This is a genomic window from Halalkalibacter wakoensis JCM 9140, assembly GCF_000513095.1.
Taxonomy (GTDB): domain Bacteria; phylum Bacillota; class Bacilli; order Bacillales; family Bacillaceae_D; genus Halalkalibacter; species Halalkalibacter wakoensis.
Genome location: NZ_BAUT01000025.1, coordinates 1 through 50,468 on the forward strand (window position 1 = coordinate 1; position 50,468 = coordinate 50,468).

Annotated in this window: 41 protein-coding genes, 4 tRNA genes, 2 pseudogenes and 1 riboswitch; of the genes and pseudogenes, 38 read left to right on the plus strand and 9 right to left on the minus strand. The window is 39.7% G+C overall.

Features of this window, described 5'->3' with window-relative positions; all coding sequences use genetic code 11:
* Positions 1-683 precede the first annotated feature (683 nt).
* Positions 684-2,349, plus strand: a pseudogene (gene ilvD, locus JCM9140_RS11155) (dihydroxy-acid dehydratase).
* A 161-nt stretch (positions 2,350-2,510) separates the two neighbouring features.
* Here the strand turns inward: ilvD and JCM9140_RS11160 are convergent.
* Positions 2,511-2,777, minus strand: coding sequence for a DUF1292 domain-containing protein (locus JCM9140_RS11160; protein WP_034746151.1), 267 nt, complete (start codon positions 2,775-2,777; stop codon positions 2,511-2,513).
* A 525-nt stretch (positions 2,778-3,302) separates the two neighbouring features.
* Here JCM9140_RS11160 and JCM9140_RS11165 point away from each other — a divergent pair.
* The 12 genes and pseudogenes from JCM9140_RS11165 (at position 3,303) to JCM9140_RS22540 (ending at position 11,529) form a co-directional block, all read left to right on the plus strand.
* The gene (locus JCM9140_RS11165; protein ID WP_034746154.1) at positions 3,303-3,614 is read left to right on the plus strand and encodes a PdaC/SigV domain-containing protein; all 312 of its coding nucleotides are present in this window, start codon (positions 3,303-3,305) and stop codon (positions 3,612-3,614) included.
* 12 nt (positions 3,615-3,626) lie between these two features.
* A pseudogene (locus JCM9140_RS25185) lies at positions 3,627-3,710 on the plus strand (DUF3298 domain-containing protein); the annotation flags it as partial.
* A gap of 544 nt (positions 3,711-4,254) precedes the next feature.
* Positions 4,255-4,701, plus strand: coding sequence for a hypothetical protein (locus JCM9140_RS11170; protein ID WP_034746157.1), 447 nt, complete (start codon positions 4,255-4,257; stop codon positions 4,699-4,701).
* Between the two features lie 541 nt (positions 4,702-5,242).
* Positions 5,243-5,324: riboswitch (cyclic di-GMP riboswitch) on the plus strand.
* A gap of 76 nt (positions 5,325-5,400) precedes the next feature.
* Positions 5,401-5,988, plus strand: a complete 588-nt coding sequence (locus JCM9140_RS11175; RefSeq protein WP_034746160.1) for a hypothetical protein — start codon at positions 5,401-5,403, stop codon at positions 5,986-5,988.
* A 205-nt stretch (positions 5,989-6,193) separates the two neighbouring features.
* Positions 6,194-7,924 carry an SH3 domain-containing protein gene (locus JCM9140_RS11180; RefSeq protein ID WP_034746163.1) on the plus strand — a complete coding sequence of 577 codons (1,731 nt, stop codon included), beginning with the start codon at positions 6,194-6,196 and terminating at the stop codon, positions 7,922-7,924.
* Positions 7,925-7,966: 42 nt separating this feature from the next.
* Positions 7,967-8,272 (plus strand): hypothetical protein, encoded by a 306-nt coding sequence (locus JCM9140_RS11185; protein WP_034746166.1) that lies wholly within the window; start codon positions 7,967-7,969, stop codon positions 8,270-8,272.
* A 285-nt stretch (positions 8,273-8,557) separates the two neighbouring features.
* Positions 8,558-9,622 carry a hypothetical protein gene (locus tag JCM9140_RS11190; protein WP_034746169.1) on the plus strand — a complete coding sequence of 355 codons (1,065 nt, stop codon included), beginning with the start codon at positions 8,558-8,560 and terminating at the stop codon, positions 9,620-9,622.
* A 392-nt stretch (positions 9,623-10,014) separates the two neighbouring features.
* A tRNA-Ala gene (locus tag JCM9140_RS11195) sits at positions 10,015-10,090 on the plus strand.
* Between the two features lie 19 nt (positions 10,091-10,109).
* Positions 10,110-10,178, plus strand: a tRNA-OTHER gene (locus JCM9140_RS11200).
* A 32-nt stretch (positions 10,179-10,210) separates the two neighbouring features.
* Positions 10,211-10,286 (plus strand) — tRNA-Val (locus JCM9140_RS11205).
* Positions 10,287-10,291: 5 nt separating this feature from the next.
* Positions 10,292-10,368 (plus strand) — tRNA-Asp (locus JCM9140_RS11210).
* Between the two features lie 156 nt (positions 10,369-10,524).
* Positions 10,525-11,529 (plus strand): S-layer homology domain-containing protein, encoded by a 1,005-nt coding sequence (locus tag JCM9140_RS22540; protein WP_052002207.1) that lies wholly within the window; start codon positions 10,525-10,527, stop codon positions 11,527-11,529.
* Positions 11,530-11,895: 366 nt separating this feature from the next.
* On the opposite strand, the gene JCM9140_RS22545 is transcribed toward JCM9140_RS22540, so the two are convergent.
* From JCM9140_RS22545 to JCM9140_RS11235, 3 genes are all read right to left on the minus strand, one after another.
* The gene (locus JCM9140_RS22545) at positions 11,896-13,467 is read right to left on the minus strand and encodes an S-layer homology domain-containing protein (RefSeq protein WP_052002208.1); all 1,572 of its coding nucleotides are present in this window, start codon (positions 13,465-13,467) and stop codon (positions 11,896-11,898) included.
* A 107-nt stretch (positions 13,468-13,574) separates the two neighbouring features.
* A complete protein-coding gene (locus JCM9140_RS11230; RefSeq protein ID WP_034746172.1) occupies positions 13,575-14,597 on the minus strand; it encodes a discoidin domain-containing protein in 1,023 nt (340 codons plus the stop codon).
* The gene (locus JCM9140_RS11235; protein ID WP_034746175.1) at positions 14,590-15,144 is read right to left on the minus strand and encodes a sigma-70 family RNA polymerase sigma factor; all 555 of its coding nucleotides are present in this window, start codon (positions 15,142-15,144) and stop codon (positions 14,590-14,592) included. Before JCM9140_RS11235 ends, JCM9140_RS11230 begins: the two co-directional genes overlap by 8 nt.
* Positions 15,145-15,693: 549 nt before the next feature.
* Between JCM9140_RS11235 and JCM9140_RS11240 the strand changes: the two genes are divergently transcribed.
* The 12 genes from JCM9140_RS11240 (at position 15,694) to JCM9140_RS11285 (ending at position 27,348) form a co-directional block, all read left to right on the plus strand.
* On the plus strand, positions 15,694-15,903 hold the full coding sequence (locus tag JCM9140_RS11240; RefSeq protein ID WP_034746179.1) for a hypothetical protein: 210 nt from the start codon (positions 15,694-15,696) through the stop codon (positions 15,901-15,903).
* A gap of 230 nt (positions 15,904-16,133) precedes the next feature.
* Entirely contained in the window at positions 16,134-16,292 is a 159-nt protein-coding gene (locus JCM9140_RS23715) for a hypothetical protein (RefSeq protein ID WP_162232194.1), read from the plus strand.
* Between the two features lie 390 nt (positions 16,293-16,682).
* On the plus strand, positions 16,683-17,384 hold the full coding sequence (locus JCM9140_RS23720) for a glucosaminidase domain-containing protein (protein ID WP_156314853.1): 702 nt from the start codon (positions 16,683-16,685) through the stop codon (positions 17,382-17,384).
* A 35-nt stretch (positions 17,385-17,419) separates the two neighbouring features.
* Positions 17,420-18,007 (plus strand): S-layer homology domain-containing protein, encoded by a 588-nt coding sequence (locus tag JCM9140_RS23725; RefSeq protein ID WP_156314854.1) that lies wholly within the window; start codon positions 17,420-17,422, stop codon positions 18,005-18,007.
* Positions 18,008-18,819: 812 nt separating this feature from the next.
* Complete coding sequence (locus JCM9140_RS11250; RefSeq protein ID WP_156314855.1) at positions 18,820-20,001, plus strand: MFS transporter; 1,182 nt, start codon at positions 18,820-18,822, stop codon at positions 19,999-20,001.
* A 303-nt stretch (positions 20,002-20,304) separates the two neighbouring features.
* Entirely contained in the window at positions 20,305-21,648 is a 1,344-nt protein-coding gene (locus JCM9140_RS11255) for a GH1 family beta-glucosidase (RefSeq protein ID WP_034746183.1), read from the plus strand.
* A gap of 82 nt (positions 21,649-21,730) precedes the next feature.
* On the plus strand, positions 21,731-23,038 hold the full coding sequence (locus JCM9140_RS11260; protein ID WP_034746186.1) for an ABC transporter substrate-binding protein: 1,308 nt from the start codon (positions 21,731-21,733) through the stop codon (positions 23,036-23,038).
* A 238-nt stretch (positions 23,039-23,276) separates the two neighbouring features.
* The gene (locus JCM9140_RS11265) at positions 23,277-24,167 is read left to right on the plus strand and encodes a carbohydrate ABC transporter permease (RefSeq protein WP_052002215.1); all 891 of its coding nucleotides are present in this window, start codon (positions 23,277-23,279) and stop codon (positions 24,165-24,167) included.
* A gap of 12 nt (positions 24,168-24,179) precedes the next feature.
* Positions 24,180-25,031 carry a carbohydrate ABC transporter permease gene (locus JCM9140_RS11270; RefSeq protein ID WP_034746192.1) on the plus strand — a complete coding sequence of 284 codons (852 nt, stop codon included), beginning with the start codon at positions 24,180-24,182 and terminating at the stop codon, positions 25,029-25,031.
* Positions 25,032-25,143: 112 nt separating this feature from the next.
* Positions 25,144-25,764 (plus strand): YesL family protein, encoded by a 621-nt coding sequence (locus JCM9140_RS11275; protein WP_034746195.1) that lies wholly within the window; start codon positions 25,144-25,146, stop codon positions 25,762-25,764.
* A gap of 85 nt (positions 25,765-25,849) precedes the next feature.
* The gene (locus tag JCM9140_RS11280) at positions 25,850-26,851 is read left to right on the plus strand and encodes a LacI family DNA-binding transcriptional regulator (RefSeq protein WP_034746198.1); all 1,002 of its coding nucleotides are present in this window, start codon (positions 25,850-25,852) and stop codon (positions 26,849-26,851) included.
* 275 nt (positions 26,852-27,126) lie between these two features.
* The gene (locus tag JCM9140_RS11285; protein ID WP_034746201.1) at positions 27,127-27,348 is read left to right on the plus strand and encodes an ROK family protein; all 222 of its coding nucleotides are present in this window, start codon (positions 27,127-27,129) and stop codon (positions 27,346-27,348) included.
* A gap of 220 nt (positions 27,349-27,568) precedes the next feature.
* Here the strand turns inward: JCM9140_RS11285 and JCM9140_RS11290 are convergent, their stop codons facing one another.
* Positions 27,569-29,653 (minus strand): sensor domain-containing protein, encoded by a 2,085-nt coding sequence (locus tag JCM9140_RS11290; RefSeq protein WP_162232195.1) that lies wholly within the window; start codon positions 29,651-29,653, stop codon positions 27,569-27,571.
* A 249-nt stretch (positions 29,654-29,902) separates the two neighbouring features.
* Between JCM9140_RS11290 and JCM9140_RS11295 the strand changes: the two genes are divergently transcribed.
* From JCM9140_RS11295 to JCM9140_RS11325, 9 genes are all read left to right on the plus strand, one after another.
* Positions 29,903-32,548, plus strand: a complete 2,646-nt coding sequence (locus JCM9140_RS11295; protein ID WP_052002210.1) for an EAL domain-containing protein — start codon at positions 29,903-29,905, stop codon at positions 32,546-32,548.
* A 391-nt stretch (positions 32,549-32,939) separates the two neighbouring features.
* Positions 32,940-33,698 (plus strand): alpha/beta fold hydrolase, encoded by a 759-nt coding sequence (locus JCM9140_RS11300; RefSeq protein WP_052002211.1) that lies wholly within the window; start codon positions 32,940-32,942, stop codon positions 33,696-33,698.
* Between the two features lie 94 nt (positions 33,699-33,792).
* Positions 33,793-35,379, plus strand: coding sequence for a diguanylate cyclase domain-containing protein (locus tag JCM9140_RS24900; protein WP_268870563.1), 1,587 nt, complete (start codon positions 33,793-33,795; stop codon positions 35,377-35,379).
* Positions 35,373-36,323 carry a putative bifunctional diguanylate cyclase/phosphodiesterase gene (locus tag JCM9140_RS24475; protein WP_268870564.1) on the plus strand — a complete coding sequence of 317 codons (951 nt, stop codon included), beginning with the start codon at positions 35,373-35,375 and terminating at the stop codon, positions 36,321-36,323. The genes JCM9140_RS24900 and JCM9140_RS24475 overlap by 7 nt, the downstream gene beginning before the upstream one ends.
* Before the next feature lie 646 nt (positions 36,324-36,969).
* Positions 36,970-38,304: an allantoinase gene (locus tag JCM9140_RS11310; RefSeq protein ID WP_034746203.1), complete on the plus strand. Its 1,335-nt coding sequence runs from the start codon at positions 36,970-36,972 to the stop codon at positions 38,302-38,304.
* Positions 38,305-38,364: 60 nt separating this feature from the next.
* Positions 38,365-39,795 carry a YfcC family protein gene (locus tag JCM9140_RS11315; protein ID WP_034746206.1) on the plus strand — a complete coding sequence of 477 codons (1,431 nt, stop codon included), beginning with the start codon at positions 38,365-38,367 and terminating at the stop codon, positions 39,793-39,795.
* A gap of 416 nt (positions 39,796-40,211) precedes the next feature.
* Positions 40,212-42,278 (plus strand): SEC-C domain-containing protein, encoded by a 2,067-nt coding sequence (locus tag JCM9140_RS22550; RefSeq protein WP_052002212.1) that lies wholly within the window; start codon positions 40,212-40,214, stop codon positions 42,276-42,278.
* 481 nt (positions 42,279-42,759) lie between these two features.
* Positions 42,760-42,846: a YjcZ family sporulation protein gene (locus tag JCM9140_RS23175; RefSeq protein WP_081727666.1), complete on the plus strand. Its 87-nt coding sequence runs from the start codon at positions 42,760-42,762 to the stop codon at positions 42,844-42,846.
* Between the two features lie 270 nt (positions 42,847-43,116).
* Complete coding sequence (locus tag JCM9140_RS11325) at positions 43,117-43,875, plus strand: transposase (RefSeq protein ID WP_034746209.1); 759 nt, start codon at positions 43,117-43,119, stop codon at positions 43,873-43,875.
* Positions 43,876-43,910: 35 nt separating this feature from the next.
* Here JCM9140_RS11325 and JCM9140_RS25190 read toward each other — a convergent pair whose 3' ends face one another.
* From JCM9140_RS25190 to JCM9140_RS11345, 4 genes are all read right to left on the minus strand, one after another.
* Complete coding sequence (locus JCM9140_RS25190; RefSeq protein ID WP_156314856.1) at positions 43,911-44,117, minus strand: YbjN domain-containing protein; 207 nt, start codon at positions 44,115-44,117, stop codon at positions 43,911-43,913.
* Complete coding sequence (locus JCM9140_RS11330) at positions 44,092-44,316, minus strand: hypothetical protein (protein ID WP_034746211.1); 225 nt, start codon at positions 44,314-44,316, stop codon at positions 44,092-44,094. The genes JCM9140_RS25190 and JCM9140_RS11330 overlap by 26 nt, the downstream gene beginning before the upstream one ends.
* A 107-nt stretch (positions 44,317-44,423) precedes the next feature.
* Positions 44,424-44,720 carry a GGDEF domain-containing protein gene (locus JCM9140_RS11335; RefSeq protein ID WP_052002213.1) on the minus strand — a complete coding sequence of 99 codons (297 nt, stop codon included), beginning with the start codon at positions 44,718-44,720 and terminating at the stop codon, positions 44,424-44,426.
* Positions 44,721-45,150: 430 nt separating this feature from the next.
* Complete coding sequence (locus JCM9140_RS11345) at positions 45,151-46,575, minus strand: alanine/glycine:cation symporter family protein (protein WP_034746217.1); 1,425 nt, start codon at positions 46,573-46,575, stop codon at positions 45,151-45,153.
* Positions 46,576-46,743: 168 nt separating this feature from the next.
* Between JCM9140_RS11345 and JCM9140_RS24480 the strand changes: the two genes are divergently transcribed.
* The 4 genes from JCM9140_RS24480 to alr form a co-directional block, all read left to right on the plus strand.
* Complete coding sequence (locus JCM9140_RS24480) at positions 46,744-47,073, plus strand: hypothetical protein (protein WP_235715327.1); 330 nt, start codon at positions 46,744-46,746, stop codon at positions 47,071-47,073.
* Positions 47,074-47,967 carry a PucR family transcriptional regulator gene (locus JCM9140_RS11350; protein WP_235715328.1) on the plus strand — a complete coding sequence of 298 codons (894 nt, stop codon included), beginning with the start codon at positions 47,074-47,076 and terminating at the stop codon, positions 47,965-47,967. It begins immediately after the preceding gene.
* A gap of 137 nt (positions 47,968-48,104) precedes the next feature.
* The gene (ald, locus tag JCM9140_RS11355) at positions 48,105-49,241 is read left to right on the plus strand and encodes an alanine dehydrogenase (protein ID WP_034746220.1); all 1,137 of its coding nucleotides are present in this window, start codon (positions 48,105-48,107) and stop codon (positions 49,239-49,241) included.
* A gap of 98 nt (positions 49,242-49,339) precedes the next feature.
* Positions 49,340-50,468: alanine racemase (gene alr, locus JCM9140_RS11360; protein WP_034746223.1), on the plus strand; the 1,129-nt coding region annotated here is incomplete at its 3' end.

Below are 50,468 nucleotides of genomic sequence, written 5' to 3' on the forward strand. Positions count from 1 at the left end.
AACTTTGGACAATAAATTGAAGGAACTGGACAATAAACTTTACGATCTCGACAATAAATAGAGAAAACTGGACAATAAAGAGGTCCTGGAGACAGGAAGAGCCACTGAAAAAGAAAAAATGACTTTTTCAGTAGCCTCGGACATGAATTTGACCCATTAGTTTATAACATGGTTGAGGGATGGGGAGCAAATGCTAGCAAGAGTTGTCGGAATGGGACTGATTTCAGTTCTTCGACCATCATACTTGGCTCTTTCTTCGAGGACCTTTTTTTACATGAAGGAAGGCAGCTATTTTTTATGTACATTGCAAAATGGGTCAAGGAACCTGTCCCCATGACCCTAAGCTGACTATTTTGCATAGCTAGATAGATAGAAAAGAAGCCTTCTCCAATCAGAAAAGGCTTCGATGAACGTGAAGCACGGCGACGGTTCTCGTGCTTCCATCTCTGCACTTCTCCCCTTGACAGCCAAGCACATAAATAATAATATATAAATATAATGACTTTTTAGAAAATTCTATACTAGGTAGACGATCAAAAAACCAAATTGGTTCGTTGTATAGTAAACCGACAATCCTTATGAACAATAGTATACCGTTGACTATTGTTAGTTAAGATTGTCGGTTTTTTTATTAAATAAATCTACCAATCTACTATTTTAGTCAGCTTAGGGAGGAAGAAATAATGAGCAATCAATCCAAAATTCGCAGCAATGTTTTTAATGATGTCAATCGAGCACCCAATCGTGCCATGATCCGGGCAATGGGCGTAACAGATGAAGATTTTGAAAAGCCCTTTGTTGGAATAGCTAGTACGTGGAGTGAGGTAACTCCGTGTAATATGCATATTGATGAGTTAGCAAGGAAAGCAAAAGAAGGAGCTTTAAAAGGTGGAGGAACTCCTTTCATCTTTAATACCATTACCGTCTCTGATGGGATTTCAATGGGGACAGAAGGTATGCGATTTTCATTGCCGAGCAGGGAAGTTATCGCGGATTCGATTGAAACCGTCATGGGAGCACAAAGTTACGATGCGTTGTAGCCATTGGTGGGTGTGACAAGAATATGCCAGGGTGTATGATTGCCATAGGCCGCTTGAATTTACCAGCTGTTTTTGTTTATGGAGGCACGATTCGAGCGGGAAAGGCAGACGGAAAAGATCTTGACATTGTTTCCGCTTTTGAAGCAGTAGGGAAATACAACAATGGAGATATTGATCGTCAGGAGCTTCATAAAATTGAGTGCCATGCTTGCCCAGGGGCTGGATCGTGTGGAGGAATGTATACAGCGAATACAATGGCCTCAGCGATTGAAGCAATGGGGATGAGTTTGCCTGGTAGTTCATCCAATCCAGCAGAGTCAGCTGAAAAAATGCAAGATTGTCTAGACGCTGGACAAGCGGTGATGAATTTATTAGATAAAGGCATCTACCGAAGGATATCATGACGAAAAAGGCTTTAGAAAATGCGATTACCGTCATCATGGCTCTTGGGGGATCAACCAATGCGGTTCTTCATTTATTAGCACTGGCTCACACGATTGATGTTGATCTTGACTTGGATGATTTCGAACGAGTTCGTCAAAACGTTCCTCATATTGCCGATCTGAAACCAAGTGGTCGTTATGTTATGGAGGACTTATCTAAAGTGGGCGGTGTGCCGGCTGTTATGAAGCTTCTACTTGAAAAAGGACTGCTGCACGGTGATTGTTTAACGGTGACGGGCAAGACAGTCGCGGAAAATCTAGCTGAGGTTCCTTCCTTAACTGAGGGTCAGGAAATCATTAACTTTGATAACCCGAAACGTGAAACAGGACCGCTCGTCATTTTAAAAGGAAATTTAGCTCCAGAAGGCGCATTGGCAAAGATGTCAGGTTTGAAAATTAAAAAGATTACTGGACCTGCTCGTGTATTCGATTCAGAGAAGTTGGCCACTGAAGCAGTCTTGAAGAATGAAATTAATCCAGGAGATGTCATTGTCATCCGTTACGTTGGACCAAAGGGTGGACCAGGAATGGCTGAGATGTTATCGATTACGGCGATCGTGGTCGGAAAAGGCTTAGGTGAAAAAGTAGGGTTAATCACAGATGGCCGCTTCTCAGGAGGTACCCATGGTTTAGTTGTAGGCCACTTATCTCCTGAAGCGCAAGTAGGTGGACCTATTGCGTTAATTAAAGAAGGAGATCTCATTACGATTGATAGCGAAACACAGGAGCTTGCGGTGAATGTGTCCGAAGAAGAATTCCAAGAAAGAGCGAAGGATTGGACTGCTCCAGAACAAAATTTAAGAGGAATTTTGAAGAAATATGCTAGAAACGTTTCTTCTGCGTCTAAGGGAGCTATCACAGATTAAGATTGATTGAATTCAAGAGCTGGTTCGGAAGCACGAGACTGTCACTCTGCTCCACGAACACAAGAAACCACCCTATGCTGTCGCGAGCAATAGGGTGGTTTTTTGAAAAATGAACAAGGAAAAGCTAGGTAACGTTCCCCATTCTTTTACTTCTGCTTGGATTAATCTTCTTCCAATACTTCATCAAAAGCTGAGGACACTTTATCGAATTCCTCATCGCTTTCAATGGCTTCAAAATCACCATCGTCATCTACCTTTAAAAAGAAAATATCAATATCGTCCCCTGCATCTTCTTGAATGTCCTCGACAAAGCTAACGGCAACATATTGTGTTCCTTCAATATTGAGCTCTGCTAGCACCTCGACTTCCTGTTCCTGATCATTCTCGTCGCTAATCGTGAAAACTTCGCCCACTTCAATTTTCCCCATACAATCGCCCCTTTTCTGTCAAAAAATCATACTGTAAAAAAATATACGTAGTCATTTTATTCCCAAAGAGCTACAGAATCATGCATGTGGGTCAGGGGGACAGCGTATAATGGTAAATAAGTAAAGAAGGAATTTTAAAGAAAAATGACCATTCTTAAGTAAACCTCCGGTTTCCATTTTTTTGAAGGTTTAACTATCACAGAGATTTTTATAATAGGGCTCCTCTAGAACGTGAAAGGATCTTGCGTTTTCATCCTTCAGTGATACCGCCTAGCGAATATAAACTTAGATTTTCACGTATTATTCGTATTTGAAGGACAAGATCCATAACGCTGTCCCACGAGGTCTCAATGCCTCAGGTTCTAATGACAATGTGATCTAACGTCCTAGAGGAGCCCCTTTTAATATAAATAATTTAGATGACTATAATAATTCTTTAAATTTTATGCTAATTAAGCTGATTGGCAAAGTTCTGATGAGACGTGAAGTTCAAAAAATCGTTTTAGATTAGATGACCGAAGTTTCTTGCTAATTTACTATAGCTATGAATCAAAATTTGATGTTAAAGCTGTAAACGAAAGATATATCAGTCTTGTGATAGATGAATATATGTATGCTGGTGGTGCTCATGGCATGCCTTTTAAACAAGGATTCAGCTTTGATACGAAGACAGGTCATATGCTTACTTTAGAGGAGGTCGCCACTGCCCCTGGTGCAAAACAAAGAATGAATAGAGAGATAGAGAGGCAAATTGATAGTGTTAATCGTCAGTACTCTTATCCTGTGTATAGTCGATTTGAGGGTGTTGATGAAAACTACGGAAATTTTTACATTTAAGATCAAAATGTAACGATTTTCTTCGGAGTATATGAAATTGCCTCATTTGCAGACGGTTTTCCAGAGTTTTCTGTACCATTTTCTATGATTCAATAAAAGGGTTAATGGAGGTCTAGGGAAGTTGGCTACTCTTATTAGAGTGAGAGGAACTTCCCTTTCTTTTTTAGAAGTTATCCCTTTTATGTACTGAAATACCATGATCTCTTTCTAGTTATAGAGATAAAGAAAAATATACAATGTGTAAAAGGGCGTATGTATATTTTTATTCTTTATTTTTCTATGATAAGGAGGAGATTTTTTAGGTTGGCTCAACGAGAACGACTCAGAAGGAGAAGGTGCCACATGTTTGTGTTTTTTAGTATGCAGATGGGCTTTTGGCATTTGTCGGTAGAAGAACTAGTTGCCGAATTTATGCGGGAAATTGACTATTTTATGCGTGACTCTAGAAATTTATGAGGCAAAACGCAGATTTTATGCGTCAATCCATAAATTTATGCGTAAGTTCCCAAAATATGCGTCTAGAAAAAGCAATTATGCGGGGAAAGTACCACAAAAAAGTGGATAACCTAGAAAGGAAGAAAAATGTTCTACCGTAAAATACCGATTCATTATAGCATTGTCTAATGGGAAAGATGATGTAATGTGGGAAGGTTTTATCAAATATAACGATGCTAGAACAAGTTATTTGTTACATCTTGTCCATGAAAATTCTGAAGATAATTGGCAAGAGATCATGAATGAAGCCTTATCGCCCGAAATCGAATTACAATTTCTTATTAAAGATATTATTGATAGTGATAAAGATAGCACTTACTTATATGAAGCTTTTGTGTTTGAGAAGTTATTAGCAAATTTAACCAATCTGAACATTCAAATTGTCGAAAACAAGGATGTGACGGATCCTTATTCTAGAACAAAGTATCGTTCCCCCAACTATCAAGGAATGTTACAAGATCCCATCTTAAAAGAAGAAAGCCGATTAAATAAGGAAAGAATTTCAAAGTACCAACAAGATATTATGGGTCATGGGGACAGGTTCCTTGACCCAGCTTGTGGGTCAGGTGGTTTTTTAGTGAATGGACAATAAAATGTCTAATCCTACCTACTGGAGAAGGGTTTATTTACTTTAATCCTATTTAAGATCTGTTTGGAAGCAGACTCAGCATGCCTTGCCAGATAGAATTGATTACTAACGAACGAGTGATGTTACCTTTATTGGATAACGTCTTTCTAATACTGAAACAAACAAATATCAAATTGCTCATTCAATGTATTGCATTTCTGATTGCTACTTATAGGGTGGAGAGTAGAATTTGAATATGTAGCTGGACGAATTTTGTCTAACTCGTTTGTTTTTGTTGGAGAGTGAGAAAAAAGATAAAAGCAGAAATAAGTTAACAAATGTGATGAATTGCTACAGTTGTTATCGATAAAAATTTATTTTTGAGTGATGTGAGCCACTGGAATTCTTTTTTCACCAGTCTCGAAAAGACCCTAAGCTTTCAATCCCTCTATTATTGTGTATCTTTTTGCATAGATCTTTAGTATGATAAGATAGAAGTAAAAATTTAGGGTATTCACGATCTTTTTTGACAAGCATTACTTTTTTTTACGTTGGCAGACAACATAATAGAAAATGGCAAAACTTTCGAAAGGAAGTGACGCAAAGCTACGGGCCTAACTCTCTGACACGGTCGCCGGGTTGCCAATAGGTATAGATACGAAACGAAACCAAAGGGCAATAGGTTTCGTTTTTTTTGATGAAAGAACAGAAAGGAACGATTGGATGAGTACGGAACAGTTAATGAGTAATTTATTTAGCAATCTACAACAAACAAATGAACGGTTAGAGAAGCTGCACGTCCTTCCAAATTTTTCTGGAGGGGTTGACTTGCGCAGTCGAAGCGGTGAGGTTTTATCTTCGTACCAACCTGGTGTTGGTGTTGCAGATGGGGTTATTTTAGATGGTGCTGGTCAGAAGGTGGCTCATGTTCGTGATCATGTTGCGGGAGGGACTACTTTTGATTTTGGAGGTGGCCATACAGTATCTACCTATTCAAATGTAAGTGGAGGAGAAACGTTTCACAGTAGTATTGAGGGAGTTGTGGGCTATACGCAACCAGCTTTTGGTGGGGGAATGCAATTTCATGGAGCAAATGGTGAGAGAATGTTAGCCCAAAGTGATCCAATCTCAGGTGGGATTGGGATCACATCCTCACCAGCTCCTACTTTACCCGATTTACACCTTGCTTCATTTCATGCCTCCCCTCTAGATTCATTAGATGCTGCGAGTGGAGTATTGGATACAGCTGAACTTGGTAGTTTAGGGGTAGAAAGTTTAGGTATTTTTCAATTAATAGGAGATTTCTTGTAAAATGGGTGCCCATTAATTAGTTGAATTTCTAGAAACAGATAAAAAAATACAGTCAATTGAACAGCAACTAAAAGAGACGCTTCAACCTGAAGTAGCAGAGGAAATTCTCGCATTCGTTGCTATAAAAACCAATGAAACCATTACAGATATTTATAATCGGGTTTCCGTTAGGTTTAGTAATCTTCAAAAAGAAGTCTATGAAGAATTGCAAAATGTGAAAACAAAAGAAGAATATAATCACTGCATGCAGCGCTTCTTTGAATTGACGGATGTTCACGACGTTAGTCAGGAACTCAAAGAGGTCTTTGCTTTTACGGAGCTAGAAACAGAATTTGATAGCTTGGTTCGAGTCCTATCAAAACATGAGTACGGTCACTTGTTTAGCGCATATCAATTTGATTCTAATGTTTTTCATTATTTAAGACAAGGATTGCAGTCTGATATAACGGTTGTTTCCTCTGAATTAGAATATTACGCAGAATGTGTCAAAGATCATTTCCTTCTTTTAAAAAATTTAAGAGAGTCGAGTGGTTTCAAGAGTGCTTTTAAAATTGGTGCTTCAATCCTCGGAGGAGCCATTGCCGGACCGTTGGGAGCCATCGGTGCTCGTGGGATATCGGGTAGTTTTTTCAATGATGATTCTGCAATTGGGGAATCGATGCAAGAAGTGGCAGTCGCCTGGGACGGCTATGGGGATGAACTAGACCACTTTATTAAAGAACTTGATGATAAATATCGTTATGTCATGCTGTCGTTATACGGAGGGCTCTTCTTAAGCGTGAACCAGCAATTAAAGCAGGTGAATATTGAAATAAAAGATATGGCGCTGAATTCGGTGAATTATGAGCTAGGTTTAACGAAGAAGGAAGCAAGAAGAGTACAAACGTGGGCGCTAGAAACGATTGAGTCGATTCAATTGAAACTAAAGAAACAAGAATATCAAGAAGCGTCTTTCATGGCTAATCAGTTTTACCATTACGTTGATCAACATCCTGTGATGAGCCGAACGGAAATTAAAGAGGAAAAAAGTCTGAAGTATGTAGCAAATGTGATAAAACTAGCAACAATCAATCATCAGGCTGCTACTTTTCTAAAAAGGAATGAACAAGAATTTCGCAGCTTGATCGTTGAACTATATAAGCAGCAACCCATGCTGATTACAGACGACGATGTAACGAAGCTAGGTGCTCCGTCACAAGCAGAATTATTTTTGCATTTTATTCACATAAGTTTAAAAGAAAACGATGCACAAGCACTTTCTGTTCTTTTTGATTATACCGTGCGAATGATTGACCGCATGGATCAGGGTGAATTTTACATAGGTGAATATTTTAACGATGACTGCTTGTTTCATACGCTAATCATTGTGGCAGCTCAGTTTGCTAGAGAGAAGCGAAAACAGCAGCACCCACTGTTTGAAGAAACGAAGAAAATGAGATTAGAGCCTAAAATGTATAAACAAATCAAGGCACTTTATAAACCAATCGGACCAAAAGATAAGTTTGATACGTTTTTAACAGAGTGCTTTATTGGTTCAACCATTGGAATGACACTCAACTTCCTGTTACGTCCGCTAGTTTTGCCATTTAAAAATAAATTAGCTGGTGGAGTGGCTATTGTATTGATTGTGGGGCTCATCGGGTACTTTCAGGGAGAGACCATTAAACACTGGGGAGAGTCATTAGTTGAATCGAACCCATTCACAACGGTTAATTCGGAAACCGTTCAAGAAGAGCGCTATTTAACCATTACAACAGATGGCGCTAATATACGAGAAACACCTTCCTTAGAAGGAGCTCTCGTGACAGCAGTAGGACCTCAAGTTTCACTCCTGTTCTTACAAGAAGAACAAATGGATCATGATGGCCGCCTTTGGTATTACATTAAAACCGAAGATGGTCGTGTAGGTTGGATTAGTAGCACTATTGTTGAGTGATAGGTAAGCCACTTATTATTAGAAGGTGGGAGGAGCAAATTCATGTTAGCCAAGATTAAAGGAGTTAAATTATTAACCGAGTATAAAAATCCAAATTATAAAGTGAAATTAGAATGCCCTGATGGAGGTGAATTGATCATTAGATTTGATTACACGTATTCTAGAGAGATTTTTATGCCATTGAAAGTTTATTATAATGGTGTCTATAAGGGAGCTAAATTAGCTTGGTATACGGATGAGGTAGAGAAAGTAACGGTTCAATCTTTTTTGGAACAAATTGCTATAAAAATTAACAAAAAATATAACTTCGATCTAAAAGAGCACGAATTCAAAGTTGACAAACCTTAACTGAGGGTTGGTGAGGATGCGAAGTTTCTGCGCTTTCCATAGCGCTATCACTATTTGCCTACTTGTTGTACCCATGGATTAAACCATTACTCTATCTACTCTATTTCCTTTACAAAATGGTTTGTTTTCTTTTCACTGAGTCACCTTTCTTATAAAAAACATTCCGACGAAATCTATTATTATGCATCTTCATACGGTACACAAAAATGCATAAAGGAAGAAAAGTGGAGGCATGGCGAAGGGTAACTTGCGCCGACCTATATTGATAGTAGAAGGGACATCTAGATGAAACTTACATTGAAATTAACCGTTATAACCATGTTAATAGCAGTTAACGTATGGATATGGCCAAAAATTATCCAAATGACCGCTCCTGTTTCGACAGTGCCTATAGAAGAAACAGAGGAGAATCTAGAATCGGCTCATTTGTTTAAGCAGGTTGAAGACATGGATGTAGAAGAAGAAGTTTTAGAAAAAGAAAGTCCCCCAACGTCCATTGAAATAAAGAGAAAAGGGGATCAATTCGTCTTGATCTATAAAGGGGAAGAGGTTGGTTTTCAAATGAATGCGGCAACGATGGAGTCAAATTTTGGTGAGCCAAATAAGATTGAAAAAAGTCCTGGTCTCTATCATGATACGGTAGATTACGTGTATGATGATGTCAGGTTTTTATTTGTTCCACAAACAGGGGATTTAACGGCTATTTATTTTGAACAAAATCGTGATATTTTGGAATCAGAATGGATGCAGGGAATCTTCGGTAAAGACATGGCCGCAGTGTCACAATCGATTAAGAGTGGAGATGAACGAACGATTCTAAAATTGGATGTAGGTCAAACTGTTCACGTCAATCTATTTGAGGATTGGGAAGGACCTGTCTTTAATCAAGCTGAGTATGTGTTAGATGAACCTGAACAGGATCCTTTTATAAAATGGCATAAAAGTGGTGGACAGCTGCAAGCGGGTGATGTTTTTCAAATGGAGCTTGGAAAGTATAGAAATACTAGGAAAAGTCAGGTGGCACTATCTCCGGTTACGTTTACGATGTATTCGGAAGAAGTCTATGATAAAGAGGCAGTTGGAAACGAATTAGATGAGCAGCGATTTTCTCCGCCTGTTCATAACTCAAGTCATTTAACCGTTACGATCAATCCCTCTACAGGGACATTAATGTCGGGAAAGGAACAGGTCTTTTTTCTAGATGGTCAAATCTCTCCTGATGCTCCTGTAGGGACCTATCGTGTAACGGTCCGATTAGAGGGTCAAAATGTCCATTATCAAACGAAAGAGCCAGTTGGTCATCGCTTTTTGCTGAGGGAGATGATTGCGGATATTGTCGTAGTAAAATAAGGTAGGAGAGCAGATTACCTATTTTACCATCCTTCGAAAACGCTGTAGGATAATAAAGTAGGTAATCTCGACAATAAGTGGAGGAAACTGGACAATAAATCCTAAGATCTCGACAATAAATAACGAAAACTGGACAATAAATTAGCTATTGGGTATAGAAGTAGGATGATAGAACAGATGAATAGCTGCCTTTTCAGCTTTTTGAGCCATACTTCTTCATTGGATAGACTTTTTCTCAAATTTGTTTTCATATTTGTACCTCCGCCGGTTTGCATTTATACAATTAAGTCTGTGAGTACTAAAACCGTCCTATGCTTACTGTGTTACGTTGGAAATAAAAAATGATTGCCGAGTTGTTTTTATCGTGATATATTAATTTCTGTTAGATAGACGGGGCCTTAGCTCAGCTGGGAGAGCGCCTGCCTTGCACGCAGGAGGTCAGCGGTTCGATCCCGCTAGGCTCCACCATATCTTGTCTCTTTTACCTGGCCCGTTGGTCAAGCGGTTAAGACACCGCCCTTTCACGGCAACACGGGTTCGAATCCCGTACGGGTCATTAATGTTTTGTTGCAATAGTAATCAGTTTATGGAGGATTAGCTCAGCTGGGAGAGCACCTGCCTTACAAGCAGGGGGTCGGCGGTTCGATCCCGTCATCCTCCACCATATCTGGTCCGGTAGTTCAGTTGGTTAGAATGCCTGCCTGTCACGCAGGAGGTCGCGGGTTCGAGTCCCGTCCGGACCGCCATTCATTAAAAATATACATAATGTATTTTGTATGCAGAGAGAAGCGCGAGTAAATTTGTGCTTCTTTTTTTATTGGGAATCATTACCTATATTAATAATTGAGAAAGATGGTAAAGTGATTAGTGAGAAAAATAGATACATAGAGGAGGAACTAAAATTGAGACGCATTCGTATACTATTTACTCTATTTGTAGCCTTGACGATGTCTAACACAACAGTAGATGCAGCAAGGGATTTTCATGATGTAGGCTCGGATTTTTGGGCAAAAGCTGAAATTGATTTTTTATCAAGTCAGTCAATTATAGGTGGATACAAAGATGATTCGTTTCGCCCTGGAAACGATCTGACTAGAGCGCAAGCGGCGATTATGATAGCTAGAGCTCTTGATTTGGATTTGACCAATCGACCGGATCCTTTGTTTAGTGATATTGGAGAAGGATTTCATGCGTATGATGTAGTTGCAGCGGTTGCGGATGACGGAATTATTACAGGTAGAGACGGCCGATTTATGCCAAATGAAAAACTTACGCGTGGCCAAATGGCAGCCATTCTTCAACGTGCTTTTGATTTACAAGGGAAGTGGGAGCAAGATTTTTCTGATATTGGTAGGAGCCATACGTTCTACAATGAAATCCAAGCATTAGCTGCGAACCAAATTACGACAGGTCATAGTGACAATACGTTTCGTGCGTATCATTCAACGACGAGAGCACAGTATTCTGTTTTCTTAGCGCGTGCGTTAGATGAGCGCTTCAAGCCGGATGCAACACCTGTCCTTAGTCAAATTGATCAGTTTGAAACAAAAGTCGTCGAATTGACGAACGTAGAAAGAAGGAAACATGGGTTACGAGAACTGCAGGCAGATACTGAATTAGCTAAAGTAGCTAGAGTGAAGTCTCAGGATATGCGAGAGAATAACTATTTTGCTCATGAAAGCCCAACATACGGTTCTCCATTTGATATGATGAGGGAGTTTGGAATTACGTATCGTGCTGCTGCCGAGAACATTGCCATGGGTTATCGGGCTCCGGAACAAGTTGTGGAAGGCTGGATGAATAGTCCAGGGCACCGTGCCAATATCTTAAATGGAGATTTGACACATATTGGCGTAGGGTATGACTCGGATGGTCATTATTGGACACAGATGTTTATACGGAAGTAATGGAACAGGTATTATATGAATGAAGCTGAAAAAGCACGAGATCACTTTGATCTCGTGCTTTTTCATGTTTGACCTTCAACCTTCAGCGGGGTTTGCGTCAAAAATCAGTTTTTATGCGGGGAAATGACTGTTTTATGCGTGAATCTAGAAATTTATGCGTCAAAATCAAGTTTTTTTGCGTCAATCCAGGAATTTATGCGCCGGCCCCCGAAATATGCGTCTAGAAAAGCGATTATGCGGGGAAAATACAGCAAAAAGGTGGATAACCTTCTCTTTATACAGAGGGTTATCCACCTTTTGTGAGTTCAGTAGAATTTAACAGTGTGGGTGGTTGATATCCACAGCTGATTGATTCTGACTGATCGCCTATTTAATCTCTACAAGGCTGGCACGATCGAGTGAGGACTGATAATTTTGAATGTACATGTAATGTCCAAAGACAAGTGGATCAGAAACACGGTTAGGTGCTAAGTCGACGAAATGCTGCGGTTTTCCACCATTCACATTAACGCGATAAATCAAGTATTCTTGGTTGGACTTACGATCAGCCCGATTCGCGAAATAGACATGATCTTCCGTTACAGAAACGAGGTAAGAGATGTGCTCTTTAAGATAATCTCTTGTTCGACTTGTATGTTTTTCATAAAGAGGTGTGACTTTTCTCGTTTCAAGATGTTCTTTGTAGACACCTCTATGCGAGTCAACGTAATAAAAGTGATCACCGTGGAAATAGCCGCGTCGATAGACGAGATCAAACGTCTCACTTTCACTGCCATCTGGCTTTACTCGTATCTCTGCACCATCCGCATAGACCCAGCCACGATGAACGATCGGATGGCCGTATTGACTAACGTCTGTACACGGAATCAAGATTTGTTTCTCACCGGTATCTTTGTGCTCACGAACAATGTTAACCGGCTCATTATTATGGTATTCTGGCGGGGAACACTCCGTATGAAAGTCGGCATAAATGCTCCATTCCCCGTCAACATGATCAAATGAATCAGCTAACGTTAGCTCCATTGTTCGTAAATCAAGTTTGTAACGATGGCTTCCTAGAGGGTACTTTTCACTCAAATCCTGGTTGTGTTGAGTACCGATAAAATATAAAGTATCGTCCTTTGTTTCCATTGCTGAAGGTTGTAAGGGTGCGATAAATTCTCGCTCGCTTAAATCATATCGAACACGGAATAAGCCTCGCTGTTCTTCATCACGACGAAAAGAACGATAATAAATCCACCCTTCATGGTATTCCATGTTCTCGTAGTTAGCGCGGAACGCTTCCATGTCGGTTTTTGAAAAGCCAGGAGGCAGGTCGTCTAATCGGTTTTCCTCATTAATAGCTCTTTCTAAAAAGACAGAAAACTGCGCTCGGGTTGTGGCTTCACTTGGACGAAATGTTAAATCAGAACGATACCCGCCGGCAATACCGTGTGAAGCAACTCGCCGGATGGGGCCTCGTGCCCAGTGGTCATTTTTCACATCGCGGAACAAGACAAACTGTCCGCCTTCTTCAGGGGCAAAACTTCTTGATAAGATTGCAGCCATCTGTGCACGGCTGACAGTTTCTCCAGGGCGGAAACGATTACCTGATCCATTCAAAATCCCTTCATCTGCAACAGCTGCAATCATTTTTTGCATGTTTTTGTTGCTAGGCATATCAACAAACCCTGGGTTAGGACGGTTTTCGATATTTAAATCTAATGCTTTAACGAGCATGGCTGCTGCTTGCTGCCTCGTGATGACTTGATTTGGACGAAACGCCCCATCTGGATATCCGCTAATAATTCCTTGACTAGATAACTCAATGATTGACGAATGAGCCCAGAAATCAGCTTGTACATCTGAAAAAACTTTTTCCTGTGCGTTCGTCGGCACTGACCAAAAAAAGAAGAACAAAAGGCCCATCATTACTGACACAAAGTGTTTCTTTTTCATGTTTCTCTCTCCCAATTGACTAATATAATTTACTTTGACACTACTTAGACGAATGGCGGAGAGATATGGACCCCGATTATTTTTAAACATTTTGTCCAAAGAAATTTTTATCGGATCAGAACTTGAGTAATGCTGTTCCAATTGTTTACTGTGTTGCCGTTATTAACAATTCTTATATAGCGGGCCGTAGTTGGTTCAAACTGATATGCTTCGATGAAACGGGTATTACCAGAGCTTTCCCCTGTATAAACGGCATGCCACTGAACGCCATCTTCAGACAACTCAATCTGAAAGGAGGCCTTTCTTTCATCCCCGTCATGCCAAGCGATTCCAACTTGTTCAACAACCTGGTTGCTCTCAAGTTCATATTGAATCCATTGTTGTGAGCCCTCAGCTGACCAGCGTGTAGTTAAATCACCAACTGTTGTTTGGCTAGGTATATGCTCATTATGCGTATCACTAGCTGTCACTATGAACAAGTCACTGTTTGAGTTTAGTAAGTTGACGGAAGAAAGTTGGATTGGATTTTCTCCTGGGTCTTGTTCAATCGATAGTTTAATATAACGTGTCTCAGTCGGCGAGAATAGGTGCAATTGTTCATCTCTGAAAGATGGGGAAATGCTCCCGCTCCAAACCGTTTCCCAATTTTCTTTATCTAGTGAAACGTCAATTGTAATTTTGTGTTCATTGAGAGTTACTTCTTGCCAATTCATCGATAGTCCAACTAGCCTTTGTGTGTCACCTAAGTCGTATTGAATCCATTCATGCTCTGCTGCTGCGGTCCACCAAGTTTCATCGTTTCCATCTACCGTATAAGTCGGTTGACCAGAACTACCGGCAATGCTCGCAACCCATGACGCAGCTGAATCGGAACCTTGCGAATGAAACGACGTGTCTTGACCAACTATAGCTAACGAAGAAATGAGAAGGATGACAAAGAGAGCAGCTACACTTGCTATAGGTAAAACTTTTTGTTGCTTGAAAAAAGGTTTCATTTTATTGGTAGATTGCGATTTTGCTTGGACCTCTTGCAAGATTTCTTGCTTTTTCATTTCACTTAATCTGTGCTTACGAAAGACATGGTCGTCTAAACTATTTTTTATTATTTTTCGCTTGTCATTTTCACTCATGTATTTTCTCCTCTAATAATATGTCTTTTAAACGATGTCTTCCTCGTTGCAAACGACTTTTAACGGTTGCGGCATTAATATTCAAAAATTGACTAATCGCTGTCGTTGATAAGTCATGATAGTAATATAAGATAATAACTTCTCGAAACTTCACAGGTAAGTCTAACACCATTTGAGCTAATTCTTCTCCTTCTGTTATCTGCATAACATGCTTTTCCGGTGTGTGTTCGTCTCTTTTGAGTATCATTTTCTCTACCAAGTCCGTTACAAATGTCGTTTTGAAATATTTTTTTCGTAGTATATCTTTGCTACGGTTTGCAGCAATCTGGTAAATCCATGTTTGAAGAGAGGCTTCTTGCCGGAATGTGTCAAGGTGCTCGTTTACCTTAATAAAGACATCTTGAGCAATATCCTCCGCCGTCCCCCAATCTTTGACATATGTATAAGCAAAGTTCGTAATAGGCTTGGCATATATATCAATTAATTGTTCGAGGAATTTTTCTCTCTCTTCCGTTGTCCATTCCTCTGGCCAAACGTGATCAGTCAACAAAAATCACTCCATTCACTACTTAGACGATTTTCCTATATGATTGGATCCACATTTTTAATTTTTAAAAGGAGTTTATTCAGATCCTATTGATTGTGCATCTTAGTATAACAAATATGATTAAGGGTCATGGGGACAGGTACCTTGACCCACTAGCTAGCAGCGGATTAAAACACCTTTAGGGGCAAGGTACCGTCCGAAGCCACCGAAAAAAGTTGGTTTTTACCTTTTTCAGTGACCTCTACCTGTCCCTCCAATGGCAGAAAAAGGAGAGCCTTTAGTCACTCTCCTTCCCAACTTTCCCCTTTTACGATGCAGAACTATACTGTTTCGGCTTATTAATCCCTTTTACTAGTCTAAATTTTTTTCTCTAACCCAACGGTAACTGTAAAGGTAGCGACTGAGAGTCCCTTGTTTTTACTGAAGCAAGAGAACTAAATCATTACCTTACTTCCTATATATCGCGAAAGAAACTAACAGAGAGTGAAATGCAGAAAGTAAAAAAAGCAGTCAAAGACAGTTTATAATTTGAAAAAGGAGAATTGTATGATGATCAGAAAAATGATAGGAATTCTACTTATGATTGGGATAATTTCAGCATGTTCACACCCAGAAGAAGCTGTGAAGTCTGAGGATGAACTACGCGAAGAAATACGTGGCGAACTAGAAGAAGAGATGAAAGAAGCAGCAAAGGAAGAGGTACAATCAGAAATTTCGAATGAAGTGATTGAAGCAGAAGAAGCAACAGTAGATCATTAGAAGAGTCGGCAAATGAGCTGAATCTTTCATACGTTGAGTCTTACATAACAAGTCACCTTATTTTTTCTGAATTCACAATAAAAGAACATAGTGACGGCTATCATTTAGAAGTCACGATAGAGAACACAAACCAACAGTATCAAGTAGCATTTGGCTGGGGACGTGCAGGGACTGCAACATTAGTAACAGACGAGGGAGATTATACAAACAATTTTCCACATATGGAGAGATTGAACCCAGGTCAAGTTAATACATATGCTTTCAAATTTACAGGAGCATCAGGACAGCCAGAGAGTCTCATCGTTAGCAATGTATTGGTTGTTAATCAGCAGGATGGTCGCTTACCGACACCAGGAAGCGAAGAGGAATATACCATTTCTTTAAAGTAGCAGGCGGGTTATGCCAGAGAAGGGTGGAGGAGGTTTCTTATGTTTCCTGGAGACTTAGCTTAGGGTGTCCACCTTTGTTATAAACAGTTATGCGCTGGAATCGACTTTTTATGCGGGAAAAGAGAGTGTTAATGCGGGAAAATGATTATTTTATGAGCGAATCTAAAAATTTATGCGTAAAACTCAAAATTTATACGTTTGCGAAAGGAATATGCGGTAAATCTATCACTGAGGGCTCCTCCTGAGATCTGAAAAGCTGAATAGATTTACATTGATTCTTAGCAGGAAGTTTGCGGACAAGTACCAAAACTTACAATAGACTACTACTTTTACAATTACTTACCATGAATTATTTTAATAGATCTTGTCCTTTTTGTTAGGAACTTTGCTATGATACTACCTGTTATGATTCATAGTATACTAACAGGGGCGGGGAAGTTATTGACAAACAGAACATCTAAGAGTTTTCTTTCAATTATTTTAGTACTCTCGTTATTTACGCTAGGATCTCAGTCGGCATATGCGACTTTATTTGATCCGGTGCCGTTTGAAAACAGAAACTTAGGAAAAAATAGCAATGCATATAACCCGATGACGGTTAGACCTACTCTTCAACAACAAGAACGTTTTATAAAAGAGGTGGCTCCATATGCTGTAAGAGCGAGTGAACAATGGGGAGTTCCTGCCAGTGCCATTATTGGTATGGCTATACTAGAAAGTGGTTATGGAACAACAAGAACTGCTTATTATGCGAATAATCTTTTTGGAATCAAAATATGGGGTTATAATCCGCAGGGGGCTTGGCAGTTAAAAGGCCAACCGGATGAGGATTTTGAAAGGCCTGTCCGGATATTGGAAAGTTTAGGACCAGACCGTCTTATATTTGATGAGAGTCAAAGAAGAGATAATTGGTATCGTCAATTTAATTCATATCAAGATGCGGTGAATTTTCTGGCTGGAACGCTACTGCAAAATCATAGGTATGGTTTTGCGCGTGAGAAGTACCAATCCAATTTAGAAAATGATATGAGTATTGAAAATGCTTCTAGACAATATTTATTTGACATTGCACATGCAGGTATAATCATTTAGGCGGGAACTATTACAGAGATACAGTTGGACTAATTATGAAACAATGGAACTTATTTGAGTACGATCGTATGGCGAATGGATCAATCTTCCGTGATGTGTTCGGACACTGGGCAGAAGAATCGATCTTATTGGCAAATGAAAAAGGCTGGCTGAATGGACATTCTGATCAAACGTTTAGACCGAACAACCATCTAACTCGAGCGCAAGCCGCTTCCATACTTACTAACTTCTTAAACTTACAATCTAACAGCACAACCATTCATTTTAATGATATTTCAAATGATTTTTGGGCACGAACTGCTGTCATCTTAGTAGCGCAAAACGAAATTATGAATGGAACGGGGGATGGAAACTTCTCACCAAGTACAAATGTGACAAGAGCACAAGTAGCTCAAATTTTTTACAATGTTGGATTCTATACAGAACTAGCACAAAGTGAAACGAGAGCTTTTACAGATGTAAGTGATGATCACTGGGCATTAGTAGCTATTGAAACAATGCAACATGAAGGGATTTTGAACGGCTATCCGGATGGTACATTTAAACCGAATCAGCCAATTACAAGAGCCCAAATGGCTGCAATTATTCACCGCATTTACGACTGGGACGGAGGGACCCGCTGAAAAAGGTAACACCCAACCTTCTTCAATGTCCTTGGACAGGTTTGTTGTCCCACTTTTAGCTTGTGAAATCCTTTCCTCTCGAATGGAATACCCTATATAAAGGAGGAGAGGTTATGAGTCTGCTTACACGAATGACAACCTGGTTCAAAAAGCATAGCAATTCAACCGATCTTACTTATTATAATGTTATGCACTTTAAGCTATAGGGTATTATGGATAGTTTAAAAAGGGTGCTATTCACTAAAAAGATTAAAACGCCACCTGGGAAAGAGCTCGGGGAGGCGTTTTGTTTTGGGTTCAAAGTGGCTGGCTCAATTAAGCGTATGAGTGTGCAGATCTTCTAGATTTTGATCGGACAATAAAGTGTTCGGATCGGACAATAAATAGGCGGAACTGGACAATAAAATGCCCTGATCGGACAATAAACAAGCCAAACTCGACAATAACGGCTTACGGAATAGACGTGATCGAACGCTATCTCGTCAATTTGTGGAGAAATAAAGCGGATAAACTTGAAAAAACCGCCTCATTAAACCAAAAAAAGTGGATAACCTCTTGTTTATACAGAAGCTTACCCACTTTTCATGAATTATACACAAGTTCGGATCAAGATTAATGTCAGGAAGAGCGGTTATCCCCAACCCTTCCACACGGATAAACAAGAAAAAGTGGGTCAAGGAACCTGTCCCCATGACCCACCCATAAACCCATGTTAGAAAACTTTACTATTTACATGACGTAGCAATACTGATATTATCAATTTAGTCGAAAGCGGTTTCGAATTTTCGGTGGTTTAGAGGTGATGTATTCCTTTGTTTAGACGAAATTCTAGTCGGGTTATGTTGTTTTTGTTTTTTAGCTATTCAACTATGACCATTTTTACGACCTTTATGCCGGTCTTTTTTCGAGAAAATGGATTAACGAACAGTGAAATAGGGACATTGTTAGCGGTTGGGCCTTTGGCAGCTATTCTTTCTCAGCCGATAATGGGGTTTATAAGTGATAAGTATAAATCCATTAAGATGACCTTGTTGATTTGTTTGATTGGATCTATTTTGATTAGTTTGATTTTGATTCAAGTATCGTCATTTATAGGTTATGTTATTGTGCTTTTTCTATTTTTTAGCTTCGTGTCTTCGGTTAATCCTTTAGGAGATAGCTTAGCAAAGCAAACCGCAGAAGAAGAAAATTCTTCGTTTGGCTATATTCGGATGTGGGGTTCTTTAGGTTTTGGTGTATCGGCTTTAGTTGTCGGATATATCCTATCTTTAATAGGGGTTTCAAGTATTTTCTTTTTGATTTTAGCTTGCTTGGTGATCACGTTTTTGATCGCGTTATCTTTAGAAAATCCTACTAAAGTAAGCAAGAAAGCGACTATTTTAGATCTCGTTAAGATGGGGACGGAACCAAAATTATTCATCTTTTTGTTTTTTGTGATGTTTATTTCAATCACCCATCGAACCAATGATAATTTTCTTGGTTTATATATTTTAGAACTAGGTGGAGATGAATCGTACATTGGAGTAGCAACCTTTATCGGTGTTGCTACAGAATGTATCGTATTAGCAACCGGAGCCTTTTGGTTTAGAAGATTTCATGAGACGACATTTATTATGATTGCAGGGATTCTTTATTGTATTCGCTGGTTGTTAATGGCCATTATAACTGAGCCTTCGGTGGTTCTTGTTTTACAATTGTTGCATGGAGTGACATTTGGGATTCTCTTTTTAAGTGCGTTTCAATATACATCGAAAATATTGCCAAGCCATTTGCAAGCGACAGGCCATGTCCTTTTTTACACGATTTTGTTTGGGGTATCGGCAATTATTGGCACACTAGCTGGCGGTGCAATTATCGATTATTTCTCGATGCAGGTGTTGTATTTCCTAATGAGTATTCTCGCAGCAATTGGCGTTGGATTATTGGGTATTTATCGTTTGAAATTCTCTGCTAATAGCAAAAAAACACAAAATGAAAGTGTATTAAAAGTTTAAAATAAAGTATTGCAATTTAAAAATTTAGATTATATAATGAGATCGAAAGCGCTTTCTGTTCTATCTTTAAATGTTGTAAGCGCATAACAATCACTTACAACAGTAATAAGAAAGATGGCAGAGAGAATAAATAAATATTTTTTTAAATATTAACGAAAGCGCTTTTGGTACAAGGCCTTTTAGATTTGAAAAGTACGAAAGTTAATTTAATAATTTGGTATAAACAAATTTAATAGGGCTACTTTAAAGAACGAGCGCTGTCGTTCGAACACAAATGCAAGTTGACTGAAGGAGGTTTTTTACTTGGCAATTATTCAATTTCCAAAAGATATGAAATGGGGGGTGGCCACTGCTTCTTACCAAATAGAAGGTGCGGTAAAAGAAGGTGGCAGAGGCCCATCGATCTGGGATACCTTTTCGAAAACTCCAGGCAAAGTAGTAAATGGTGATAATGGTGATGTAGCGTGTGATAGCTATCATCGTTATGAAGAAGACATAGCCATTATGAAAGAGTTAGGTATTGATTATTATCGTTTTTCCGTTGCTTGGCCACGTATTTTTCCTAATGGAACAGGTGAGGTTAATCAAGAAGGGTTAGACTTTTACCATCGTTTTGTAGATACATTGCTAGAAAACGGAATCGAGCCAATGTGTACGCTATACCACTGGGATTTGCCGCAAGCTTTGCAAGATAAGGGTGGTTGGGATAACCGTGAAACCATTGATGCTTTTGTCAACTATGCGGAAGTGATGTTTAAAGAATTTAACGGAAAGATTAAGCATTGGATCACATTTAATGAGCCTTGGTGTTCTTCTTATCTTTCAAACTACATTGGTGCGCATGCTCCTGGTTACACGGACTTGCAATTAGCGATGAATGTTGCTCACCATATATTAGTAGCTCACGGAAAAGCAGTCGTTAAGTTTAGAGAACTAGACGTTGATGGTCAAATTGGTTACGCTCCGAACGTGGAATGGAATGAGCCTTACAGCAACAAGCAAGAAGATATTGATGCGTGTAAACGTGCAGGTGCTTGGTTTATCGAGTGGTTCTTTGATCCGGTATTTAAAGGATCTTATCCACAGTTTATGGTTGATTGGTTCAAAGAAAAAGGAGCCGAGCCAAAAATTGAAGATGGTGACATGGAGATCATTAGTCAGCCAATCGATTTCTTGGGGATCAACTACTATACGGGCAGTGTAGGACGATACGCTGAAGGTAGTGGATTGTTTGATCATGAACGAGTTGATACAGGTTATCAAAAAACAGATATTGGGTGGAACATCTATCCTGAAGGTTTTTACAAAGTTCTTCGTTATATTACAGATAACTACGGACAAGTTCCGATTTATATTACTGAAAATGGTTCATGCTATAACGATGAACCGGTTGATGGAAAGGTAAATGACGAAGGTCGAATTAATTACTTGCAACGCCACCTTGTTGCACTTCATAGAAGTATGGAAGCAGGAGTCAACATTAAAGGATACTTAACTTGGTCTTTATTAGATAATTTTGAGTGGGCGGAAGGGTATACGATGAGATTCGGAATCGTTCATGTTAACTATCGAACGTTAGAGAGAACAAAGAAGGAAAGTTATTACTGGTACAAACAAACGGTTCACAACAAATTCTTTGAAGTGTAATGACAACGAACGAAACCGCTTTAGGTATGAGGGTATATTCTTTAATTTAGAATTACAAATGAAAACTAGGGGGAGAATGAAAATGAGAAAATTCTTCAGAATGGCAACAGCAGCTACTCTATCAGTAGGATTATTAGCGGCTTGTGGTGGGCAAGATGATGCGGCTCCAGCTCCAGACCAAGCAGATGGTGACACAGAGCAAATTGGCAGTGAAGATGCAGAAGTAGAATTAGTATTCTGGGAATTCGGTAACACGGGTTATGACGTTTTAATTGAGGAATATGTAGCTGAAAATCCACATGTTTCCATTAACTTACAAAATAGTGATATGAACGACCTTCATGATAATTTATTTACTTCCATTTCAGCTGGTTCAGGAGCGCCTGACATTGCAATGGTCGAAACAGGATCTATTGAACGTTTCAAAACAGCTACAGACGCATTCGAAAATCTTTATGATTTCGGTGCGAGTGATGTTGAAGGTGACTTCTTAGATTGGGTATGGAGAAATGGTGAAAGTGCAGATGGATCTATTCAATTTGGACTTCCTACAGATATCGGTCCAACTGTTATGTTCTATCGTACCGATGTTTTCGAAGAAGCTGGCTTTGAATCTTCTCCAGAAGCCGTATCTGAATTAGTTGCTACATGGGATGACTTCCGTGATGTTGCTGAACAAATTCAGGAAACTACTGGAAAGCTTATGAGTGACAGTGCTGAACTTATTTATAACAGCAGACGTGACCAAGCGACACAACAATACTTTAACACAGACAATGAGTTAATCGTTGATGATCACGATCAAATTAGATCCGCATTCACATATGCTGGAGAGTTATTGCAAGATAACTTAGTTGGAGATATTGAGCTATGGACAGCTGAGTGGTTCGCAGGAATGGGTGGAGATTATGCAGTAATGCTAGCTCCAGCTTGGATGCAAGGGATTATTAAAGACAATGAGCCAGAAGAAGGAGTTTGGTCTATTACAACCATGCCAGAAGGTGCTGGTAACTGGGGTGGATCGTACTTAACAGTTCCATCAGAAACAGAGCACGCTGAAGAAGCTTATGCATTTATTGAGTGGTTAACAGCTCCAGAACAACAACTTAAGGCATTCTTAGGATATGGATTGTTCCCGTCAACTCCTGCGGTTTATGAAATGGAAGAATTCGCAAGCTTCACGGATGATTATTTCGGTGGAATTGCAACAGCTCAAATCTTTGGTGAAGCAGCTCAAGCTGTTGAGCCTGTTTACAAAGGTAGAAACTACTACCCAGTAGATGATGAGTTCCATGAGGCGCTTGATAACATTGCTGGTGGCGCAGATATTGACGCTGAGTGGGAAGAAGCTCTTGTTCGAATCAATCGTATTTTAGAAAGACAACAATAATGGTAGTGGAGGGGGGGATGACCTCGTCATCCTCCTTTTTTTTCAAAAAGAAACAATCTTGTTGTATCTAGGTAAAGAATAGCCATTTTCGAGAATGGCTTATGTTTAAAAAGTTTTAGAGAATGAATATGAGCCATTCTCGAAAATCGACAAGATTTCAAATTCATTTTAACAACTTATGACGCGCTAACTTTACTATGAGGGGGTTAAAACTTTGGAGACAGCAAATAAGCCCAAAATGACAGAAAAAAAGAAAACGGCACTAGCCGCATTGTTATTTATTTCTCCATTCTTTCTTTTATACGCAGTTTTTGGGTTATTCCCAATGCTATTTAGTTTTTATTTATCGTTTTTCCGCTGGGATGGGTTAACACCTATGACCTTCACTGGTTGGAGAAACTTTGAGTTGATTTTTACAGACCCAGTTTTTTATTCAGCCATTAAAAATACGTTTATTATCGGAATTATGGGGACTCTTCCTCAAATTGTTGTCGGTATTTTACTGGCATTTGCGTTAAATTCAACACTTTTGAAATTCCGTAATACATTTAGAACAGCTATTTTCTTGCCATATATAACATCGATTGTAGCTGTTGCGATTATTTTTGGGGTTATTTTTAACAATCAGCCGTTTGGTTTTGCGAACTACTTTTTAGGTTTGTTTGATATTGATCCTATTCGTTGGAACCAGGAATACTGGCCCGTGAAGATTGCCATTGCAACCATGGTATTTTGGAGATGGGTTGGGTATAACACAATCATTTTCTTAGCTGGTATGCAAAGTATTCCAAAAGAACTATATGAAGCAGCAAAAATTGATGGGGCAACTGTAGCGCAGCAAATTCGCCTAATTACATTGCCTATGTTAAAACCGATTGTGATGTTTGTTGTCTTTACAGCAACGATTGGAAGTTTCCAGTTGTTTACTGAGCCATTGATTTTCTTAGGACGAGGGTTACGTGAAGAAGGGATTAGCGTCGTAGCGTACTTATGGAGAGATGCGTTCGTTTATAATTCATTCGGAACAGCTTCCGCATCTGCTATCGTATTGTTTTTAATTATCATTTCTATGACGGCCATTAACTTATTAATTACAAACAGACTTGGTCGCTCAAAGAAAGTGAGTTAGGAGGAGGTCATTATGGCACAGGAAACTGTTGAGAATAAGAAACGCTTTCAATTTGATAAATTTATTGTCTATATCTTCTTGGGTGTCGGAGCACTTATTTCTCTTTTCCCGTTTTACTATATGTTCGTTATGGCAACGCGTTTGAATCGAGAAATCAATCAAGTTCCACCACCATTTACACCAGGAAGTCATCTTGTAGAGAACTTCCAAAAAGTGTTAGGGAGTATTGACTTCTTTGGAGCGATGTGGAATTCGTTTGTCGTTGCAACCTCGGTCACGATTGGAACATTGTTTTTATGTTCACTTGCCGGTTATGCATTTGCCAAATTAGATTTTAAAGGGAAAAATATTTTGTTTGGTTTAATCTTAATTACCATGATGGTCCCACCTCAATTAGGATTAATTCCACAATACTACATTATCACAGCATTAGGTTGGTTGAATGATTACAGAGCGATCATCGTTCCTGGTTTAATCAATGCGTTCGGTATTTTTTGGATGAGGCAATACATTAAAGAAGGTGTACCGTTTGAAATCATTGAAGCGGCAAGAATTGATGGATGTTCAAACTTCCGAATTTATTGGAATGTTGTCGTACCGATGATTTTACCAGCATTTGCTACATTGGGAATTATCGTATATATGCAAGTTTGGAATGATTTCTTATGGCCATTAGTTGTTTTACGTGATCCTTCTATGCACACATTACAAGTGGCGTTGCGTGCTTTAAATGATGCTCGTCAAATGGATTATGGTATGATTATGTCAGGTACGTTCTGGGCGACTGTTCCATTAATTGTGGTGTTCTTACTATTTAATCGTTTGTTTATTCAGAGCTTATCTGAAGGTGCTGTAAAAAGCTAATTCCATTAAATTGTTCTCATGCAGATTAGATAGTTTAACATAGACTATCTAATCTGTATCTTTATTTTAAAAGATGGTTTCAAGACGGAAACTCATCAAAGAGGTGTTACACATGGTTCAAAAAGTATTTGCAATTGCCGAATTCATTTATCGATTTGTCGCTTTAAATGTGTTGTGGGTTGTTTTTTGTTTAATTGGTTTAGGTATTTTTGGAATCATGCCAGCGACTGTTGCGCTTTTTTCTGTTGTAAGGCAATGGATAAAAGGAGAGAAGGACATAGCTTTGTTTACGAGCTTTTTTCATTTTTATAAAGCTGAATTTGTCCGTTCTAACTTAGTTGGCGCAGTCTTTGTTCCGGTGTTTTATATTTTATATGTGAATGTCGCTTTTGTTTCGTATTTTTATTCAGAATCGGTTCAAATGTACATTTATATCGTCCTGATCACGATTAGCTGTATTGTCATTATGACATTTGTGAATGTTTTTTCCGTAATGGCTCATTTTAAGTTTAAAACGTTGGAGTATATTAAAGTGGCAGCAGGGCTTGTTTTTTTAAATCCAATAAGAGCGGGGTTCCAATTGATTTGGGTTGTAGCTTATATTTTTATTGCGATCTTTTACCCAAGTCTATTTATTGCGATTGGGATAAGTGTGTTTGCTTATATTTTAATGGCAATCAATTATACTGTTTTTCAAAAATATTCATTAGCCAAAGGAGTTAAGATGCAGTGAACGTCTAAATTTGGATGATTGACACTCCCTAACGGATATGAGTAAAATAATTACGAAAATGCTTTCGGTCATTAGGGGGAGAAACATGACAACGATTTATGATATTGCTAAAAAGACTGGATTTTCGATTACAACGGTATCGAAAGTATTAAACAATTATAGTGATGTAAGTGATAAAACAAGAAAAATCATTTTAGAAGCAGTCAATGAGCTTGATTATCACCCTAGCTCTAGTGCCAGAACGTTAACAACGAAAAAATCGTGGACCATTGGGGTTGTCTTCATTGAAACATATGGAATGGAGCATCCTTTTTTTAACGCAGTGATCGAAAGTTTTCGGAAAAATGCACAAAAAAATGGATATGATCTACTTTTTGCATCAAACCAAATTGGCCATGATTCAAAAACATATATTGACCATTTTCTGTATCGAGGTGTGGATGGGGTTGTCATTTTTTGTTCAGTAGAAGGCGATCCAGAAATTGAAAAATTAATTCATTCTCACATCCCGACTGTGTTAATAGATTTAGAAAGCCGAGATTCTAGTGTGGTGTATAGTGATAATGAGGACGGCAGTGTTCAAGCAATTGATTATTTATCTTCATTAGGACACAAAAAAATCGCACATATTTCGGGTCACCAAGAGTTACTCGTTGGGGTTCAACGTCTAAACGGTTTCTTAAATGGAATGAGAAAATACAAACTAGACGTTCCGGATGAGTATGTCGTTGACGGAGGATTTTTTACGTTTGAGGGTGGAGAAGAAGCAATGAACAAGCTACTGCGCCTTAAAGATCTTCCGACGGCAGTCTATGTAGCAGGGGATTTGATGGCTTTAGGAGCCATTTCAGCTATAAAGAAAAAGGGATTAAGTGTTCCTGAGGATATTTCAGTCATGGGCTTTGATGATATCAAAATGGTCGAATATATGACTCCAGCTCTAACAACACTCAGACAGGACACAGCCCTTATTGGAAAAACAGCTGCATCCTTACTAATTGAACAAATTAATGAAAAGCAAAAACAGTGCATGTCTGTGAAAATACCAGTAACGTTAGTAGAAAGAGATTCTTGTAGACCCATTTAAGTGGGTCAGTGGTGGGTCATGGGGACAGGTTCCTTGACCCACTTTTACGTTTGTGGGAAAAGGGAAGTTGGTGTTCTTCTAAATGCTTCTCAATCTCAAAAATAAAAAGTGATCCTTTCTTCCATAACCGAATACCTTGTATAAAGGGGGAGAGGTTATGATGAATTTGCTTAAACGAATACGATCTTGGTTCAAAAAGCATAGCAATTCAACCGATCTTACTTATTACGATGTCATGCACTTTAAAGCGATAGGGTATTTGGAAAAGTATAAGAATGGGCTGTGTTTCAATCATCAATACATTTGACCCAGAGAAAATAATTATTGGTGGAGGGGTTTCACAAGTAGGAGAGCCCTTATTCATGGTGGTTAGAGAGTACGTATCATCAAAAGCACTGAATCCATTAGGAAGAAAGACCAAGATTGTCCCAGCCAAACTGAGCCAATCATCTGGAGTCATTGGAGCAGCAGCCTTGGTACATTTGGATTATCGGTAGCGGGTCATGGGGACAGGTTCCTTGACCCATTTTTTGCTGCGACAATAAAAGGTGCGCTGCGGACAATAAATGGCTGCAACTGGACAACAAATCAGTCAAACCGGACAATAAACAACCAGATCGACCTCACTAACTACAAAAACAACTCCACCTAACCGTGTTTTTCACCCAAAAAATAAAAAAAAAGCCGTTCCCCAACCGGAGAAGGCTCCCATTCCTTTTAAAAAGCCGCATCACGTAACCATAACCTCTCAAATTGCTCCAAAGGTTGTGGTTTGCTGAATAAGTATCCTTGTAGTTCGTCGCAGTTCAGATTCTGTAAAATCGCAAGCTGTTCTTCTTCTTCCACGCCTTCAGCTACGACCTTCATCTTTAACTGTTTTGAAAGCTGGATGATGAATTCGATGATGGCTTTATTATCTGGTGATGTATGAATATCGTTAATAAACGACTTATCTAATTTGATTGTATTAAAGGTAAATTTCCTCAGGTAGCTTAAGGAAGAGTAGCCAGTACCGAAATCATCAATGGCAAGGTGAATACCTAACTGCCGCAACGCTTCTAATCTGTTCTTGATCTCACAGCTATGATCAAGAATGAGGCTTTCGGTCATCTCAATTTCAATCCATTTCCCATCTAATTGATGTTCTTCTAAAATCGCTGCGATGGTTTCAACTAACCCTTTTTGCAGCATTTGAATCGCCGAAAAGTTTAGGGACACGATAATAGGCGAGATCCCTCTGTTTTCCCAGGCTTTTAGTTGCTTGCAAACATTTTGAAAAACCCACTCTCCAAGAGGAATGATCAAGCCACTCTCTTCGGCTAAAGGAATGAATTCAGCAGGAGAAAGGGTCCCTCTTTTTGGATGGTTCCAACGAATGAGCGCTTCAGCTCCAACGATTTGACGAGTTATTGAATTCACCTTTGGTTGGTAATACAGTTCCAATTCATCGTTTTGAATGGCTTTTCGCAGATCATTTTGTACGGAATAATTTTTAAAAGAGATTTGCTCCATCTCGGGTGTAAACACTTTGTACTGAGGTCCTTTGTTTTCTTTTGCCCAATACAGAGCGAGGTCCGCATGTTTCATTAATACGACTAATTCCTCACCTGAATCGGGGTACACGCTCATGCCGATGCTGCCTGTTATGAAAAGTTCGTATTGATCAACGAAGAAAGGTGCTTCAAATCGTTTCAAAATCTTTGTGGCCACGTCTTCTGCAGCCTGGGTGGCGGGCAAGTTCGGAATAAGAATCATAAACTCATCACCTGCTATTCTCGCAACGATCTCTTTCTCGGAGACAAACTCTTTAAACACCTTAGCGAGCTCTTTCAGTACTTTATCGCCAATATTATGTCCCAATGTATCATTGATAAATTTAAAACGGTCAATATCTATAAACAGAAGAGCCAACTTCTGGCTATTTTGTTTGGCGACTTTCAATTCATTTTCCGCTAGCTCTTCAAAATAACGGCGGTTTGGCAAATCGGTTAAATAATCATGATAAGCCATGTGTTTTATTTTTTGCTGCGCGTTACGCATCTCTGTCACATCATGATAATTGACAATAATCCCTTTAATATCGGGGTCTTGAATGCGGTTGTTACTGATCGAGTGGATCGTTCTCCAATGTCCATTTTTATGAAGAATTCTAATATCAAGTGTTAGTGGCTCTTCGGGATTGGATAGTAAATCGTTGAACCGAGCAGTTACCTCTTCAAGATCATCTGGGTGGACAATCTGAAAAAACGAGCCTTGCAGATCTCCTGGTTTATAACCAAGTACGCTTTCTAAGGAGGGACTTCGGTAGATCAGCTCTCCTTTTTCAGACATGATGCAATTCACACTGCTAGAGTTTTTTAGCAAGGATTTGTATTGATAATATTGTTGTTTAATTTGCGTTTGTAGTTGAATTTCGACCGTAATATCTTTAGCAATTCCTAAAATGCCAAGCAATTGTCCATCTTCACCAAGAAGAGGAACTTTGCTTGTGACAATCGTTTTTTCATTTCCATCTTTCGCAAAAATTCGTAACGTTTCTTCTTTTAACACTTTTCCTTCTAGTGTTTCAACGAAGCCACTTTTGGCAAGGTCGATATCGTCAGGATGAACAAGGTCGAGGAAGTTCGTATTAACATACTCCTCCCAAGGCCCAGCCAACGAAGTGAAACCTTGATTATAATCGATAAACTTTCCTTGCAAGCTAATCACATAAATCGCTTCAGTAAAGTTTTCGAGTAATTCTTTATATGGATAATCTTTTTTCTCTAAGTAGTTGTTTAATTCGATTTGTGTTTGATCCATTTGGCTCATAAGCGCTCCTAGTTTAAATGAGGTAAAAGAGATAACGTCATTATACAGTACTAAATAAGAGGAAAGTTCAAGAAACCGCATGTTCAAAAAACTTCCAATGACCTAGTTACCTTATACCCTTTTGACAGATTGATAAACTTGAAATAAGGAGTGTATTCCTTTGTCTGAAAATAAGATATAATCAGTATAAATATTGGTTCTTTTTACCTACGAAAGGTAAGGGGAAAGTAGGGAACTTTGATGAAAAAAATTAGCCACAAGAATATTCTAATTAGTATAGTTGTGTACATTCTACTGTATTATGCTTTTATTTTGTTTGTTGATAGCGAAACGCAACTTGTTGTTTTTATTCGTAATGTGTTTTCAACTATGGGAGCGTTGATTTCAACGCTGCTTCTTTATCATGCTTATAAAAGAACTGCGCTCAAAGAAAAGAAGCTCTGGTTCTATTTAGCTATCGGATCGGCCAGTTATTTTGTAGCCGAGCTATTTTGGATGTACTATGAAAGTTATTTACGGATAGACGTGCCTTTTCCAGGGATCCCTGATTTGTTTTATATGCTTCAAATTTTCTTCTATTTAGTCGCACTGCTTTCCTATTTTATTCGGTTTAAATCGATTACAAAAAATATGCAGTTTATGTTTGAGTTGCTCATTCTCATGGTTGTTACTGTAACACTTAGTTATTATTTTATAATTGAGAAGTTGATTACCGACCCTGAATTAACTGGCTTGTTTCTATTTGTTTACCTAGGTTATCCTTTTGGTGATATAGCTTTAGTGTTTACGGCTTTATTGCTTTTATTTGGCAAAAGGGAAATTCGCTATAAAAAATCGCTTTCTATTATACTCTTGGCTGTCTTGATTCAAGCTGTCGCCGATTCTGGCTATTTTTATTTACTATTAACAGATCAATATGAGACCGGAAGTCTATTTGATCCTTTGTTTACTTTAGCGCTTTTGATGGTCGGATACTCTAGTTTACACGCGAGGAATGAAGAGATATCAGCTGCTAGTCCCGTTACAGTGAGTATGAATGTTTTTACATTTATTCTTCCTTATATCAGCTGCGTTGGACTTATTTTGTTCATCATTTTATTCGATCGAGAGCACACGATTTTAACCATTGGTGGTTTTCTATCGTTTGTCTTGATCGTTGTCAGGCAGATGATTGTTCTGCTTTCTAATCAGCAGTTAGTAGCAGATCTAAACGACAGCAAGCAGAGATTTCAGTCGCTTTTTGAAAACCATCCGGATGCCGTCTATTCTGTAACGTTAGAGGGAGAATTTATTCAAGTTAATCAAACCGCTGCTCGACTGGCTAAGATGACTCCTGAACAATTTATTGGTCAATCCTTTTACTCTTTTGTTCAAATAAAAGATCGAGATAAAGTTTCTCACTATTTTCAAAAAGCTCGTGCAGGAGAACATCAACAATTTGAGCTGTCATCGGTCAATGAAGAGGGTGATTGTTTCGAGTTTTCAGTGACAATGATTCCAACCTATGTGGAAAGAAAAGTAGTTGGGGTCTTTCAAATTGTTAAGGACGTGACCATGCTAAAAAGAAGCGAAGAAAAGACTCAATATTTAGCATATCATGACTCTTTAACCGGGCTGTCGAATCGAGCCTTCTTTGAGGAGAGCTTGCAGCAAGAATTGGTGACTCTTAAGAAAAAGGACAGTGGTTTAGCTGTTTGTCTGATTGATTTAGATCGGTTTAAATTGATTAATGATACCCTCGGGCATGACGCAGGTGATGAGTTATTAGTTGAAATCGCCGATAGACTTCGCTCTCACGTAAAAGAAGGGGACGTGGTTAGTAGACTTGGTGGAGATGAATTTACGGTATTGCTTAAAAATATTAATCGATTGCAAGATGTCATAAACATAGTCGAAAGCGTAATGGGAGATTTAGGTCGTTCTTATCTCATTAGAGGGCATGAATTTTTTACTAGTCCAAGTATCGGGATTTCTTACTGCACAGAAGGCGATGTAACACCAGTGGATATGCTGAAGCAAGCGGATTTGGCGATGTATGAATCAAAAAGAAATGGTAAAAATCAATTTACGATTTATGAAAAAGGAATGGAGCAAGTATCAGCCGACCAACTGGTGATAGAAAATGATTTGCGCCGAGCTTTAGAAAAAAATGAATTTGTGCTTCATTACCAGCCGCAATTTAACACGTTGAATCAACAACTATATGGAGTAGAAGCTTTAATCCGTTGGCAACACCCGCGTTTAGGTTTGGTCGCTCCAGGTCAATTTATGGCAGTTGCAGAAGAATCAAGCATAATTCTGCCAATAGGAGAATGGGTCGTAAGAGAAGCGTGCAGGCAAGGAAAAACTTGGCACGATAAAGGAATGATTGTGACGATGTCTGTTAATCTTTCTCCAAAACAGTTTCAATCACCTTGCTTAGTGGAGTTATTGTCTGAAATTCTAGAAGAAACTCAGTTCGATCCAAACTATTTAGTATTGGAAATTACGGAAGCGGTCGCCATGAATCATATTGAAAAAACGATCGACACTTTAACCCAAATTCGAAGCTTAGGCGTACAAATATCCATTGATGATTTTGGTACAGGTCACTCTTCATTAGCTTACCTTGCAAAACTGCCGATTGATGCATTAAAGATTCCACGAGAATTTGTAAACGAACTAGGAGTCGAGACAAATAAGGCGATTGTCCATACAATCATCACGTTAGCAAGTAACTTGAAATTAGGTTTGGTTGCAGAAGGCGTTGAAACCACCTCACAAAAAAATCTCCTACAGACGATGGGGTGCTACAAGATGCAAGGGTACCTTCTCGGCAAACCAGCAACCGTTGAGGAATTAGAAAATGAGTGGGCGGTGTGTGGGCCACGGGGACAGGTTCCTTGACCCACTTTTCGGGCTTGTGCTGTCTGAAATGCTCAGGTGGACAATAAATGTACAGAATCGGACAATAAATGGCGCGGATCGGACAATAAATGGCGCGGATCGGACAATAAATCATTCAAACTGGACAATAAATGAGTTAGAAGTAGAGCGGGAGTTCCGCTATCTTATCTGTCAGTGGCAAAATAAAAGGGTTAGCATAGAAAACAGCTTTCTATCTTTCAAAAAGGTGGGTAACTTCCTGTTATAACGGGGCGTTATCCACCTTTCTTTGATATATAAATGGGTCAAGGAACCTGTCCCCATGACCCACTTTTTCCATAACTTTCACTTTGATAGTTGGTGTGCGGGGAAATATAATTGAGAGTGAATAAAAAGAATAAGAGGTTTCGAGATGAAGAGAGAAACGATTATTTTTTTACATGGGATTGTTGGAAATAAGAATGCGTTTAAGCGGGAAATGGAGTCGTTGCAGGGGCGGTATCAGTGTATTGCGTATGACCTTTATGACCTGGAGGAAGGTGTGATTCCTTCGATGAACGTGTTCATCGAACAGCTTTACCAAGTTTTTGATCAAAACAACATTGAACTAGCACATCTATGCGCACTTAGTTTTGGTAGTGTGATCGCTCAGGCTTTTGCAAAAAAATTTCCTCATTTGGTTGCAAGTATGACTTTTGTAGGTGGCTATTTATGCAATGTTCGTTCATCATTTAATTGGAAGCTGAAACAACTTGTTCAAGAAAAAGGTTACGTTCAGCATGCTATATGGGTCAAGAAATACGCAAATTGGTTTAATCCTAATTGCCGTTTGATACAGGAAGACTCGGTATCTATTTTTTTGAAATATGCTTTGCAAGTTCAGCCAGATGTTTTGGAACATTCAATTCGCTTGCAATTGGAATTTGATTCAAAGTCGGCGCTAAGTGGTTTACGGATGCCCATTTTATGGGTGATGGGGGAATATGATGAGCTATATAAAAGCACGCTCGTCGAATTAAAAAAAGTTCTTCCACATGTGCAGTATGAAGAGTTGAAAAAGGCGGGGCATGTCGCGCATATTCACGAGCATGAACCGTTTATGTTGTTATTTGAGTCGTTTCTTACAGACGTTTCCGCATCTGATAGAAGATGGTCGGGAAAAGTCATTTAATAAAGGTGGACAGTATCCTCTGCATAAAATGGTACAGGTTTTGCCTGTTTCCAACGTAGAGGTTTTTTTTATTGCAATACTTGGAGGTGCATCTGTGTCAATCAAAAAGAAATTACCGATCATTTTTACACTATTGGTGTTGTGCATTTTGATCGCGCATAGTTCGTTACACTATATGCGTTCGAAAGAGAAGCTAATAGAGTTTAATGAAAGAGAAATAGAGTTAATTACTCAGGAAATATCGTATCAAGTGGAGAATGCGAAAAAAGGCGCGTTGTATGTGGAAGATTTGATGGGAAAAGAGTTGCGAACGGCTTCGATTGTGATTCGAGACTCTTTGCCTGCAAATTATGAAGAGGTGACCAATGAACAACTGGTTGATCTGGCCCAAGAGCTGATGATCTCACACATTACGTTGTTAGCAGAAACAGAGGATGACATCATTGGGGTGAAATCGTCTGATCCAGAACAGATTGGGCTGTCAACGAACCAGTGGTTATTTTGGTATGATGCGTTTAAGCAGCTTTTTGCGTTAGAACCTGTAACAGTAGAAGAGGGATTAGCTCTTCCGGAATATTGGACAGGGCCGATTGAAATTTCTTCTAGTAATCCAGAGCATACGGACAAATGGGGATATTATTATGATGGGTCCACCAATTATATTATTAATCCTTATCACCGCGATCATGTAGCATTAGAATATGAGGAGAAGTTTGGACCTGGTCCTATTATGGATCGGTTTAAAGATAAACTCGACGGTATTCTTGAACTGACTGTATTCAATCCGGAAAAATTCGGAAAAGAAGTGGATGAGCTGTATCTTGAAGGAAACAATTTTATCCGAATTGTGGATCAGCCGATTTGGTATGGGACCTATCAATATGAAAACAAGTCCGTTGATGTAGGATTCGTTCAAGCGGCGATGGAAACAAGGGAGTCACAAAATTACATTGAAGAAGTAAATGGGAAATTTGTTTCAAAAACGTTCGTCCCAGTTCATACAGAAACGGAAGATCCGTTTGTGATCGGTGTGACATATGATCATGGCTTATTTCAGCAGATACTGAAAAAAGAATTATGGCAGCATATCCTTTTGTCGCTCCCATTTCTTTTGGTCGTATTGTTGACAAGCTTTATCTTTTCTAGGTCAATCACCAAACCGATTGATCATATTGTTGAAAAGGTCAATGAGATTGCTCAAGGAAATTTCGGGAAAAATATTGATCTGAAACGAAAAGATGAACTCGGCCACCTTGCGCAAAACGTAAATGCTCTATCTAGTTCCTTGAAGAGCTATGTTTGTGATTTGAAAAAGAGCCAGGAAGTAATCGAGTTTCAAGCCAATCATGACCCACTTACGGGATTGTTTAACAGAAGGTTTTTTCAAGAGGAGTTAGCTCAGCGGATTGAAATGGCAAAGGAAAAAGGGGGCACTGTCGCTGTTCTTTTTATTGATATTGATCGATTTAAGGATGTAAATGATACGTTAGGACATGCTCATGGTGATCAGTTGATTCAATTGATTTCAGCACGAATAAAGGACACTTTGACGGTTGGAAATAGTATTTTAACGAGACAAGGCGGAGATGAGTTTGTCGTTTTACTAAGTGAGCTTGAAAAAGAAGAGGTTCTAGAAGTGGCCGATGCGATTGTAAAGGCGATTAATGAGCTTATATGGTAGATGGATATGAAGTGGGAGTGAGTGCAAGCTGTGGCATCAGTCTCTACCCCGAACATACGGATAACATCGAAGCTCTTTTAATAAATGCCGATGGTGCCATGTATGCCGCTAAGAAAACCGCCGGAAACAAAGCGATTTTATTTGATGAAAAAATAAGCATTGAGAAAAAAGAGAAGCTTCACATCGAAGCGCGTTTGAAAAAAGCAATTGCGCTGGAAGCCATTGACGTGTATTACCAGCCGAAAGTCGATGCACGGACGAATAAAATGACAGGAGTCGAGGCGTTGCTCAGATGGACAGATGAGGAGCTTGGTTTTGTCTCGCCAGATCGATTTATTGCTGTTGCAGAGGATGCGGGCTTGGTTCATTCACTATGGAAAATCGCAATGAAGAAAGCGTGTTTACAAGTGACTAAGTGGAATAAAGGACGAGAGGAGCCATTAACGCTTGCTGTTAACTTCTCGGCGAAACAGTTTCAAGAACCTTGTTCGTTAGTGAAGCAGGTAAAAGAATTCCTTTCTGAATGTGGGCTAGCACCTGAGCTTTTTGAAATAGAGATTACAGAAAGCACTCTACTTTTCAACACAAAAGAAACGATAAGAGCGTTAGAGAATTTACATCAATATGGGATTTCAATATCGATTGATGATTTTGGGACAGGCTATTCCTCGTTAAGTTACTTAAAAACGTTGCCGATTACTAGCCTAAAAATAGACCGATCGTTTATTCAAGATATTGGTGACGACTTTAGAGATTCCGAGATAGCCGAAGCGATCATTAACCTCGCCCGCAGCCTGCGCCTAAAAGTGATCGCTGAAGGAGTAGAAGAAGAATACCAAAAAGAGTTTCTCATGCAACACCACTGCTACGACATGCAAGGCTATCTATTTAGCAAGCCCGTGTCTGCAGAGGAGTTGGGTGGGTCATGGGGACAGGTTCCTTGACCCAGTTTTCTAGTACTTTATTGTGATTCGGTAGTTTGATCGTGTTGGTCGAGTGAATCTTGGCTCGTCTTGGCGCGATCGGACAATAAACTGGCACGATCGGACAATAAATGTACCGAACCGGACAATAAATGGCTCAGTCGGACAACAAATCAGTTAAACTGGACAATAAATGGGTTAGAACATGAGTGGGAGTTCCCGCCAGCTCATCTTTTAGTTACAAATAAAAGGCTTAGTACTAAAAAAATATCTTTTTATCTGTCAGATAGGTGGCTAACATTCTGTTATAGGGTGTTATCCACCTTTTTTTAATGTAACAAGTGGGTCAAGGAACCTGTCCCCATGACCCACTCCCTGTTACATTAACTACCAGTAAAAGTAAGGAAAACAGACGAAGGTTCGCTCGTTTAATTTGAGTTGCTTTCAAAAACACTGTTAGATTATATGACAATCTTGACCGAAGTTTCTGAAACATCTGATAAAACTGTATCATGAGCTAAAAAGAGAAGAGCATTTTCTTTTTTTTGATAACTGATTGTATAGATTGACTAAAAAAACCAAGTTATTTTGGTTTGAGTGGCTAATGAAGAATCAGGAACAATCTTTTACACTAAAAAAAATCAACGTTAAAACAGGAGGCATTTTCATGTTGTTTGATACGGTCATACTTTCTGGAACGGTTGTAACGGAGAACGAGGTATATGAAGCGGACTTAGGAATAAAGGACGGCAAGGTTGTTACGATCAGCGAACCAGGAACACTTCAGTCAGGTAAAGCAAAGGTGATTGATGCAAAAGGATTGCATATCTTTCCTGGTTTGATTGATGTGCATGTTCATTTTAACGAACCTGGACGAGATCAGTGGGAAGGGCTCGAAACAGGAAGCAAAAGCTTGGCAGCGGGTGGTGTGACAACCTTTTTCGATATGCCATTAAACAGCAACCCTCCAACAACGACAAAGGAGCGCTTTGAAGAAAAACGGCAGTTAGCTGATGAAAAGTCCGTTGTCGATTATCGTCTGTGGGGTGGGTTAGTACCGAATAATCTTGAACATCTTGCTGACCTTCATGAAGAAGGAGCGATTGGGTTTAAGGCTTTTATGTCGGAGTGCGGAACGGATGATTTTCAACATGCGGATAACGGTACATTGCTAAAGGGCATGGAAAAGATAGCTGAGTTGAATTCGATCTTAGCTCTTCATGCTGAATCGAATGAGATGATTAATTATTTAACAGACAAAGCGAAAAAAGAACACCGTCTATCAATCCGTGATTATTGTAACTCCCGCCCTGTTTTATCTGAGCTAGAAGCAGTTGAACGAGTCCTTTCTTATGCCGAGCTAACAGGATGTAAGTTACATATTGTTCACGTAAGCAGCAAGCGGGTGATCGACCGGATTACAGAAGCGAAACAACAAGGAATTGATGTTACGGCTGAAACGTGTCCACATTATTTAGCTTTATCGATTGCTGATTTTGAAGAGATTGGCGCAACGGCTAAATGTGCCCCACCTTTACGAGATCAAGAGGAAGTCGAGCAGCTATGGGATTCCTTGAAAAATGGTGACATTGACATCATTAGCTCCGATCATTCACCTTCGCCTCCAGAGTTGAAAGAACAAGGAGAGAGTATTTTTGACGTATGGGGTGGAATTGCTGGATGTCAGAACACATTGCATGTGCTTTTAACAGAAGGCTATCATAAGCGCGGCGTACCATTATCAAAAATTGCAGAGGTAACCGCTCTTCAACCAGCAAAACGGTTCGGTTTGAATCCAACTAAAGGATCGATTCGAATTGGGTCAGACGCAGATATCACATTGGTTAATCTAAATGAAGAGTTCGTGTTAAAAAAAGAAGACTTAAAATACAGACATAAAATCAGTCCATATGTAGGCAAAACCTTTATCGGAAAGACGAAGTACACTTTTTCAAAAGGGAAATGCGTATTTGAGGACGTTCCTAACAAAGCTAGTGTGTAAAAGACACTAGTATACACAATAGAGACAGAATATTCAGGATTTAAAAGGGAGTGGGAGACGATGAGAGCAGAAGCACCTATTACGCCTACAGAACCACAACAAAAGCCAAAAAAGAAATTTGAGTTTCCGCATATATACGTGATTTTACTTATTTTTGTAGCAATAATGAGTCTAGCATCGTACATTATTCCAGCTGGTGAGTACGAACGTGTAGAAGGTCCGATGGGAAGAATGATGATTAATCCTGAAGTGTTTACGTTTATTGAGTCAACTCCAATTGGGATCATGGACTTTTTAACGGCTGTTCCTCAAGGGATGGTTAGTGCAAGTTCCGTTGTGTTTTTTACGTTCATGATTGGTGGAGCCTTCATGGTGTTAAAGGATACCGGAATTATTCATTTTGGTGTTGATCGCTTAACAAAAAGGTTTAGCACGAGAAAGATCTTAATTATTCCGGTGTTATTAATTACGTTCTCAGTGATTACGGCATTTATTGGGACACCAGAGTTAGCGTTAGTGTATGTTCCGATCTTAATCCCGCTTATGATTAAGCTTGGGTATGATAAAATGATGGCGGCTGGCGTAGCGCTAATCGCCACAACGGGTGGGTTTTTAGCCGCGTTAACGAACCCAGGTACGGTCGGTCTTTCTCACCAAATTGCTGAACTGCCAGTTTACTCAGGTGCAGGGTACCGGTTTCTATTATTGCTAGCCATTATTGCTTCAGGTGTTGTCTTTTTAATTTTGTATGCTAAAAAATTAGAAAAAAATCCTGAATTAGTGAAACAAAGTTTAAAAGAAACAGAGTCCAAACACATTTACAAAGAGAAGAGCTATGAAATTACACGAAGACAAAAAGCAGCAGGCTTTGTCGTTATTGTCATGTTCGTTGGAATGATTTATGGTGTACTAACGCATCAATGGAACTTCATACAACTAGCTGGTTATTTCCTTGCCATGGGTGTTGTCGTCGGAATTGTTGCAGGGATGTCAGGAAATCAAATTAGTGACTCCTTTAATAAAGGGTTCCGTGATGTGTTGCTTGGTGCGATGATCATAGGGGTCGCGCGCGGAGTGGCGGTTGTGATGGAAGAAAGTCAAATCATTGATACGATTATTTATGGGTTATCCCATGTGGTTAGTAGTTTGCCATCATCGATCACCGTTTTAGGGATGTTAGCGACACAAGGCTTGTTTAATTTCTTCGTTCCTTCTGGTAGTGGGCAAGCGCTCATTACAATGCCAATTATGATCCCACTAGCGGATATCGTTGGAACAACAAGACAAACAGCGATTTTAGCATTCCAAATTGGAGATGGGTTATCGAATATTATCTTCCCAACGTCAGGATATTTCATGGCTACGATCGCAGCAGCGGGCATTTCTTATGGGAAATGGGCGAAATTCATTTTTCCATTATTGATTGCATGGTTCGTCATTGGATGTGTGTTCTTGTTAATTGCTCACTCGATTGCGTGGGGACCTTTTTAGGAAGTGTTGATGAATGGAGGGTTGGCTTAAGCTGACTCTCCATTTTTTTTATAAAATAAGCGAGTGTTTATTGTTGGAAGAGTGGAGGAAGGATGGGGTTTTTGAGGTCTCGACAATAAAAGGGGGAAGTGGACAATAAATGTGCAGAACCGGACAATAAATTGCTCCGATCGGACAATAAATCGGTTGAACTGGACAATAAATGGGTTAGAATGAGAATAGGAGATCCGCCGGCTTATTTGTCAGTGACCAAATAAAAGGGTTAGCACTAAAAAACAACTTTATATCTTTTAAAAAGGTGGATAACTTCCTATAATGGGGTGTATGTATCTACTTAATTTGATAGATAGATAAATAAATGGGTCAAGGAACCTGTCCCCCTGACCCACTATAACGAAAACAAAAGGAGATTGGATATGACGGTTACGATCCAACGAAATGACCCTTGTCTTTGTGGAAGTGGAAAAAAATATAAAAAATGCTGTATGAACAAGGAAAACGTTGTTCAATTGCAGCAGGTGAAGGAAGAACGCTTTTCACAGAAAAAGCATCGACTGACAGAGAAATTAAGAAGTTTTATTGACTCAAAGCTGTCTTTTAATCAAGAACAAACGCTACTTAATCAATTTAAAAGGCGAACAGACCGGGAAATAAGTGAGCGTGCGGAGCAGATGTTTTTTGATTTCTGGCTCTATTTCTTTCATCGCTATGAAAATGGATTGCGTGGGATTGAATGGTTTGCAAACGAACAGGCTTCTAAATTATCTGAAGACGAACTCGAGCTTATAAAAGTGTGGGCAAGTTTACAGCCAAGGCTCGTTGAAGCAATCGATAAAACGGACTCTAGTATTGTTTTTAAAGACATGTTAACCCAGGAAATACTGCCTGTTCCATTTCCATCTGAGCAATTACATTCGTTTTTTCCGTGGTACGGGACGTTTGCATTGGTTGAGCCAGTCGGGGAGCAATATTTCTTTCACGGTGTCAACGTTATGAGCTCACCAGAAAAGATCGAGCAAGCGAAAAGAAAAATAGAAGAATTACAAGAAAAGAACCAAGACCAGCGTACTGTTTTATATGATTATTATCTGGAAATATTGACTGCCTCTATTAAAAATCCCGACACTGTTTTGCGAGAGATGAGAGAGATGTCCATCTATAAAATTCACGCGGATCTACTAGATGAGAAAAAAGTAGCTGGATATTTTTATGAGCTCGGTGAACTGACCATTGATGAATGGAACGAAACAAAAATGCAAGCAGGATGGATCAAAAATTGGAAAGTCTATAAAGATAGCGAAATAGATGAAGACGTTGTTATGGCCGATGTTTTTGGTGATGTCATGATAGCTGATCAAACTCTAACGTTTTCGTGCTATAGCAAGGAGACAAAAGAGGCATTTTTAGCCAAGCTAAAGGAAGTCGATATGTACGTGGGAAATGTGACAGAAGAACAAGAAATGCTCACGATTCCAATGAAGGCCGAATTGCACAATACGATGATTAAAATGGGTGAGAATGTTCCTCCATATGTTGCACTTTATGCTCAAACCGTTGGAATGATTGATGTTGAGAGAGACATTCCGAAATACGATCATCTTTCTTTACGGGAATTAGTGAAACAAAATCGTGTGGAAGAAGCAGATCGCTGGTTGAAGCAAACGGAGTATCACACGTATTTGATGGCAGAAGAAGAATATGGGGAAGTGACCTTTACGGCTGATTTTAATTCGATTAGAAAAACACTTGGGCTGCCGCTCTCTCCATTTGTGACAGGAGGAGCGTCAAGGAAATCATCTATCGACGAAACCAACCCACAAAATGAAAAGCCGAAGCTTGTTACAGAGGAAGAAGCGGAACTGTATGAGAGCTTAGGTTTTGCACCTGAAACGTTTAACACTTTTTACACCGAAGATATCCTCTCCTTTTATAATGAAAAAGCTAGCGGAAGAGCGAAAAATACGGTGAAAAAATACCGCGACAGCCTTTATGATATTCGGGAAGCACTAGAACATTCAGGTTATGAGAACTGGGCCGAAGTTGATGATGAGTTTTGGGAGAAAGTCATTGTTAATGATTTTTATAACATAAACGGACCAGCGAGCAAATCGCATATTAAAGAATTTTTATCAACCGTTAAAATGTTTACAAAATGGATTGATAAAAAGAACAAAACAAAGGTCGCAAAGGACGTTGCAGCTTTTATTTCAACCGTTGAGCAAGAACTACTTGATGGTGCTGAGTTAGTCGCTCACTTCATCCCGTTTTACCGCAGTCACGGTGCAGTAAATGAGAAGATGTCTGAACTTGCAAGAATTCTCCGCAATATTGATGGGCAGTATGAAGAAATCATCGAAGGGAAATTTCAAGTTACAAAAAAGAACAAAAGCAGCCTCCGCTTAACCGCATTGTATGATGATAACGTTAGTTCCTTTACCGCCAAACTAGCACCTGAACTCATACAGTTTGTACATGAAGCATGATAGTAGTAGCCGAAATTGGGATAAAGAACAAAACCACCTATGAAATCATAGACGTATTTCAAGTATATCCAAGTGGGTCATGGGGACAGGTTCCTTGACCCACAGCACAAACCAAGTTCTATTGTAGAAAATAGAACTTGGTTTGTAGGGTTAATCATGAATATAATGCCGGCAATGTTCATGTCTGTCTTTGTTCCATTTTGTCAATTCTCGACAGTTTTCGCACTTATGCCATTCTCCGATGCCTCTGACAAAGACGTTCACCAGTAATTTCAAGTGACACACACCTCCCATTGGATTTTAATGAATTTTATGTGATGCGATGAGTCAGTAGTCTACTTTTTTGTGTGAAAGGGCCTGATGTGGAGGGACCCGTGCTTTGCCCCCGCCCAATTTTTCCCTCACCAAGACAGACGCCCACTCATTTGCGAGTGGATTACATACAGTACTCTTGTAGCCACTCAAAAAGGAGGAATTCTTCATGAGTCATGTTACAGGAAATAGCTTTGCGTTAATCGTCGTGTTATTTATTTTATTAGTGATCGTTGGTGCAGCATATATCGGTTAATGAAAAGAGATGAAAGGCAAGGAGTTATGCTCCTTGCCTTTATTGTTGGGTCATGGGTGGGTCATGGGGACAGGTTCCTTGACCCTTTTTCCAGTAACAAGAAGGATTTTTTGAACAGATGATCGAAAGGTAGATTATCGCCTTAAAATAACGAATCATGTTAGTAGAAGCCCCTCTTTGTCAAGATTAGCAAACACCGCCCGAACCCTTTACAAACAAGAAACTTCAACCAAGCCCCAACCAAAACCCCAACCTTGAGGTGATCCAATCATGCCTAGAAAACCCAGGACAAAAAGCAGAAGCGGAATCTATCATATTATTCTCAGAGGAATCAACAAACAACTTATCTTTGAGGAAGATGAGGATAAAGTGAGATTCATCGAAACGTTGCAGCGTTTCAAAGATAAGTGCCAATACCAAATATACGGCTACTGTTTGATGAACAATCACATCCATCTTTTATTGAAGGAGGAAGGCGAGCCAATTTCGTTGATTATAAAAAGAATCAGCTCAAGCTATGTGTACTGGTTCAATCAGAAATATGAACGAAATGGGCACCTTTTCCAAGAACGATTTAAGAGTGAAAATGTAGAAGATCGAGCTTACTTTTTAACAGTCCTCAGGTACATCCACCAAAACCCCCTGAAAGCAGGTCTCGCGCAAAATGTCTTTGACAGCCCCTGGACAAGTATTCATGACTATATTCACAAGCCGGAATTGGTAGCGATTGATTTTGCGATTTCGCAATTCTCAGCTGAAAAAAATGAAGCCGTAAGAAGATTTATTACCTATATGCAGCAGCTGTCTAATGACATTTGCTTTGATCAAAATATTAGAGAAAGAGTGTCGGATCGTGAGCTCAAAAGCTATATGCGTGAACATGGGGTTAGTAACACGAGCGTTTTGCAACAAATGGATAGAGAAAGCCGGAATGAGATCCTAAGGAAATTAAAACAGCTGAATGGTGTGTCGGGTCGGCAGTTGTCTAGAGTTACAGGAGTTTCGAAGAGTGTGATTCAGCGTTTGTAAGTGGGCCGGGGAACCTGTCCCCCTGACCCACCTCATTATAAGTTCATGAATTTAGGGTATGCGCTTTCAACTGATTTTAATAGCATCGCGATATGACTTAATGTAATCTCTGGATCATAATTGAATTCAATGCTGTACGAGTACTGTGCAAAAACTCTTCCGTTTTTCTCCATAAATTTTATGAATCGAAGTTGGGTATTTACTTCGTTCAGCAGTTTATAGAGCTCTTTCGTTTTTCGAATTGTCTTCCATTGTTGCTATATTGTATATGTTTAGATCTATCAGTTTTTCACTTTTATGAAATGAAATAACGATGACGACTGTGCCTCCAGTTTTCAACGCCTGCTGCGTTCTGAAAAACGTGCCATGTTCATCTTTCGTTTTTTCCATTCGTAAATTTTTTTGTTCTAACATAATTTGGAACAGTTCTGAATTAATCATAAAATCCCCCTGTAATGATGGAATGGTTTCTGCTTCTATTATAACATGGGTCGGGGGGACAGGTTGAAGCCACTGAAAAAGGATTGCCTCACGAACTCACCAACTTATCAACCTACAACAACTTGATTTCGACCGTTTTCTTTGGCTTTAAATAATGCTTTATCCGCGTTGTCGATAAATTCATAAACCGATTCGCCTTTATGTTGTGACATACCAATACTAACGGTAAAATGGATTGGTTCATTTTTGTAGATAAACGCATTTTTTTCTATGTTTTCACGTATTCTCTCGCAAATTTGTTTTCCTTGTTTCAAACTTGTATCAGAAAAAATAATAGCAAATTCTTCCCCACCTAGTCGTGCCACTACATCTGCTTCTCGAACATTCTTTTTGATGATGATCACGACGTGACCCAGTTGAGAGGTGTGGAGGAACTGTGGAAAGTGCTCCTTTATTGAGTGGAGGGGGGCGAACAGATTCGGCGGCGGACAATAAAATGCTGGGATCGGACAATAAATGGCCGGAACTGGACAATAAACCTACTAGTTCGGACAATAAATCAGTCAGATTGGACAATAAACCCGTCAGAAATAGCGGAGAAGTGCCGCCGTCCTGTCTTTCTCCGGGGAAAAAAGGACCAGAACGAAAAAAAACTTCTCGATCATGAAAAAAGGTGGATAATCTGCTGTTTATACAGAGGGTTATCCACCTTTTACGAGATATGCACAAGCAAATTCAGAGATAATTGTCGGGATGTGCCAATATCCACATCTACTCCATCTACCAAAGGGAAGTGGGTCAAGGAACCTGTCCCCCTGACCCACCCATGACCCACTATCCGATCTTTCTCTCGGTAGATCCTGCGACTTTCGCATTTTCATAGAAGTTGTTAAAGTAATCGTTTGTTTCCGCGACAATCACTTTCCATAGAAGAAGAAGAGCGATTAGGTTTGGAATCATCATTAAGGCATTGGCCATGTCTGCAAAAGCCCAAACGGTTGCTAGGTTCGCGATCGTTCCAACTCCACAAGCACCAATGTAAACAAGACGATAGCCAGCAACGCCTCTTGCACCAACTAAATACTCAAAGCACTTCTCTCCATAAACGTACCAGCCAACAATCGTTGAAAATCCGAAGAAAATAACGGAGAAGGCAACGATGTATTCGCCGACTACGCCAAGAACGGATCCGAACGCGGCACTCGTTAAGGCCCCGCCTTCAAGCGTGCCATCATGAGTGACACCCGAGAGCAAACCACCTGAAGGATCCCAGAAACCTGTAATAAGAAGGGTTAGCCCTGTCATTGTACAAACAACAATCGTTACGATAAATGTACCTGTCATCGCAACAAGCGCTTGCTTAACAGGATGGTCAGCGCGTGCGTTACCGGCAATCAATGCTGCTGTACCAAGACCTGCTTCATTTGAAAAGATCCCACGAGCGACACCGTTACGAATCGCTTCGGAAACCACGACACCTAAGAAACCACCCGCTGCCGCAACAGGGTTAAATGCATAAAAGAAAATAAGTTCAAATGCTGGAATAATCATATCAAAATTTAAAACGAGAATTAAGAGAGCTCCACCTATGTAAAGGAACGCCATGATCGGAACGAAAAAACTAGCAACGGCACTAATCCGTTGAATTCCACCAAAAATAATAAAACTAACAAGGACGACTAAAATAACTCCAGTTACCCAGTTTGGCATACCGAAACTATTGCTCGTTACATCTGCAATCGTGTTCGACTGTACACTATTACCAATACCTAGCGCAGCAAATGCACCGAATAAGGCAAATGCGATAGCGAGCGCTTTGAATTTTCGACCGAGCCCTCGTTCAATGTAATACATGGGCCCACTTGAGTATTCTCCATTTTGATTTTTTACACGGTACTTCACGGCTAATAATGCTTCACCATACTTTGTTGCCATACCAAGCAAACCAACAATCCACATCCAAAAAATGGCCCCAGGGCCACCAAGCGTAATCGCGGTTGCCACTCCGGCGATATTACCGTTTCCAATCGTTGCAGCAAGTGCGGTCATAAGCGCCTTAAAGTGACTAACATCGCCTTCTGCTGCCGCATCTTTAGCATCTTCTTTTCCAAAGCCAATCTTAAAGGCATAAATCAGTCTACGAAATTGCAACCCTTTTAAAGCAAAGGTTAGAAACAAGCCGGTCCCAAATAACAAAATTAAACTGGGTGGCCCCCACAATACGTTATTAATTTTTCCTAGTATCTCTAATATATCCATAAAACCCCTCCTAAAAGATAGCGCTTCCAACTGCTGTGATTTGATCACTATGCTATCCTAACATAATAAGAAGGGATTCAGTTTGTGAATTTTTACAAAATGAAAGCGTTTTATTTGTATTTCTTAAACAAACAGTAAGATGCAACCATTGGAAGAAGGTGTTTACATATGAATGGTGAAAACAGACAGATGTTTTCTCGGCCATTTTATTCATTAGAAGAGTTTGTCGATGCGATTAGTGAGCGTTTTCAATGTCCTGTGACCATTGAGGATGCGAATCATCACCTCCTCGCTTATAGTTCTCATGATGAGGAGACAGATGCTGCAAGGGTTTCAACGATTATCGGCAGGCGTGTGCCAGAGCGAGTTATTCATCGTTTTTGGAAGGAAGGTGTGATCCCAACTCTAAATCAAAGCGATGAACCACTTGTTATTCCTAAGATTGGGGATATTGGCCTTGGGAACCGAGTCGCGATTTCCATTCGCCAAAACGAATAGGTGCTCGGCTATATTTGGGTATTAGAAGGTGGGTGTACATTAAACGAACAAGATCTTACTGACTTAAAGTTGATAGCTAGCAAAGCAAAGAATCAACTGCTTCAACTTAATCTTCAAAAGAAGAAAAACGAAAAAAATCATCAAGAACTGCTTTGGCAAATCATTACTGGAGATATAGAAAGTCACGAAACCATTGCCAATCACTTATCAAACATTGGTTTACACGAAAATAAGCCACTAGGAATGATTTTATTCACCTTCGATTCTATGAATCAAGAATTATATAAAAAGAAAGTCTATACAGCAAAAACGATTCAAAAAGTAAATATTCTCATTGAAACACTTGACGAAAATCAACTCATCTTCTTAATTTCACCTACGTCACGAAAAAATGAACGAAAGGATGCCATTGATTTTATTCATACATTCAAAATCCAGGTGAAAGATCGATTCGGCATTACCGGTCTTGAGTCAGGATGTGGCTATATGTATGAAGATTACAACTGTATGAAAAGAAGTTACGATGAAGCAGCCAAAGTGATTGCGTTTAAAAAGGCATTTCCAGAAGAACTCGCGAATGTGACGTTTTATCACGAGCTAGGCGTGTTCCGCTACATTGATCTGTTGAAAAAAACAAAGGAGCTTCAGCAACAGTCTGTAAATCCGGCGATCCAGATGCTTCAACATTATGATTTAGAAAACCGAACGAATTTATTGGAAACACTAGAAGTCATTTTAACAAAGGATGGCAACATGAATGAAGCAGCCAAAGCGCTTCACTGCCATGTTAATACGTTAACGTACCGCCTAAAAAGAATTCAAGAAATCACATCCATTCAATTAAAGGACCCAGTACAAAAGCTTGGGCTCTATTTGGATCTAAAACGGCAATAAGCAACTAGCAAAAGCGATTGGTTAAATCCAACAAACGAACGCTTTCATTTTTTGGGATTGCCCACAATGCGCTCCTCCACAATGCGCTTTATACTAGCGATATAGCAAATATAAATCCCTTTGAGGAGGACGACAAAATGATTATTGGTATTCCAAAGGAAATTAAAAACAATGAAAATCGTGTAGCGATTACGCCAGCTGGTGTCGTAGCACTAACTAATAGCGGGCATGATATTTTAATCGAAAAAAGTGCTGGAGTGGGCAGTGGCTTTGAAGATGCTGATTACACAGCCGCAGGTGCAACAATCATGGATGCAGCAGCCGACGTATGGGCGAAAGCAGATATGGTCATGAAAGTGAAAGAGCCATTAAGCTCAGAGTATGGCTACTTCCGTAAAGGCCTTATTTTATTCACATACTTACATTTAGCTGCTGAGCCAGAACTTGCTCAAGCGCTTGTGGACAGTGGCGTGATTGCGATCGCTTATGAAACAGTTGAAGTAAACCGCACACTTCCACTTCTTACGCCGATGAGTGAAGTGGCTGGTCGTATGGCAGCGCAAGTGGGGGCTCAGTTCCTTGAGAAGCCTAAAGGTGGGAAAGGCATTCTTTTATCTGGCGTACCAGGCGTAAAACGTGGAAAAGTGACGATTATCGGAGGCGGTGTTGTGGGGACAAATGCGGCTAAAATCGCTGTTGGACTTGGGGCAGAAGTAACCATCATCGACCTAAGTGCAGATCGTCTTCGTCAACTTGACGATCAGTTCGGAAATGACATTCAAACATTAATGTCTAACCCGCTAAACATTGCTGAAGCCGTGAAAGAATCGGACCTTGTGATCGGAGCGGTTCTTATTCCAGGAGCAAAAGCCCCTAAGCTTGTCACAGAGGAAATGATCCAATCAATGGCACCAGGTGCTGTTGTGGTGGACGTAGCCGTTGACCAAGGTGGAATCATTGAAACAGCTGACGAAGTGACAACACATGATAACCCAACTTATACAAAACATGGTGTAGTTCATTATGCTGTAGCGAATATGCCGGGTGCTGTTCCGCGCACGTCAACGCTTGGATTAACAAACGTGACGATTCCGTATGCATTGCAAATTGCAAACAAAGGAGTAGCGCAAGCAGTAGCTGAAAACAAAGCACTTGCTCTTGGTGTGAACGTAGCAAATGGCCATGTAACGTACAATGCGGTCGCGCGTGATCTTGGATATGAACTTGTCTCTGTCGAGAGTGCACTTCGCCAAGGTGAAACAGTTTTAGCATAAACATCAATTATAGCAATAAAGTAAATTTAGACCCTCTCTACTGTTTGTTGGAGAGGGTCTATTACTGAAAACAGATGCAAAGAGGGAGGTTGAGCAAGATGAAATTGAGTAGCTACCGAAATACATACGCTGAAATTTCATTAGAGGCAATTGAAGAAAACGCAGCTTCTTTTAAAAATGGGTTAGTTGCTCCAAATTGTCAACTTATGGCGGTTGTAAAAGGAGACGGCTATGGCCATGGAGCAGTCGAAGCTGCAAAAGCAGCCATACGTGGCGGCGCAACGTACTTAGGTGTTGCCATTTTAGATGAAGCACTGGAGCTAAGGCACGCAGGGATAGACGCACCGATTCTTGTATTAGGCTACACGGCACCAGATGCTCTAATAGAAGCAATTCGAAACAACATTTCAATCACAGTTTTTTCCTCTGAAGTTCGTGACGCATTAATAGACCTTGTTGACGTGGAGGAAACACCAATAAACGTTCATCTTAAAGTAGACACAGGAATGGGCCGAGTCGGTGTTCAAACAAGTGACGAATTGCTCGAGCTTGTTAGGCCGCTGTTGTGCGCTAACTATATTCAAATTGAAGGGGTTTTTACGCATTTTGCCGAAGCGGATTCACCTGACTCCACATACACAGATCTTCAGTTTGATCGGCTCATGACCTTCATCCATGCACTAGAAAACGAAGGAATAGCTGTACCAATTAAACATTGTTGCAATAGTGCTGGAACATTATTTCATAAAGAGAAGCACCTGGATATGGTTCGCGTTGGCATCAGCCTTTATGGGCTCAAACCGGATCCATCCCTAGACATGCCAATTATCCTAAAGCAAGCGATGCGGCTTTACTCAAGCATTGTTTCCGTCCGCGAACTTCAAGAAGGGGCATCAATTAGTTACGGCCGCACCTATACTTTGCCAGCTACACGTACAATTGCTACTCTTCCTATTGGATACGCGGATGGATTATCACGAGCGCTATCGAATAAAGGGATCGCTTTGATCAAAGGACAACAAGTGCAAATGGTTGGCCGAGTCTGCATGGACCAAACGATGATCGACGTAACCCACCATCCTAACGCCCGAGTTGGAGAACAAGTCGAATTTCCAATCGATGACATGGCCGAAAAAATTGGAACGATTAATTACGAGATAGTCTGCTCAATCAGCAAGCGCGTCCCAAGACATTACGTGGGTCATGGGTGGGTCATGGGGACAGGTT

Coding starts and splice junctions, on each gene's coding strand:
- ald (WP_034746220.1), top strand. CDS start 48,105: ATGATTATTGGTATTCCAAAGGAAATTAAAAACAATGAAAATCGTGTA.
- JCM9140_RS11315 (WP_034746206.1), top strand. CDS start 38,365: ATGAGAGCAGAAGCACCTATTACGCCTACAGAACCACAACAAAAGCCA.
- JCM9140_RS11290 (WP_162232195.1), bottom strand. CDS start 29,653: ATGGATCAAACACAAATCGAATTAAACAACTACTTAGAGAAAAAAGAT.
- JCM9140_RS11325 (WP_034746209.1), top strand. CDS start 43,117: ATGCCTAGAAAACCCAGGACAAAAAGCAGAAGCGGAATCTATCATATT.
- JCM9140_RS11300 (WP_052002211.1), top strand. CDS start 32,940: ATGAAGAGAGAAACGATTATTTTTTTACATGGGATTGTTGGAAATAAG.
- JCM9140_RS24475 (WP_268870564.1), top strand. CDS start 35,373: ATGGTAGATGGATATGAAGTGGGAGTGAGTGCAAGCTGTGGCATCAGT.
- JCM9140_RS11185 (WP_034746166.1), top strand. CDS start 7,967: ATGTTAGCCAAGATTAAAGGAGTTAAATTATTAACCGAGTATAAAAAT.
- JCM9140_RS11230 (WP_034746172.1), bottom strand. CDS start 14,597: ATGAGTGAAAATGACAAGCGAAAAATAATAAAAAATAGTTTAGACGAC.
- JCM9140_RS11275 (WP_034746195.1), top strand. CDS start 25,144: ATGGTTCAAAAAGTATTTGCAATTGCCGAATTCATTTATCGATTTGTC.
- JCM9140_RS23175 (WP_081727666.1), top strand. CDS start 42,760: ATGAGTCATGTTACAGGAAATAGCTTTGCGTTAATCGTCGTGTTATTT.
- JCM9140_RS23725 (WP_156314854.1), top strand. CDS start 17,420: ATGAAACAATGGAACTTATTTGAGTACGATCGTATGGCGAATGGATCA.
- JCM9140_RS11265 (WP_052002215.1), top strand. CDS start 23,277: ATGACAGAAAAAAAGAAAACGGCACTAGCCGCATTGTTATTTATTTCT.
- JCM9140_RS11295 (WP_052002210.1), top strand. CDS start 29,903: ATGAAAAAAATTAGCCACAAGAATATTCTAATTAGTATAGTTGTGTAC.
- JCM9140_RS11170 (WP_034746157.1), top strand. CDS start 4,255: ATGTGGGAAGGTTTTATCAAATATAACGATGCTAGAACAAGTTATTTG.
- JCM9140_RS11285 (WP_034746201.1), top strand. CDS start 27,127: ATGGGCTGTGTTTCAATCATCAATACATTTGACCCAGAGAAAATAATT.
- JCM9140_RS11175 (WP_034746160.1), top strand. CDS start 5,401: ATGAGTACGGAACAGTTAATGAGTAATTTATTTAGCAATCTACAACAA.
- JCM9140_RS11270 (WP_034746192.1), top strand. CDS start 24,180: ATGGCACAGGAAACTGTTGAGAATAAGAAACGCTTTCAATTTGATAAA.
- JCM9140_RS22545 (WP_052002208.1), bottom strand. CDS start 13,467: ATGAAAAAGAAACACTTTGTGTCAGTAATGATGGGCCTTTTGTTCTTC.
- JCM9140_RS11345 (WP_034746217.1), bottom strand. CDS start 46,575: ATGGATATATTAGAGATACTAGGAAAAATTAATAACGTATTGTGGGGG.
- JCM9140_RS11310 (WP_034746203.1), top strand. CDS start 36,970: ATGTTGTTTGATACGGTCATACTTTCTGGAACGGTTGTAACGGAGAAC.
- JCM9140_RS11260 (WP_034746186.1), top strand. CDS start 21,731: ATGAGAAAATTCTTCAGAATGGCAACAGCAGCTACTCTATCAGTAGGA.
- JCM9140_RS11280 (WP_034746198.1), top strand. CDS start 25,850: ATGACAACGATTTATGATATTGCTAAAAAGACTGGATTTTCGATTACA.
- JCM9140_RS11160 (WP_034746151.1), bottom strand. CDS start 2,777: ATGGGGAAAATTGAAGTGGGCGAAGTTTTCACGATTAGCGACGAGAAT.
- JCM9140_RS11330 (WP_034746211.1), bottom strand. CDS start 44,316: ATGATTAATTCAGAACTGTTCCAAATTATGTTAGAACAAAAAAATTTA.
- JCM9140_RS23720 (WP_156314853.1), top strand. CDS start 16,683: ATGATACTACCTGTTATGATTCATAGTATACTAACAGGGGCGGGGAAG.
- JCM9140_RS22550 (WP_052002212.1), top strand. CDS start 40,212: ATGACGGTTACGATCCAACGAAATGACCCTTGTCTTTGTGGAAGTGGA.
- JCM9140_RS24480 (WP_235715327.1), top strand. CDS start 46,744: ATGAATGGTGAAAACAGACAGATGTTTTCTCGGCCATTTTATTCATTA.
- JCM9140_RS11190 (WP_034746169.1), top strand. CDS start 8,558: ATGAAACTTACATTGAAATTAACCGTTATAACCATGTTAATAGCAGTT.
- JCM9140_RS11240 (WP_034746179.1), top strand. CDS start 15,694: ATGATCAGAAAAATGATAGGAATTCTACTTATGATTGGGATAATTTCA.